The sequence below is a fragment of the Pontibacter silvestris genome, from assembly GCF_020907275.1.
Taxonomy (GTDB): domain Bacteria; phylum Bacteroidota; class Bacteroidia; order Cytophagales; family Hymenobacteraceae; genus Pontibacter; species Pontibacter silvestris.
In genome coordinates, this window is the sequence record NZ_JAJJWI010000023.1 from 1 (window position 1) to 57,671 (window position 57,671).

The following is a 57,671-nucleotide window of genomic DNA, read 5'->3' on the forward strand; positions in this document are numbered from 1 at the left end:
TCTTAACTCGCACTGGGATATAACATACTGTATCAGTTCAAAAGTTCACTCATGATAAGATTCTTTCTAGAGCCTGCTTTTTCAGAAATATGATATCAGTCTTTCTATCTGTTGCTAAAACTAACACCTATTCTATCTTCAAAGACCGCAAACTTCAAGTAAGGTACACTCCACCTTACTTGAAGCTTGCGGTTGTCGCAGATGCACAAAAAACAGAAGCTCCGCTTGATGAATAAGCGGAGCTTCTAAAATATATTTTTAAGCGACAATTAGCTAACTTTTATACCTTCTCTTTTCAAAGTACTTTTTCTGTCTGGCCCTACAGAAACGATAGTAATAGGTACTTGCAGGTGTTCTTCCAAAAAGCTTAAGTAGTTTACAAAAGCAGCTGGCAGTTCTTCTACATTATCTATTAGATTTAAATCTACTTTCCAACCAGGTAACTCCTCGTAAACAGGCTCCAGTTGCTCATCAAGAGAGTGAGGAACCTGATCAGTAATTTCACCAGAAGGTAGCTTGTAATGTGTACATACTTTTATTGTATCAAACTCTGTCAGCACATCTGCTTTCATCATGTTGAGCTGAGTTACACCATTCAACATAATAGAATATTTCAGAGTAGGCAAATCTACCCAGCCACAGCGACGAGGACGGCCTGTAGTTGAACCGAATTCACGACCAGCCTGGCGTATACTCTCCCCTACTTCATCCAGAAGCTCTGTAGGGAAAGGACCACTTCCCACACGAGTACAGTAAGCTTTAAAAATACCGTACACTTCACCTATGTTTCTCGGTGCTACACCCAGACCAGTACATGCGCCAGCAACTAAAGTAGTAGAAGACGTAACAAATGGATATGTTCCGAAATCTACGTCGAGCAAAGCCCCCTGCGCTCCTTCTGCCAGAACTTTCTTACCGTTTCTGATGGCTTCATTAATAAGATATTCTGTATCGCCCAACTGAAGCGTTCGTAGGTAATCAACAGCTTCAAAGAATGTTTGCTCCTGCTCAGAGATATCCAGTTGCTGACCGTAAAATTCTACTGTTCTACGATGGCGATCCACCAGTTTATTGTATCGCTCCTGAAAATCATCTGCCAGGATATCGCCTACGCGCAAACCCACTCGTCCGATTTTATCCTGGTAAGTAGGCCCGATACCTTTTAAAGTAGACCCAATCTTGCCTTCACCAAGTGCTTCTTCTGAAACACGATCCAGCACTTTGTGAGAAGGAAGAATAAGCGAGGCCTTTTTTGATATAAATAAGTTCTCAGCAGCGTTTACACCTCGATCCTGCAATTTCTGCATTTCAGTACGAAACACAATCGGATCCAGTACAACTCCATTACCAATAATGTTCTGGATGTGCGGATGAAAGATGCCTGAAGGGATTTGATGCAATACGTGTTTTGTACCTTCAAATTCTAGTGTGTGACCTGCATTTGGTCCGCCCTGAAAACGGGCTACAATATCATAGGTCGGTGCCAGCACATCTACAATCTTACCTTTTCCTTCGTCTCCCCACTGCAGACCTATTAGTATATCAACTGCCATTTAAATGTTTGTAAATATATTCCTTTAGAAATTACTCCAATAAATTACCATTTCAGAAAACCCACACTAAAGCCGTAGAATGTACTTTTACAGCAATAGCTAAAGGCCAACTATAATCTTTTTACTCCCAAAGGTAGCAAATTTATCTTTGGGAAATAAAAATACAAATAGAATATTGCCACTGCACATATGGAAAAAGAAACCTTAGTCCTTAGCTAACTACATAATGTAAAAAGAGGCTATACCCAAAGGTTAGCCTCTTTTTACATTATGTAGTTACAAATCCTTTATTACAACACTGTGTTCATCTCTGGGGTCTAATAAATAGATTCTTTAAGAAACTGCTCAGCAAAATTATCGTTCTCCGCAATCGTGAATATGGCGTTAAGCTTAGTTACGATCAGAAGCTTCCGGATATGATCAGATGGCTTTATCAGCACAAGCTCACCTCCCCTGTTGCGGAACCTTGTCAGGAGCGACACCAACACGCCCATGCCACTGCTATCCATGAACCGCACATTAGACAGGTCAACCGCACTAAGCATTACCTTATCGTCCCGAAGTTCATCTACCTCGTTCATCATTACCTGAGAATCAGTTCCCGCTATCAGGTCACCTTGCAGCCTGACAAAAAGAATGTCATTCTTTTCCTCTATCTGATACTTCATGATACTGTTCCTCTTTCGCTGCTTTCTTGGCCCGGCAATCGCCACAAACACCATATAGGTTCAGCGAGTGGTGTAAAATATAAAAATTTAACAGGTCACCCACCATGGTTTGAATATTATGAATACGTGGATCACAAAATTCGACCACTTTGTGGCACTCTGTACATATTACGTGATCGTGCTGACGATAGCCATACGATTTTTCGTACTGTGCCAGGTTACGGCCAAACTGATGCTTACTTACCAGGTCATTTTCTACCAGCAGGTCCAGGGTATTATATACTGTAGCTCGGCTTACACGATAGTTTTTGTTTTTCATACTGATGTACAGTGACTCTACATCAAAATGCCCATCACGGGAATATATCTCTTCCAGGATAGCGTAACGCTCCGGTGTTTTACGCAAGCCTTTACTCTCCAGATAAGCTGTGAAAATTTTCTTTACTTCTTCGAATTTATTTACGTCTAATGCCATTTCCTTTAATTATTAAAAGCTTTAGCTTATTTGTCGAAACGCTCGACAGTAAGCACGCCATTTACTTTGCTCATGCGCTGAATAAGTCTATCTAAATGGCCCGTGTCGTTCACAAAAACCATTATTTTACCTTCAAAAATTCCATCATCGGAATCGATAGTGATGGAGCGCATATTTACCTTTAAGCTATTGGATATAACTTTAGTTAAGTCGTTCACTAAGCCAAACCTATCCGTACCTTTTATTCTGATACCGGCTAAAAATGCCAGTTCTTTCTGCTCCGTCCACTTGGCTTTTACAATACGGTTACCATAATTAGACATCAACTCCATACCTTTAGGGCAGTTGGTACGATGAATCACAATACCCTCATCTTCAGTCTCAAAACCAAACACATCATCTCCGGGAATAGGATTACAGCATTCAGCCACATGGTAATCAATATTGGATGTCTTCTCTCCTATTACTAACATATCAGAGTTTACGCCCCTGATTTTCTGCACTTCTTTATCAAATGTTTTTGGCTCTAATATAGATGGGCTCTTTTCAGCGGCAGAAGAGAAAACGATCTCTTTGATATCTTTTACATCCAGATGACCTGTAGCAATACGATAGTACAGGTCCTGCACATTAGGCACATTAAAGAATGCCATCAGCTTGTTTAAGTTACTTTGCGAATCTGCAACTTTCAGTTGTGCCAGACGCTGCCTTAGCAGATCCTTCCCTTCCTCTACTTTATTCTTGCGTTCTTCACGCAAGGCATCTTTAATACTGGAGCGAGCTTTAGAAGTAACTACATATTGTAACCACTCATCGTTAGGCTTCTGCTTTTGTGAGGTGAGAATTTCTACCTGGTCTCCATTATGAAGCCTATAACTAAGCGGAACCAACTTCTGGTTAACCTTAGCACCCAAGCATTGCAAACCTATCTGGGTATGAATATCAAAAGCGAAGTCCAAGGCCGTAGCCCGATCAGGAAGAATAATAAGCTCCCCTTTCGGCGTAAAGACATAAACCTCTTCCACAAACAAGTTCTTGCGGAACTCATCCATAAACTCAAGTGCGTTGGCTGTGTTGCTTTCCAGCATATCCCGCACTTTGTTTATCCAGAGCTCCAAAGCTGACTCTGAGACAGTGCCCTCTGTTTTGTATTTCCAGTGGGCAGCATAACCGCGCTCAGCAATCTCATCCATTCGCTTGGTACGAATCTGCACCTCAACCCACTGCCCCGGTTTACTCATAACCGTTGTATGCAACGATTCATAACCGTTAGATTTTGGTGTATTCACCCAGTCTCGCAGGCGATCGGGGTTAGGCTGATAAAAGTCTGTTACGATAGAATACACCTGCCAGCAGGCGGCTTTCTCATTTTCAGGGGGTACATCCAATATAATCCGGATGGCAAACAAATCATATACTTCTTCAAAAGTAATGTTCTGTTTCTTTATCTTCTTTAAGATAGAGTAAATGGACTTTGGCCTGCCCTTAATGGTAAACTTAAAGCCGTATTTTCTCAGCTCTTCTTCTATTGGAGCAGTAAAGTCTTTTATAAACTTATTCCGGGCGCTACGGGTTTGCCTTATTTTATAGGAAATATCTTTATACGTATCCGTATCAGTATACTTCAAATACAGGTCTTCCAGCTCTGACTTGATAGCATATAAACCCAAGCGATGCGCCAACGGCGCGTACAGGTACATGGTTTCGGAAGCGATCTTCAGCTGCTTATGCCGGGGCATGCTTCCTAGAGTCCGCATGTTGTGCAGACGATCAGCCAGCTTTATCAATATCACCCGCACATCGTCTGAAAGCGTCAGAAGCATTTTTCGGAAGTTCTCTGCCTGCTGCGATGAGCCATAATCGAAAACACCCGAAATTTTAGTTAACCCTTCTATAATACGTGCTACACTTGGCCCAAACTCCCGCTCAATATCAGAAATTTCCAGCTCCGTATCTTCTACGACATCGTGCAGTAATGCTGCCACTATAGAAGTTGTACCTAACCCTATTTCTTCCACTGCAATCTGTGCCACGGCAAGCGGGTGCAGAATGTATGGTTCCCCCGACTTGCGCCGCATGTCTTTATGAGCTTCTAACGATGTGTTAAAAGCTTTCTTTATTATTTTGGCATCGTTGTCCTTTAGAAAAGGCTTCGCATACCGAAGTAACCTTCTGTAATGTCTTAAGATCTCCTTGCGTTCCGCTTCCCGATCAATCATAGCAACTTGCGTAAAATCTGCTCCGCCCATAGGCTTTTTTATGTATAAATATTATAGCAGCATTATAAGTTTCAAATATACTTCTTTATCGTGTGCAATCAATAAGACCTAATAAGACTTAAGACAATAAGCACAAGGCTTTTTAAACTTTAACTTGGAAAAAAAATTCATGCCTAAAATCATAAAGAGCAAGTCTCTTTCTATTAAGAGCAAAAAATATTTAGATAATTTTAAAAGCATAAACAACAATGCAACAATGTTTTAAGCTAAAAACATCACAAAACAGAGATTAAAATCTAAAAAAATATTTAAGAATTTTGGATTGAGGTATTGCAAATAAAAAAAAGGTGCTTACCTTTGCATCACTATTACAAACAAGCACACACAAGCGGATGTGGCGAAATTGGTAGACGCACTAGACTTAGGATCTAGCGCTGCGAGGCATGGGGGTTCGAGTCCCTCCATCCGCACACAAAAAGGACCCTCAACAGCCATGTTGGGGGTTTGTTTTTACTAGAAGTCGCAAACATAAAAAATTTATAAGCCTTGAATATTACATTAAACCAAACCGACAGCACAAATGCTCAACTGAAGGTTGTTCTGGAAGAGGCCGACTACTCTCCTAAAGTTGACCAGCAGGTAAAAGAGTTCAGTAAAAAAGCACAGATCAAAGGCTTCAGACCTGGTAAAGTGCCTGCCGGACTTGTAAAGAAGATGTATGGCAAGAGCATTCTTGTAGAACAAATCAACAAGATTTTACAAGATGAAATCTCTAAATATATCCGTGAGAATGATGTAAAGCTTTTAGGTGAACCACTTCCAGAGCCTGAACAAGAAGCTATTGATTGGGATAACCAAAAGACATTTGAATTTACTTATGCAGTTGGTTTGCTGCCAGACATCAACCTTCCGCTTGATAAAAGCGTAGAGGGATATTCTGTAGAGCTGGACCAAAAGACAATGGACGAGGCTTACGAAAACATCAGACGCCAGTTCGGCAAGAATGCTGAGCCAGAAACATCCGAGCAAGGTGACTTTATATCAGGAGAGCTAAAGCAGGTAGAAGGTGAATTTGAATCTAAAACCCTTATCCCTACAAATCGCGTAGTGGAAGGTCAGGAACAGTTCGTAGGTGTTAAAGCTGGTGACGTTATTCGTTTCGACATCCGTAAGACATTTGGTGATGACAACGCTGCGCTGGCGCATGTTACAGGTCTAAGCAAAGACGTAGTGGCTGACCTTAACGGTGAATTTGAGTTTACAGTAGAAAAAGTTACCCGTACAGAGCCTGCAGAACTTAACCAGGAGCTTTTTGATAAACTTTTCGGTAAAGATGAGGTTAAAACTGAAGAAGAGTTCGATGCCAAGATTCGTGAAACAATCGAAGAAAACTATAAGAACGAAGCTGAGAACCTGCTAAACCGTAAAATTATTGATACGCTTGTTGATAACCTGGAGGTAGAACTACCTACTGAGTTTTTCAAGCGTTGGTTAACTGTAACAAACGAAGGCCGTTTAACGCCAGAGCAAATCGAAGAGAATTTCGATCAATATGTGCGTGAGCTGAAGTGGTCTATGATCAAGAATAAAGTAGTTGCCGAGAACGAAGACATTAAAGTAAGCAACGACGAAGTAGTAGAAAGCACAAAAGAGAAAATGCTTGCTCAGTTTAACATGCCTGAAATACCAGAAGAACTGGTGGAAAGCATGAATAATTACGCAGACCAGTACCTAAGACAGGATAATGGCCGTAACTACATTAATGAATACGAGCAGCTACTAGCCGAGAAGGTGCTTACAAAACTTAAAGAGCAACTTACTGTAGTTGAGCAGACTATTACTGCCGAGGACTTCAGAAACTTATCGTTTTAAGGAAACGGTAAATAAACTATATTAAAAAAAGTCCTTTTTTATAAAGGACTTTTTTATTTTTGAGTAAATCGTAAATCTAAACAAGATATGTTTAACAAAGACGAGTTCCGGAAATTTGCCGTGAAAGGCCAAGGGCTAAACGGCTTGGGCGTAGACCAATATATTCATCATATAGAGAGCAGAGCCATGCACACTGTAGAGAGCATGACCCGTTCTGTAATTGAAGAACGCCCGACAAACTTCCGTGAGATTGACGTGTTTTCGCGCCTGATCATGGACCGCATCATTTTCCTGGGAACACAGGTAGATGATTTCATTGCTAATATTATTACAGCTCAGCTTCTGTTCCTGGAGTCGGCTGATGCAAAAAAAGATATTCTGCTCTATATTAACAGCCCTGGAGGTTCTGTATATGCTGGCTTAGGTATATATGACACCATGCAGTATGTAAGCCCAGATGTTGCTACTATCTGTACTGGTCTGGCTGCTTCTATGGGAGCGGTATTGCTGGCCGGTGGAGCTAAGAACAAGCGTTCTTCCCTGCCTCACTCCCGCATTATGATTCACCAACCAATGGGTGGTGCGCAAGGGCAAGCTACTGATATCGAGATCACAGCCCGTGAAATTCTGAAATTAAAGAAAGAACTCTACGAAATTCTGGCTGAGCACTCAGGTAAGTCATATCAGGATATTTATGACAACTCAGAGCGTGATTACTGGATGCGTGCCGAAGAAGCAAAAGAATTTGGTCTTATTGATGAAGTCCTTACCCGTAAGACGACTTAATAAGCTGTTTTAACCAAATTATGCAAAACCCGCTATATGAAAATATGGCGGGTTTTTTGCCTTTACAACAGTTTTTTTCTGAAGCAGACAACTTTTATACATAAAGTACTAAATTTCACAAAAATTTATCAACAGCTTATTGTGCACAAATCATACACATAAGACTATAAGCGTCAACAAGTTGTGCATTTATCTATTTATATAGATTTTGTAATTAATGCATAAGTTTTGTCTCCAAATCAATATTTAGGTTAAAAAAATTCTGTTTATTTAACTTTTCAATTTTGTACCTTTGTTTCATGCTTTGCCTGGCGAAGCACAACAACCCTGTTTTTATTAACTCTTATGGCTGAAATAACCTGCTCATTTTGCGGCAAAAATAAGAAAGATGTATCAGTGATGATTTCCGGTATTAACGCTCATATCTGTGATCGTTGTATCGGTCAGGCACAGCAAATACTGAACGAGGAAAACAAGATCCGCGCGAGCAGCCGCACTCCTAAGTTTAACCTGATGAAACCAAAGGAAATGAAGGAGTACCTGGACCAGTTTGTAGTTGGACAAGATGAAGCAAAGAAAGTAATGTCAGTAGCGGTTTACAACCACTACAAACGACTAATGCAACGTACCAAGGAAGATGATGTAGTAATTGAAAAATCTAACATCATTATGGTTGGAGAAACTGGTACAGGTAAAACCTACCTTGCCCGTATGATGGCTGGTATTCTTCAGGTGCCTTTCTGTATTGCTGATGCTACTGTGCTAACAGAAGCTGGTTATGTGGGAGAAGATGTAGAGAGCATACTTACCCGCCTGCTTCAAGCTGCCGATTATAATGTAGAGGCTGCAGAACGAGGAATTGTGTACATCGATGAAATTGACAAGATAGCCCGTAAAAGTGATAATCCCTCTATTACGCGTGATGTTAGCGGCGAAGGCGTACAGCAGGCGCTTCTGAAATTGCTGGAAGGCACCGTTGTAAATGTACCACCGCAAGGAGGACGTAAACACCCTGAGCAGAAGATGATCACGGTAAACACAGAAAATATTCTGTTCATATGCGGTGGAGCTTTTGTAGGTATCGACAGAATTATCAAGAACCGTTTGAACACGCGTCCGATAGGCTTCTCTAAATCTAACCTGGATGAAGTGGGAGAAAATGAAAACTTCCTGAGATACCTGACAGCACAAGACCTGAAAGGGTTTGGGCTGATACCAGAGCTCATTGGCCGTTTACCAGTAGCCACTCACCTGAACCCATTAGACAAAGAGACGCTGCGCCGCATTCTGCTGGAGCCGAAGAACTCTATCATTAAGCAGTACAAACGCCTGTTTGAAATGGAGAATATTACCATAAGCTTTGCTGATGATGCGCTAGATTACATTGTTGAAAGAGCCGCAGAATATAAATTGGGAGCACGTGGTCTTCGCTCCATCTGTGAAGGAATTATGACAGATGCAATGTTTGAGTTACCATCTATAGAAGGTTCAAAAGAACTGACTATCACAGGTGACTATGCCCGTGAAAAGTTTGATAAATCTACACTTAAACAATTAAGAGTAGCTTAACAAGAACAACTGCATCCTTAAGAAAAAGCCCCTGTATAGTATAACTATGCAGGGGCTTTTTCTTAGTAGATAAAATAGTTTTACACGTTAGCCTTCTTCTCTCCTACTCTAGTTTTGATTTATTGCTTCAAATAGCTAACCATTAGCTCAGCAGCACGTTCGGCTGTACGAAAATCCCCGATCTTCTGACGTATAGACGCATAGCCCTCCTTCTGCTTTTTAATGAAGTACTTATCAAATAAGATCTCCTTTAATTCGGCAGTTATTTTCTTAGGTGTAAAGTCATCCTGTATAAGTTCTGTAACAACAGGTTTACCTGCTATCAGATTTACAAGTGAGATGTAAGGCACTTTTATTACCATTTTCCCAATAGTATAAGAAATTTTACTGGTCTTGTAACAAACTACTTGCGGCACATCAAAAAGAGCCGTTTCTAAAGTGGCTGTGCCAGAAGTTACCAGAGCAGCTTTTGCATAAGATAACAGATCATAAGTCTGGTCATATACAATCTTAATATTGGTGTCAGGATTATAAGCTGCGTAAAATTCTTTGGAGAAATTATTAACCCCAGCTACTACAAACTGATAATCTCGGAAGGAAGGCAATATACTTAGCATTACCTGCAGCATATTCTCAATCTCCTGCTTACGGCTTCCTGGCAGTACTGCTATAATTGGTTTGTTGTTCAGCTTATTCTTTGCTATAAAATCAGGGTTAACGGCATGATCAGTAACTGAATCATTCACAGGATTTCCGATGTAGTCTACTTTATAGTCATAGCGACCATAAAAGTCTTCCTCAAAAGGCATGATAACAAACATGCGATCTACCAACTTTTTAATTTTATGCACGCGGCCTTGGTTCCAGGCCCATATTTTAGGAGAGATATAATAAAATACTTTCAGCCCTTGTGCCTTAGCAAATTTGGCAATACGTAAGTTAAAACCTGCATAATCCACTAATATGACTACATCAGGCCAGAAGCTTTTGATATCTGCTTTACATTCTTTCAGGAAGCCGCTTATTTTACCAAGGTTTTTTAGCACTTCAGCAAAGCCCATAAAAGCCATTTCCTGGTAATGATGCACCAAATCCATACCGGCAGCCTGCATCATATCACCTCCCCAACCTCTGATGATTGCCTGTGGGTCTTGCTTTAGCAGCTGTTTAATTAAATTAGAAGCATGTAAGTCACCGGATCGCTCACCAGCTATAATGTAATATTTCATGCAGTTCGTGTCCGTTTGAGAATACCTATAACAGGTATTAAAAAAATGTTACCACAATACCTCATAAATTATATTACTCATGAGCTATTGTGGTAAATTGTTTATTCGCCGAAATACTCTACGTAGTTTCTAGGTGTTTCGTAAAGTTTAAGGCTATGCAATTTAGCTTCAGAGATTTCGGCAATACGTGGAGCCAGAATTTGCCAGAACTCTACAATTAAGTTTTCTGTACTTGCTAACTTGTCTTCCATAAAAGCAACATCAAGGTTTAGGTTCTTGTGGTCTACTTTCTCAATAACATGCTTTTGGATAAGTGAGCTAAGCTTTTTCAGATCAATTACAAAACCTGTATCCGGGTCAGGCAGCCCCTTTACGGTAACAATCAACTCGTAGTTGTGTCCGTGCCAGTTGGTATTGGCACATGGCCCGAAAACCTCCTTGTTCTTTGCCAAAGACCAGTTCGGGTTATGCAGCTTATGTGCTGCGTTGAAGTGCTCTAACCTGCTTACGTAAATCATCTATTCTAAAAATTGTAATTCTTTCTTGACAGCAAATATACAAAGAAAGGAACACCAAAGAATGAAGTAATAATTCCAATAGGTATTCCTACAGGAGGATAAATAAGGCGGGAGAGTAAATCGCAAAGCATCATGAAAAGGCCGCCGATAAAAGCACAAAAAAGCAGGTTCCAACGGCCTGATGCGCCCATCATACTACGTGTAACATGAGGAATGATCAGCCCAACAAAACCAACCGGACCAGAAGAGGCCACAGAAAAGCCTGTTACTATTGAAACAGTAAGCAGAATAACCCATCTTGTTTGTGCCACCTGCAGCCCCAGTGCCTGCGCACGCTCTGCTCCTAATAATAAAATGTTAAGCTGTTTCTGATAAAAGATAAACAGTAACAGCGCCAGCAAAAGTGCTACAGCCGGATAGGGCAGCAAAGTCCAACTGGCTCGCTCAAAGCTTCCCATCGACCAGAAAATAATAGACTTCAGCTTTCCTTCTGAGTCTGACAGAAAAGTAAGCAAGCCTACCACAGCGGTACAAAGGGAACTTAGTGCAATACCTGCCAACAGCAACTGCGACGGAATAAGCTGACGCTTCCTATAGCCCAGCATAACCGCCATTAATGTAGTAATAAAGGCTCCTGCAAAAGCAAGAACAGGAGGCAAATAAAAACCAGCCACCGTACTTTCCACAAAGCCAAAAAAAACCACTACCGCACCCAGCGAAGCCCCGGAAGCAGTGCCCAGCAAATATGGCTCAGCCAAACCGTTATTCACCATAGCCTGTAATAAATAACCGGCAAAAGCTAATGAGGCTCCTACCACTAAAGCTAGCAACAGGCGCGGCAAGCGCAAATGTACAATGGCAAAATGGGTTGTGTTATCTGGATTATAATATAAAAAAGCGTCTGCTATAGTAGCTATGCCAGACTCAAAAGAACCTACCTGCAGCCCCAATAGCAACACCACCAGTATCAGCAACAAAGCAGCAGTAACGTATAATAGCTTACTCATGGTAAAGTAACCTCTCCAGTTCAAGTATAGACTCTACCACACGCGGTCCTGGCCTGGACATTAAGTTATCGGTTGTGCCGTAGATACGCCCCTGCTGATAAGCTTTGGTTTTACGAAGTTCCGGATATTGGCCAAAAAATTCCTTTTCCATTTTCTCCCGGTCATCTCCCAGTATTACATCTGGATTTAGTTTCAGAATATACTCACGAGTAATGGACGGATATGGTTGATCAAAGACTTCCTGTACGGCATTCTCAGCACCTAATATGTGTAGCTTATCTGTGAGGATAGTATTTTGCCCGTGTACATAAATAGGGTCTTTCCAGGTGATGGCTAGTACACGCAGAGGCTGCCTCTGCTGAGCCTGATATCGTTGCTTTAGCTCGTTCACCTGCTGCCGTAGCGAATCTGTCAGGTGCTCTGCCTGCTCCTCCCGCCCCATTATACGTCCTATATCTTCTAAGCCGTTAAAAATATCTTCTACCGAGGCATATGTTTGGTAATACACCGGAACCCCTAGCTCTTCAAGACGAGCAGCATCGTCTGGTGGCGTAATACCTTCTACTGTAAAAATAACATCTGGCTTTAAACGCAGCACCTGCTCATAATCAATAGGATAGTTCTTAACAACTGGCTTGGTTAAAGCAGCGGCAGGGTAATCATCATTTTGGGTGCGGCCAACAATAGTACTGGTGTCCAGTACAGCAAATAACATTTCTGTCATAGAAGAAGCAAGAGATACAACCCTTAGCGGCTGCTTCTCAAGTTGAATTTCCCGCCCCAGGTCATCCTGTAATACAATAGTGCCTTCTTCTGTTGGCTTCTCCGTTTGGCTACAGGCACTACTCAGCAGCAGGCTAAGTAGTAAAAGCCAACAGAGTTTATCAAATAAGTGGAGTTTCTGTTTCAAATTATAGCTTATCGTGCCGCCTTATTTACTAAAGCTACACCGTATATTTTCGTAAATTTAAAGCAATTTTCGTTATAGGATTAAATACTGAACTATGATTGTAGTAACCGGAGCTGCAGGTTTTATTGCCAGCTGCCTTGTAAGCAGGCTGAACCAGGCTAATTTTAATGATATAGTGGTGGTAGATAATTTTTCTGTCGCTAAAAAAGAGAATAATCTGCAAGGCAAGAAAATAAAGGAGTTTGTAGACCGCGATAACTTTATAGCATGGCTCGACAGCAACTACGAAGAGGTTGAGTTTATCTTCCACCTAGGCGCCCGTACCGATACCACGGAGTTTAACAAAGATGTGTTCGACATGCTGAACCTGAACTACTCCAAGCAAGTGTGGAATGCCTGCTGCGAATACCAGATTCCGCTGGTTTACGCTTCTTCTGCGGCTACTTATGGTACTGGCACCTTAGGCTACGACGACAACGAAGCTACTATTCCGCTACTGCAGCCGTTAAACCCTTACGGAGAATCAAAGAATGATTTTGATATTTGGGCACTGGAGCAAACAGCAAAACCTTTCTTCTGGGCTGGCCTCAAGTTCTTTAATGTGTATGGCCCCAACGAGTACCATAAAGGCAAAATGGCCTCTGTTATATTCCATGCATATAACCAAATTAGGGACAAAGGCCGCCTTGCCCTGTTCCGCTCTCACAATCCTGATTTTGCTGATGGGGAGCAGATGCGGGATTTTATATATGTGAAAGATGTAGTGGATGTATGTTTGTTCCTGATGCACCACCGCAAAGATTCCGGCATATACAACCTTGGCTCCGGAAAAGCTCGTACTTTTATGGCGCTGGCGCTTAATACTTTTCAAGCGATGGGTGAAACAGCGAATATTGATTTTATTGATACGCCAGCCACTATACGCGACACATATCAGTACTTTACAGAGGCAAATATGAGTAAGCTTCGCTCTATCGGTTACGATAAACCTTTTTATACTTTAGAAGAGGGTGTGAAAGATTATGTGCAGAACTACCTGATGGAAGGGAAGTATTATTAAGATCATGAATAAAAGTAGCTGATTATAAATTATAATCAACTACTGCACTATATACTATAAACCCACTTACGTTGCGTGAGTGGGTTTGTCTTTTATAAACCTGCTATTGGAGTTACTGCTTTTATAATCGCAGTTTAATTTATCACCACAGCAAAAGCTAACTAGTTCTGCTGATTAATCTCAAAAACTTATGGAAGTTACAAAAGACCGAAACTTTTTATATCCTTTATTTTATTAAAACAGCACCGATACTTGTGTACGCCCTGTATGCACAGCTCCTACATCGTTTGCTTTCCGGCCATCGTAGTTAAGGGAAATATTTAGGCCGTTGCTGAGACGCTGCTGCACGTTCAGTGACCATGTCATGTTATTACCAGGGCGTAAGGCATTCAGAATTTCATAGCCGACATAAGTGTTCTGATCGCCTTTGTAGCTGATGTTCACATAACGGATATTTCCAGCAATGGTCCGTTTGCTTACTTGGCTTACTTTTGCTTCCAGCCCTAGTTCATGGAAAGCTCCTTGCTGCTTCGCCTCTGGCTCAGATAGCAGATCCTGGCGCAGGGCAAACTGATATGTACCTGTAAAGCGCAGGCTCGTGTTTGGCTGGTAGGCCAGCTCTGGTGTCAGCTCTTTAGACTCTATTTTAAAATTCTTCGAATCCAGAAAATTAGAACGGTTTTCCCGCACATTTATACTGGAACTTAACTTAGCGCCCAACACCTCATTCAGGTTTAGGCGGCCTGTCAAGGTATGGTTGCCAACATTACGGGTTTCGGTACCATTTGCCAACAACGATTTCTGTTGGTTCTGCTGAATGGTATACTCTAAGCCATAGTTCGGATTGCTTCGGTTAAAGTAAACTGTATTGCGCAGCGACTTCACTAACGATATCAAAGACTCGTCCTCAAAATTATCACTAAAAGGGTTAAAGCGTTGCGAGAGGTCGTTATCAGTTGTTTTTTTGTCTACACTAATAAAAGTTAACATTGAAAAGTGCGATGCTAGACCTTTTAAACCTTGTTCTCCTCTCCAACTACGGGGGGCATTACTGTTCAGGCGATACGTAAAACGATTGGTATAGGCGTTGATGTACTCATCTGTTGGCAAAAAGACTTTAATATAACGCCGCTGGTCTACCGTTTGCGCCTCCAGGTAATCATTCAGGTTGTTTGGGTTACCGCCATCACGCAGATAGTGCGTTCCCTGCCCTGGTAGAGTCTCTGTAAAAATAAATATGCGTTTAAGCTCCCTGCCTGTACCCACACTGTAACTCAATTCTGAAGCAAAGCTACCATCTAAAAAACCGGCATTCCAATCTGCTCTTGCTTGTACAGTTTCTTCATCCTGTGCAGTGGCCAGTTCTAATTTGCGGTAGGTAGCCTGAATAGACAGATCATTTTCTGCATTGATTCTTGTTTGTAGAAGTCCATTATATGTCTGCCCCACTTCTGGTAATCCCATTTGCCCATCAGCTGTTGGTCTAAGGTCAGTGCGATGGCTGTAATCGAATCTGAACTTAGTACGGGCTGTGTCGCTGCTCTCTACATACACCAGATGCTCCTCAAAATACATAGCGGAACCAACCACCGAATCTGTTTCAAGGGCTTTAATTTTATTCTTATCAAAACGGTAAATATAGCCTGGTGAGAAAGCTCCGGCATTGTACCTTACTCCTACGTCACCACGATACCACTCCGACTCCCTTACGTTTTCCTGCTCACTTTTAAGTACAAAGACGTTGTTGGTTAACTCAAAACGCCCCAGTCGCTGCAACACATCCAGGTATTGCTGCACTCCATCCACCTGCTGTTCTCTGTACCGTCTGCTGACACGATAATTAAATAAATTAGCAGCATCTTTAGCAGCTCCTACCGAAAAATTAAAGATATGGTCTTCTGCTTTAGTATCTGTGTCCTGCAAACTCCAGTCCCTGTCAAATTCAATAGGACGGTACCTGTCTATTGGCACAAAGTTCCTGTCAGCATATTCATAGTTAAGGCTACTGTTAAGCTTATACTTGCCCAAAGCTGGCAATTCTCTGTTCTCAATAGTGTAACCCATCCGGGCTGCTTTCCCCTGATCATCCTGTGCATCAAACTTTGAGAACCTATTCAGATCATTTTCTGAAGTGGCTCCCTCTATAAAAACATTTATCCCTTTCGCTACTTCATAATTACCACCAAGTGTTACTAATTGCTTCTTACGGGGAGTAGGCAGTATACGTATTGGCAGGTAGTTTCCCTGCGGCACCCCATTTACAGGAGCCACCCATTTATACACACGTCCGTTTACAGCATCATTAGAAGCAACATAATTACCTTGGTTGCTACCAACTTCAGTAAAGCGAACATTGTAATATGCCTCATTAGAGTCGCTGGAGTAAACAAAAATTGAAGCCGCACTTTGTCCGCTACCATAAATAGTATCGCGCTTTGCATACAGTACCTGCGCAGGGTCAAAAGCAACACTATCAGCACCAGAGGTTACAGCCAAAGATAAACTATCACCAATACTCACTAATAGTCGTTTTTCCTCATCACTCAAATCCAGATTCAGAAGGTTGTTCGGATTGTCAGACTCGTTATAGTAGTTCGCATACACCCGCAGCTTATTTAGTTGCTGATAATGACTCAGATGATAAATGCCCCTGCTATAGTTCTGGTCCGAATACTCAAAATCAACTTTAAGGCGGGAATTTTTGGTGATTACATGGCGGGTAGTAAAAGTAACTTCTGCCTGGTTATAATCTATGGTATAGTCATAGTCGTAGCCGCGCATAAGTAGTTTCCCATCTAGGAATACACGTTCGGAATTTGCCAGTATAATAATGAAACGCTCGTTATTTGGTCCGGTTAATCTATAAGGCCCCAGTACTCCTTCCTGTGCCTGTAAGGTTTTACTCGCAAACTTTCCTTTAGAAACAGAAGCGGCCACTGTAGTCACTCCCTGTGTTTCAGGAGACTTGCCAAATGTTGTTTCAAAAGCAGCTCCCTGAACGTTTTTGTAAAACTGCATAAAGTAAGAGGGCTTACTACGCAGCACCACATCACCTGCTGTTAGCTGCCACAGCCTGTGCTTCAGTGTAATGTATACTTTATCAAACTCCTGTAACTGTTGCGTGTTTCCCTCTGGCTGAAAAGGAATATTCTGATCTGTAATAGCAGCTGTAATACCAATGTCATCAGTTAGCTTTCCATCCAACTGAAGGTTAAGCGCAGAGTTTACAAATACGTTTTGTGTATTGCCGAAGGAGATTCCCCTGGAAATACTACCAGTTTTATTCAACCCTGGTGTACTAAATATTTCTTCTTTGGCACTAAAATCCTCCTGGTAAAAATCTTTATGAAAAGAATTCATCTCCAGCTTTGTAAGGTCGCGGTGAAAAGCAGGCCTAGTAAGGTTTAAGGGCAGTACACGGTAGCATACCAACACAGAGTCCGGGAACAGGCCTTTAGTGCCAACAGAATCAGGAGCAGGAAACTTTGTAAACTTAAATTGATTGGTACTGTAGTCGTAGTCAAAGGCAAACTGATCCTGCTTTGGCCCCGCAAAAGAAACAGAGGCAGGTAATATAGTCAACGAATCCAGCACAATAGGTTCTCCGTTAACCTGTAGCCATTTGCAACGCTGGTTATTAACAGGAATCTGCGCCCGCAAAGGAAGGCTCAACAATAAGAGCAACCCTATTATAACCCACCTATTCATGGCTCCGCCAAGGGTAAAGAAATATAAAACGTAGTACCGCTTCCCTCCTCCGTCTCAAACCAAACACGGCCTCCTGCATTTTCAATTCCTCTCTTGGCTACAGCCAAACCTATACCAGAACCGGTATATTTTGTGCTGAAATTAGGTATAAACACTTTACTGCGAATTTCCTCAGGAATTCCACTACCATTATCCTGAATAGAAATTAAGACACTATGGTCAGGCTTTACTTCCATCGCCACTCTTATTTGTGGCTTTCTGCTGGCCGGCACTGCCTGAATAGCATTTAGCAGCAGGTTATTAAAAGTGCGAACCAACAGGTTCTCATCTGCCATTACCACTATCTCTTCTTTCGGTATAGCCGTAATCACCTCTGCTGTTGCCGGATCGTTATGCAGATCACTGGCTCTTTGCAGGGCAGCGGTTATATCCATTCGCTCATTTTTAGGCTCCGGCATAGAGGTAAAGCTGGAGAATGAGGTAGCGATATCATTCAGTATATTAATCTGCGTAATAAGAGTATGTGATATTTTATCTATCAACTGCTCTGTATTAGGCCTTTTCTCCGCTATGGCTTTCTGCAGATACTGCAGTGAAAGCTTCATCGGTGTCAGTGGGTTCTTTATTTCATGTGCTACCTGCCGGGCCATTTCCCGCCAGGCCGCCTCTTTCTCCTGCATCGCCAGGTCTACCTTGTTCTGCTCCAATGTCAGCAGCATACGGTTATATTCATTTACCAGCATACCAATTTCATCTGTACCGGCATAAGTCAACGTTTCATTCTGTCCGGTGAGCGAGGTACGTTTCAGCTTGTCGGCCAATACACGCAATGGCACTGTAAGTACACGGGAAGCAAAAAACGTCAACGTCATGAACATGATAAACATAATGGTAAAGATGTTCATGGTTGTCGTAATCAGTTCGATAAGCTTCAGGTCTAGCTGCTTTTCAGAATCGAAGAAAGGAATACCAATAAAACCTAAAAGCTCACCTGAATTATTTGTCTGCCGCAACGGCAGATATACGGAGTTAAACGTAAGGCTACCGGCTCTCTCCTCTAACATGGATCGTAAAGCCTGCCGTTCAGAAATGGCCGCATAAGCTTCCGGGTTAACTAACTTTGACAGTAACCCAGCTTCAAATATCAAGGGCTGGCTTGTTACTAAAAGCTTCCCAAACCTGTCGTACACATTAACATCAGCCTCTGCAATGGCAGCTATTTCTGCTACTTTATCTTGTAATACATTCCTCGTTATCTGATCGCGTGTAACAAACTGAGTAAGATTTTCACGTACAGCCTCTCCTCGCTGCTCATAAGTGCTCATCAAGTCTTTACGATAAGAAGCCGTAACAAGGCCTGCCGTGGTTATACTTACTAATAATAGAGGCAGCATAATTCCGAAGTTCAGGAATATCTGAATTTTAGTGCTGAAATTAGGGCTAAAGCTTCGTAAACGGCTCCGTTCTATCAGGAGGTAAAGCAGCCCACACAGCACCACCCCTACTGTAAAAGCCAGAAAAAGAAAAGAGAAGTTTGATAACAGTTCTCTACCACCATAGTTCTCTGTTGTAATAATAAGCATTTGCCCATTATCTTCGTCTATAACACCATAATGATGAAAGTCATCCTGCGTTATTCCCTGGCGTATCAAATCAGCCCTTCGTAAGAAGCTCCTGTTAAAGTTAATGGCATAATCGTACTCGCCCTCACTATACTTAAGCTGGCCATGGTCATATATAGCATAGCTGAGCATATCTGCTCTAAAAGTTTTATTAGACCTCTGATTAACCAACAGCTCTGGCACCAGGCTATTCGGCAGTAGCTTTTTAAGTGTTAGCTGAAGAACAATAGTCCCTTTCTGCCAACGGCCTATAGGCACCTGAATGAATTGCAGGTAAACGCGAACGTTAAAACGTGTCGGATCTTTAATAAGGAGCAAGTTACGCCGCTCCGTCCTGGTGTCGGGTCTATCATACTTTTGCAACAATTCCTGTAAGGTAGTAGCTGTCGGAGCTGTGCTTTCCAGCGGGCGTCCCTGGTTATCGAACAGATGCACGTCAACCTCATACTTATCAAAATAGCCTGGAAGATACTGCCTTGATATTTTCCTTTTAATAAAAGACGCATCAACATAAGGCCCCATCATCTTTGTTCGTATCAGCTTATCGGAAGCTATTCTGTCTGCCACGCTCTCGAGCATAAACTCTCCCAAAACATCATTTTCCTGTAAGATGTTAGAAGCAAACTCCTGTTTATAAAGTTTAAGCTCACTTTGGTAATGCGTAAAGATGGCAAACGCCCCTGTAAGTGCACTCACTATAATTACCAAAAAAACGAATAGATAAGTGCGATAAGGAAAGTTTACTACACTTTGACGTTGGGCAGAAAAAAATATAATCAGCCAAAAGAGAAGCCCTATCAAAATTACTCCGATAAGCTGCGGAATAAACGCACCTGTAAGCAGCAACAGTACACCAACAATAGCTCCTAACATTTGGTAAGGCCACTTTTTAGGTTCATTCTGCAAAAGTACAGTTACCACAGTTGCCAGCATATAGGTAAAAGCGCAGAGAGCAATCGTGTGCAACAGCATTACCCCATACATAGCAACTTTATACCGCGAAAAAACAAGGGACTGCGTTACATCTAATATAAGTGGAGAGTTATGGTAGATGCCGTAATAGAAATTAAACAGCATTACTGTAAGCAGGTAAAAAAACAGTATGCATCCGATCTGCAGATTGCGGCTGTGCTCCTGATCAATTGTTTTAAGCTGAGCCAGTATCCTGTTCTTCCGAAACAAATACAATGCGGCACCCGCTACTGTTTCCAAAAGCAATAAGTTTAATGCCAGGTCACCTATAGATGGCGACCAAAAAGAAGCAGCATACAGTTTAGGATCAAATAGCTCAAGATCTGCAATAGCAAAAGGCAGGTTTAGCAATAATAAACTTACCCTTAGCAGGATCAGAAGCACTAACAGCACAAAAACACCTTTATTATGGCGCCGTCGCTGAATTAACCTTCGGCAAATGGCTATACTAAAGAGCACAAAAAAGACCACTCCAGTTACTAAAAAGATAAGTTGCAGCGGAGTGCTCGCTGTTTTATGCTTAGCTTGGGTAAAATCTACAGCAAATAGAAATTCCCCATCAGAGGTAACTACTTGTGGTAAACCAGCTTGTTTATTCAGATATAAACCGACCTGTGCATTATCAAAAATTTCCTTATCTAACTGCGATGATAGGTAATTGTTACTGATCCGATAATCGACCTGCAGTGGGATATAGATAAATACAGTATAATTACCTGTTACACGCGGTACTACGATAAACTTACCATATTCATTCTGAGCTGTTGAAACCTTTAACGGGGACGGCGGAAAATCAAGATCAGGAATAATAGTATGGTCGGACCAGAAAATTAAACGGGCACCTCTATAAACAAAGGTCGGATAATTTGCTTGACGCAATAAAGCAGAAAAAGATGCTTCATTCTGTTGGAGTTGCTTGCCAATTGCTTCTGCTTCACTTTTAGCTTTAGTTAAGCAGTTACTGACATGCTCACTAATCGCTTCAAGCTGCTCCTTAAAATCTGCATCATTTTTTGTAGAAAACAGATTAAAATGAAGCACAGCTGTAGCCAGAAAGCAGAGCAGTGCAATAAATAAAAATAAAAAGGGCGTTAACTTACGATTCAAGGCAGACTTGTTTATCCACGAATTTAAACAAAACGTAAGACAACACCCATTGATTCAAAAAGCAATTATTGCTGCTTGTAAGAAGGGTCGTAATTAATTCCAGAAAAATAATAGAGCATCAGAATTCTGGCATATCTAAAAAGTAAGGTAGTAGAGAGTAAAACAACAACAGCTACAACTACCACATAGACCCACGTAGGAGGGTCATTTGCAAAATAGTAAAGCAGAATGCCTACTGCCAACACAATACCTACAGAAAAACCATAGCTAATGTACATAGCTCCCCAAAATAACCCAACTTCAACCTCATACCACAAGCCGCAAACGGGGCAGCTTTTATGCATTTGATCAAACTTGTTCAGGTTAAGAAAAGAGTGAGTAAAGACTTCTCCTCTTCTGCAACGGGGGCAACGGCAAGCAAGTATAGCACCTACTTTAGATGGGTTACCCATTTTTCTGCTTACGGCTCTTTTGATACCACAGAAAGCCTACGGTACCAACTAAAAGGTAAGGAATAGCCATCAGGTAAAGTATTCCCGTATTAAGCCCAGAACCTACCTCAGATTCATGTTCACCATGGCGACTACCAGTACCAACATTAGACTCTACTGTAGCACGGCACATAGCACATTGGCTATAAGCATCTGTAGTAGCAAAAGATATGATAAAGGCTGTTACAACAGCAACAAAAATTTTATTTAAACTAAGCTTCATAACATGTTTCCAGATTAAGTTCGCTTACTGATTCCAGGCATAGTAAGGCGAAATTAGTATATAAACCAACACACCTGTTATAGCTACATATAACCACAGGGGAAAAGTCCACCTTGATATTTTCCGATGGCGCGCCAACTGATTTGTTATTCCAAAGTATACGGAAAGCAACACAAGAGGTACAATTACAGCTGCCAATACAATGTGTGTCACCAGAATAAAGTAATAAATGTACCTTAATACTCCCTCACCTCCATACGCAGTACTTTCTCCAATATAATGGTAAGTCACATAAGACACCAGAAAAACGGATGATAAACCAAAGGCAACTAACATAGCAGCCCGGTGTGTTTTAGCATTATACTTTCTCTTAATATTATAATACCCGACTAGTAAGGCTATAGCAGTAAGAGAGTTTAATATAGCATGGAAAGTGGGTAAAAAAGTAACATCAAGATTACTATCTCCAGCCTTAGGCATATAAAAAAGAGTAGCTACAACAATTGGTATAACTACCGATAGCACTGCTATTATTGTTAAAAAGCGCTTGTCCTTTGTAGAAGTTATAGCACTATTTGCTTTTACTGTATCCATCAAGTAATACATTTATTTCTGTTACCAGTCGGTCAACATCCTTTGGGTCTGTACCATCATAAACACCTCTGATCCGTTGATTCTTATCTACAAGCATAAACTTTTCGCTGTGAATAAAATCCTGCTGTCCCTCAACTTGCTGTACCGGAAGATAAAAGCCTTCTGTGGCTAAATTATAGATTTGATCGCGTGGACCTGTCAGGAAATACCATTGCTCATTATTGGCTCCGTATTGCGCGGCATAGTCTTGCAATACAGAAACAGAATCATGTTCCGGGTTAATAGTTATAGAGACAAGTTTTACCGAAGATTCGTTTCTAAACTTCTCCTGAATCCGTACCATTTGGGAAGACATTTTTTTACAAATGCCGGGGCAAGTAGCAAAGAAGAAGTTGACCACATAAACACCCTCCTCAAATTTAGCTGGTGTTATTGTCTCTCCTTGCTGTGAAGTCAGCATAAAAGCAGGTACACGATGAAAAACAGTATCGCCCTCCGTATTTCTTACAACAGCACCTGTGGCATCAGTTTCCGGGAAATAAGTTTTTAAAGCAAAGTGATGTTCGCCGAAAACAGTAATGAATATAAAAACAAGAATAGGCACTAATAGTAGGAGACCTAATATTAGTGCCTTTAAATTATTCATTCAGACTTTTAATTAAAGTAGTTTGTAACAGAATCAAAATAGTAGCTACCCTCTGAAATTAGCGCTACCATAAGCCACACAACAAGTGCCATCGGCAGCATTACCATCCATATAAGGGCTTTTGTTTCGTGCTTTAAGTGCATAAACTCTGCCACAATAAAGAAAGCTTTGAAAATAGTAAGGATAATGAAGATAGCATTTCTAGCTGTTCCAGCATCCATCGTAAACGCTATCAAGAACTCCAGAGCAGTTAAAGCAACTAGTATTCCAAATGTTTTCCAGATAGCTTTTGTCTGTGGCGCTGGAATTTCACCAGTTTGGTTATAGTCATCGTGACCGTGATCAGTATGCATTGCCATAATATTCTTGTCTTTATAAATTTAAATCCCTTTATAATTTATACTAAAGCAACTGTAAAGGGTTATTTATCAAATTTAAACTAATTAGATCAGGTAGAAGAATGTAAACACGAATACCCAAACAAGGTCTACAAAATGCCAGTACAAACCTACTTTCTCCACCATTTCGTAGTGACCACGTTTCTGGTAAGTGCCGTAAACGGTATTCAAGAATATTATAATTAAAAGAATTACTCCTGAAAACACGTGTGTTCCGTGGAAACCAGTTATAAAAAAGAACAAATCGGCAAACAACGGAGGACCATATTGGTTTACTGTCAGGTTCGCGCCAATTATCCTGGTACCATCCGCTAACATCATTCCCTCTTCAGTACCTGTTATAAAGTGAGCCCACTCCCAAGCCTGGCAACCTAAGAAGGTAGCACCAAACAAGATGGTCCACAATAACCACTTCTGTACATCATTCTTATCCATACGATGTCCTGCTTCAACGGCTAATACCATTGTCACAGAACTAAGAATCAGGATCATAGTCATCAAAGCCACAAAAGCTAACGGCAGATCTACACCATGAAAACCAGGAAAAGCATTAAAAACTTTCTCAGGAATAGGCCACCATTGGGTAGAAAAGGTAAATGCCTCAGGTTCGCCTGTATAAGGTAAATGCTTATGACGGGACAAGCCATATACAATTAGAAACGCACCAAACGTAAATGCATCAGAAAGCAGGAAAAACCACATCATCAGTTTTCCATAGCTAGCTTTTAATGGCTCATTACCACCATCCCATGTGCCTGTGCTAGGCGTTTCCAGCGTAGTTGAAGTAGACATAGATTATGTATGTATTGAAAAAAACGTGTTTAGTGATTTAATCTTAAGAAGATGTACAAATATAGCCAAAGTCCGCCTAAAAAGTGCCAATAAATGGTACATAACTGTATACGGAGCATATTTTTTGAATGAACCTTGTACTTCATACTAGACATTAGCACAATAAGCACAAAGATCAAACCTGTAATAATGTGGAACCCATGAACACCTGTCAGAACATATAAAAATGAACCAGCGGGGTTACTTGTTGAACCACCAAAATAAACATTATTATGAACCAGCTCTGACCATCCGTACCATTGACCTACTAAAAACGCAATACCCAAACCTAATGTTAGCAAAAGCATCAGTTTAAGTGTTTGCAGGTTATTACTTTTAGCTGAATTATGTGCTAGCTGCATTGTAACACTACTAAGCACAATAACTACAGTATTTATCAGCAGTATGCTTGGCAAATCAAACTCAAGCCAGTTCCCCTCTTCTCTTCTTACAATGTATGCGCTGGTAAATGCTGCAAACATCATAATAATACTAATAATAATCAACCACAGGGAAAATTTTAAAGGATGAATTCCTGTAGTTGATTTATTTTCATCAAATGATCTGGCAACCATATCTATAGGTTTACTTTATCTAAAACAAAAGCTATCTGCACGATAGGCAGATACAAAAAAGACCCGAACATAATATTCATGGCTGCTTTTTTAGAGCAGGTTCTCATTAAATAAAATGTCTGAGCCAAAAATAACACACCACATAATACTGCAATAAAAGCAGACGTTGTGCCGGTCATACCAAACTGCAATGGAAGCAAGCTAAGTGGAATCAGCACAAGTGTATAAATCATAATCTGAATAGCGGTTTTTAAATTTTTACCTCCTTCCATAGGAAGCATTTTAAAACCTGCCTTTTTATAATCATCATCTAACACCCAGGCAATCGCCCAAAAATGAGGGAACTGCCATATAAACTGTATACCGAATAATATCCAACCTTCTACACTCAATGTTCCTGTAGCAGCTACCCATCCTATTAATGGAGGCATTGCGCCTGGTATGGCACCAACAAACACACATATAGGATTTATACGCTTAAGCGGAGTATAAACAAAGCCATACAGCACAAGAGACAGCAGAGACAGAGCCGCAGCTAAAGGGTTGAAAAAGAAGGCTAATAAAATTACTCCGGCTATTCCAAGTAAACAACAAAACACTAATGCTTCAGTTACAGTAACTTGTTTAGTTGGAAGCGGCCTTTTTGCCGTACGCTTCATTAGTTTATCCAGGTCCTTCTCCAGAATCTGATTGATGATGTTAGCAGAACCTGTTACCAGGAGCCCACCTAACATTATCATTACTATTTCAAGAAAAGAAGCATGAATATGCCCAAGTAAATATCCAATAGCACTAGAAAAAGCAACCGTAAAGCTTAATCTGAACTTAAGAAGCTGGAAATATGCTTTTGCTTTTTGTGCCATAGAAAAATTAGGCAGTAGTGGTTCAACTTTACTTGATAACATTATTTAGAAACTACTACTTGCTTGCTTACAGCCTTACGAGAGGCATAATGATAAAAAATCAACATTTGAAACTGCACACCAAACAGAAGTGCAGCCAGCGTAAGGTGCAAAGGCTGTAAAACAGGAGGTATTGCAAAATATGCCAACACTATTCCGAACATCACTTCAACACCTACTAGTATCAACATCTGGTTTGTTAAGAATTTTAGCCTTCTGTCATTTAACTTGTAAATCAGATAAGCCAAATATATATGCAGAGCCAAAACAACTATTGAAAATGACCTGTGTACATAAAAGTTAATTCCCAGCTTATCAACCCAACTTCCACGATCTAAGCCATTCATCATGAAAGCGACCAGATCAACTTCTTCTCTTACCTGAGTCCCCAGCAATATCTGCACAAAAGTTACAATCGCCACAATCCACAATAACAAATTTATCTGTGACGAGAAACTAAAGAGGCTTTCAAAACTATCTCTTTGAGCTCTGGCTACAGCATATTGCAGTAAAGCAACCAAAACTAAAGCCAGTGCCATATGAATAGTAATCATAACTGGCAACAGGTTTGTAGAAACAACTAGTGAACCTATCCAGCCCTGTAATCCAACTAAAATAAAACTGGCTAAAGCCAGCATAAAAACCGTTTTATCAGATTTTAAAAAAGGGAAAGAAAAAACGACCGTTAAAAAAATAAAAATACCTATAAGTACACCTAGTAAGCGATTAACATATTCAATCCAAGTTTTGGTAGCATTGAATTCAGTTTCAATGAACTGATTTGGATGTGAAAAAATTTGGGATGCAACTTCTGTAAAACCAGCTTTCTCTAAAGTAGCTGCAAGCCTTTTATTTTTCTCAATACGCTTTTCCTTGTAAACCTCAAGGTAATCATCTGGTAATTGGCTAACATCAGTCGGAGGAACCCAACTGCCAAAGCACTTAGGCCAGTCAGGGCAACCCATTCCTGAACCTGTGCTTCGCACGACTCCTCCGACTAATATTAGGAAGTAAACAGAAACAACTGTTACTACTCCAATATTTCTAAACCTTTTTTTAAAAGATTTATTTGACATCAAACCTATTCAAAATCTTTCTCCTGGGGCAAGTTTGAAGATTGCGTTTCAGAGAAAGGTACTGTTTGTGGAATAAAATCTTCAGCAGCACCTGGCTTACTGTAGTCATAAGGCCATCTGTATACTGCAGGAATTTCACCTGGCCAGTTACCATGCCCTGGTAATACAGGGGTAGTCCATTCTAAAGTATTTGCATGCCAAGGGTTAGCTGTAGCACGACGACCTTTAAAGATGCTATACACAAAGTTGAACAGGAAGATAAACTGTGCACTGAAGCCAAGTATGGCTGCAATACTAATGAAAGTGTTCATATCAGTAAAGACATTGAATGCTTCAAAACCTGTCCATGTGTAGTATCGTCTTGGGAAACCGGCAATACCCAAGTAGTGCATTGGCATAAACACCAGATAAACTGACACAAAAGTAAGCCAGAAGTGAACGAAACCTAACTTCTCATCCATCATACGGCCAAACATTTTAGGGAACCAGTGGTAAACACCACAGAACATACCAAAGAAAGCTGCTGCACCCATTACCAGGTGGAAGTGAGCTACAACAAAGTATGTATCATGCAACTGAATATCAAGAGATGAGTTACCCAGAATAATACCTGTCAGACCACCTGAAATAAACAGAGATACGAAACCAATAGCAAACATCATAGCCGATGTAAAGCGGATATTTGCTCTCCAGAGTGTTGCCAGCCAGTTGAAAACTTTAACAGCTGAAGGTACCGCAATGATTAGGGTCAAAAACATAAACACCGAACCAAGGAACGGGTTCATGCCGGAAACGAACATGTGGTGCGCCCATACTACGAAAGAAAGGAGCGCAATACCCATTAGGGAACCAATCATAGCTCTGTAACCAAAAATAGGCTTACGAGAATTGGTAGTAATTACTTCAGACACAATACCAAATGCTGGCATAATTACAATGTACACTTCAGGGTGACCTAAGAACCAGAACAAGTGCTGGAAAAGAATTGGGCTACCACCACTGTGTGCTAAAGCTTGCCCACCAATGTAAATATCAGACAAGAAGAAGCTAGTACCGAAGCTTCTGTCAAAAATCAGCAACAATGCAGCTGAGAACAAAACAGGGAATGCTAAAAGCCCCAGGATAGCTGTCAGGAAGAAGGCCCAGATTGTTAAAGGCATTTTTGTCATTGACATACCTTTTGTTCTCAGGTTTATTACAGTTGTGATATAGTTTACACCACCTAGTAATTGAGACACAATAAAAAGAGCCATAGCAATTAACCACAAGGTCATACCGCTACCGGAACCAGCCAGAGCTTCTGGCAAAGCACTCAAAGGAGGGTATACTGTCCAACCACCTGCTGCAGGTCCTGTTTCAAGGAAAAGAGAAGTAAACAGAATAACACTTGCAAGGAAGAAGAACCAGTATGACAGCATGTTCATAAAACCTGAAGCCATATCCCGTGCTCCAATCTGCAGCGGAATAAGAAAGTTAAAGAACGTACCGCTCAAACCTGCAGTTAACACAAAGAATACCATGATGGTACCGTGCATGGTAACCAAGGCCAGGTAAAACTCTGGATTAAGCTTACCGTTTTCAATCCATCCTCCTAAAATAGGCTCGAGGAATGTAAACGTTGCCTCTGGCCAACCCAGTTGCAGACGGAAAAGGATTGATAAGAAGCCTCCAACAAAAGCCCAGAATATACCTGTGATAAGAAACTGCTTTCCTATCGTTTTATGGTCCTGGCTAAAGATGTACTTCTCGAAAAAGTTCTGATCGTGATGATGATCATGCTCTTCATGTGCATGATGTACATCTTCGTTGATGGATATATCTGTACTAGACATGTCGAAAAATTTAAATGCTACAACTCTGTTTTTACTTCTTCAGCTTTTTTCTCAGCCTTATGCTCAAGCACTAGTTGATCTTCTGTCTTACTTGAAAACTTAGCTAAAAGATCAGGATTTTGCTCGATAAATGCTGGCTGCTCGGCAAGCCATCTTTCATAATCTTCCGGCTCATCTACTACTACCATGAAACGCATAGCAAAGTGACCTCTACCACAAACCTCTGTACAAGCTAACTCGTAATTGAACTCAGGGTTGCCTGTTTCATTGCGCATGTCTTCTGTAGACTTGGTAGGTACAAACCAGAACTTAGTTGGCATACCAGGTACAGCATCCATCTTAAGACGGAAATGAGGCATAAACACACTATGAATTACATCTCGTGACCTGATCTTTAATAATACTGGTCTACCTTTTGGTACATGAAGTTCCCGCGGCATAAAGTCATCCATAGCGTTTTTATCGCTAAAGTCAACGCCAAATTCGTTAACAGCATCAATCAGGTTTACATTGGCTACACCAAGCTCACCGTCAGCTCCCGGATATCTAACCATCCAGTTAAACTGTTTTCCCATCACTTCAACTACCATTGCATCTTCAGGAGCGGCACTTGTGATTTTAGTCCATGTTTTCCAACCTGCAAACACCAGAATAGCCATAACAACTGCTGGAATCATTGTCCAGACAATCTCCAGTTTGTTGTTATGCGGATAGTAGTAGGCTCTTTTATTATCCTTGTGTTGATATTTGTAAGAGTAAGTAAATAACAGAATCTGTGTTATTACGAACACTATACCAATAATAATCATGGTAGTCCAGAAAAGACTATCTGTCCAGGCTCCATGAACGGAGGCCAGCGGCTGATTCATTGTATCCCATGCACTAGCAAAAGACCATGCAAAAGCGGCTCCTCCACCTATAAGAAACAGCAGCAACAATGTACTGTTAACTCTGTTACTTGTTTTAGTAGTGCCTGCAGCACGTTGCGTAGAACCTCTGAAAATAGAGGCCAACGTACCTATCCTGAACAACAGGAACAGGATTACTAATAATAAAACGACTGATAAACCTATGGCGAACGTAATCATTATATAACGCTTTTAGTATAATCTAAACATGATGGTGAACACTCTCCTCCAGGAATGGGTGATTTACAGGAACAAGTGAAGCTTTTGTAAGTCCTCTAGTGAATGTTAAAAGGAAGATACCAAAGAAAATTAAAGCTGTGCCTATTTCCATAAATCCGATGCCTCCCTGTGCATGAAGCGTACCAGGCATTGTCATAAGGTAGAAGTCTAACCAGTGACCGATAAGTATAGCGATTGTTACAATCTTTAACATGATCATCTGGCGCTTCGCGTCTCTTGTCATCAGAACAAGGAATGGGAAAACAAAGTTTATTAGAAGGTTAACAAAAAATATCCATTTATAGTGACCTTCGTTACCACCTAAACGCTCCAGGAAGTAAATAACTTCTTCTGGCATGTTTGCATACCAATACAACAGGAACTGAGAGAACCAGATGTAAGTCCAGAATATTGAAAAAGCAAATACAAATTTACCCAAGTCATGAAGGTGGTTAGCATTAACCATTTTCAGGTATCCATTCTGCTTTAGAATGATGACTGAAAGAGTAATAGCAGCTAAGCCTGATACCCACCAGCTGGCAAATACATACCAGCCAAACATTGTAGAGAACCAGTGTGTATCAATTGAAAGTACCCAGTCCCAAGCTGAAGTTGAAGAAGTTATACCAAAGATAACAAGGAACCCAGCTGAAATTCTGATGCTTTTATGGTAATATCCGGTTCCTCCGTTTAAATCCTCTTCAAGAGAATTTCTTTTTAACCAGTTTGCAAACAGTATCCAAAGAGCAAAGTAAGCAACCATTCTGATTATAAAGAACCAAAAGTTCAGGTACCCTTCTTTACCAGCAATAATCGGATCATATTCAGGGCTGTTTATATCATACAGACTTTCATGGGTCCAATGAAAAATATCATGTCTGCCTATAAGGAATAAAAGCAGCATAATAACACCTCCTACTGGTAAGTAAGAAGTTAACGCTTCCGGAACTCTCTTGATCAATGCAGACCAGCCTGCATAAGCTACATATTGTACCGCTATAAAGAATACACCTATAACTGAGATACCAGTAAAGTATACATTATTAAACCAAAGGTTTATAAATAGCCTTTTAGTCCATGATACTGCTTCATGACCAGCAGCAGCGGCTTCTCCATGTCCGCCTTCTGCATGATGTTCAGCTCCCCCGCCTGCAGCCATGAATATTATTCCTGCTATAAGTAATACGACACCTATAGCTATCATTAAGAAAAACTTATTGTTCGTTTTTCTGGAAATGATGAGTCTTTCTTCTGTCATTATCCTTTTAAATATTACGCCTTAGACTTAGTTATTAGGGGTTCCAGTTACAGGATTATCTGTAATAGTTTCTCCGCCAGCTTCGTTTTCTGTCTGCTCGTCAGTTGCAACTGCTGTTCCGGTTTCACCTTTTTGCAACTGCTGCACATACATCACAATTTTCCAACGTTCAGTAGGGTTTACCTGTGAGCCGTGTGGCATCATTCTGCCTCTTCCCTTAGTAATTACATGGAAAATATGCCCTGCAGGAAGCTCAGCAACACGTCCAGCCGTATACGATGGTACCCCTTTGAATTTCTGACCTACCAGGCCTTGACCATCACCTTCGGCGCCATGGCAATGCGCGCAAAAACGTGAATAAAGGACTTTCCCCTCAGCCAGATTTTCTTCAGTGTAGGGCAGCGGGTTTGTTAACTCTACACCAGCAACCTCTGCAGTATCAGTTGATAAATAAAGATTGTAGCCTTGTTTACCACGTGGAACTGTGCCTTTGGCAGGCTCCCGCATGTTTAACCCTCCCGGATTATATTTATTTTCATCCAGTTGGGAATATGGATCAAGCGGAATGGAATGATACATGTCTGGTGCATATTCCGTTCCTGGATCTTGTTCATTGCTGCAGGCTACAAACAAAGCAGAAGCGAACAAAATAGCAGAGGCTTTTAAACCTAGATTTGTAAATCGTTTCATTATTTTACTACCTCCTTCTCATTAACTTCAATTGCACCGTTAGATCGAAGAAGTTTGCTTAAAGCGGCTAAATCTGTGGTACCTTCTTTAACTTCAATGGCCATTACAAACTTATCATCTGTAGAACGTTTATCTAACATTCTTACTTTTAGAGTTGGCTTCAAATTAGTCACTATAAAGAAAGTGATTACCATACCAAAGGCCGCACAGAGCACAGTCAGCTCAAACGTTACCGGAATGAAAGACGGAATAGCCAGGTGTGGCTTACCACCAATGATCATTGGCCAGTCAAAACCTAACATATAAATCTGCATCCAAAGGGCAAAGCATGTACCGAATAATCCGCACATAAATGCTACAATCGGCAAACGAGAGCGCTTAATTCCTAACACATCATCTATACCGTGAATCGGATACGGAGTAAATACCTCGTAAATTTTAGTACCGGCTGCGCGGACATTCTCGATGGCCGTGAGCAGCACATCCTCGTCATCGTAGATACCTAGAACAAATTTTTTATTCATTGCTGTGATGTGTATTAGTGTTCGAACCCTTTGCAGTACCATGCATTCCTGATGCTGGTGAGTGGTGATGAGTCACCTCTGAAGATGACTTCAAAATCGCTTTTACTTCAGCCATGTTTACTACAGGGAAGAATTTACAGAATAAGAAGAAAAGTGTAAAAAACAAACCTATAGTACCTACATATACACCTATATCGATGATAGATGGAGAGAACATTGCCCATGAAGATGGCAGGTAGTCTCTATGTAGAGATGTTACAATAATTACGAAACGCTCGAACCACATACCAATATTCACAAAGATAGATATGATAAAGGTTGCTGTTACGCTTCTTCTTATTTTTCTAATCCAGAAAAGCTGTGGCGTAATTACGTTACAAGTCATCATGGACCAGTATGCCCACCAGTAAGGACCAGTAGCGCGGTTAATGAAAGCATAAGCTTCATATTCTACTCCTGAATACCAGGCAATGAAGAATTCAGTTGTATAAGCAACCCCTACAATAGAACCTGTAGTGATAATTACCTTGTTCATGGACTCAATGTGTTCCATGGTAATGTAATCCTCCAGCTTAAATGTTTTGCGGGTAATAATCATAAGTGTTAATACCATCGCGAAACCAGAGAAAATCGCTCCAGCTACGAAGTACGGAGGGAAGATAGTCGTGTGCCAGCCTGGGATTACTGAAGTTGCAAAGTCCATTGATACAATGGTGTGCACTGAAAGTACCAGAGGAGTTGCCACACCTGCCAGAATCAGAGAAACTGTTTCATAGCGAGACCATGCTTTGGCAGAGCCTGTCCAGTTCATTGACAAGATAGCATATGCTCTTCTGGCAATTGGACCTGTAGCTCTGTCACGGATGGTAGCAAAGTCTGGAATAAGGCCTATGTACCAGAACACTAATGATACAGAGAAGTATGTAGAGATGGCAAACACGTCCCAAAGAAGCGGTGAGTTAAAGTTTACCCATAGCGAACCAAATGTGTTTGGCAATGGAAGTACCCAATAAGCTAACCAAGGACGTCCCATGTGCAGTACAGGGAACATTGCCGCACAAATTACAGCGAAAATTGTCATCGCTTCCGCTGCGCGGTTAATAGAACTGCGCCATTTCTGACGGAACAAAAGCAATACGGCTGAGATAAGCGTACCGGCGTGACCGATACCTACCCACCACACGAAGTTGGTAATATCCCATGCCCAACCTACTGTTTTATTCAGTCCCCACTCGCCTATACCAAACCAGAGTGTGCGATAAACGGAATAAATAAAGATAGCTAAACCTACCAGGGAAACAGCAAGGGCAGCGGCCCAACGCACGTTGGGTTTAGCCTCCACCTGTCTGCAGACATCTTCAGTGATGTCGTGGTATGTTTTCCCCCCCGTTACAAGAGGTTCTCTTACCGGAGATACATGCTGCATAACGCTTTCTAAATTTTATTTTAAGCTAAGTTTCTAATTTTTGTCAGATAAGTAACGTTAGGCTGAGTATTGATCTCTTCTAACACATGGAAAGCACGCTCCCCTTGCTCTTTCACCAATACCTTAGAGATACGGCTTTCAGGGTCAAGCATATCACCAAAGATGATCGCTTCTGTTGGGCATGACTGCGCACAAGCTGTTATGATTTCACCATCTTTCGGTCTTCTTCTTTCTCGCTTAGCTTCCAATTTACCTAACTGAACACGCTGAACACAGAAGCTGCATTTTTCCATTACCCCTCTTGCACGAACCACTACATCTGGGTTTAACACCATTTGTCCTAGGTCGCTGTTCATCATATAGTTCTGTGTAGCAAACTTCTCGTTATCGAAATAAGCGAACCAGTTGAAACGACGAACTTTATAAGGGCAGTTATTAGCGCAGTAACGTGTACCAACACAACGGTTATAAGCCATTTGGTTAATACCCTCTGAACTGTGCATAGTAGCAGCTACCGGGCAAACTGTTTCACATGGAGCGTGGTTACAGTGCTGGCAAAGCATTGGCTGGAAAATAACCGCTGGGTTATCTGCGGGATCTTCCATCTTGCTGTATTCACCCTCTTTATGCTCTACAGAACTATAGTATCTATCGATACGCATCCAGTGCATTTCACGACGGTTAAGTACTTCAGCTTTACCAACTACCGGTATATTGTTTTCTATATTACAGCTAACAGTACAAGCTCCGCAACCAATACAAGAGTTCAGGTCAATAACCATTCCCCAGTGGTGGTCTTTGTACTCATAGTCATCCCACATAGAAATTGTTGCAGGTTTAGCAGGTCCGTCATGCGTTGCAATACGAACATACTCTGTAACATCTTTAGGGTCCTCCTTATACTTAGCAAGCGTATTCTCCTGCACAACAATACGATCCATAACAGTATGGTGCGTTTGTGTCTGCGCAATTGGAGAGTTAGCATCTGTTTTTTCTATTTTAACAGGAACACTGTAAATAAGCGCATTGTCCGAAACAGTGATAAGCGGATAAGCATTTGCGCCAAGTCCTTTGGCAACCGGCATAGATTCTAGGTCGCGTCCATAGCCAAGAGCTATTGCAATTGTACCGCTTGCCTGTCCTGGCTGAATAAGCGCAGGAAGCTCTAATGCTGTACCATTTGCCAGTGTTACTCTAACGATATCTCCCTGAACAACTTTCAGTTCATCAGACTCAGCCATGCTACGTGGCATAGCGATATAGTTACCCCAGGTAGCTTTAGATATTGGGTCTGGTGTTTCTTGCAACCAAGGATTATTTATATCATTACCTGGTCCTATCTGGCTTTTCTCGTAGATAACAGCCTCTACACCACTAGTAGCACTTGAAGAAGAAGCTGCACTTAAAGCGGCCCCTACAGACATAGGGTTTATTACAGCAGTATTTACGGCCAGTAAGCTAGCCCCATTTTCCAGCACACCATCATGAACAGACTGCTCCCAGAATGTGTTGAAGTCTCCAGTAGCAAGTGGTCTCCAGTTATTACGAAGATAATCGTAGTAAGTAGTATTACTGCCACTCCATGCCAACAAACTGTCTTGCATCTGACGAGTCATGAAGATTGGGCTAAGGGCAGGTTGTGTAAGGCTTAAATAACCTCGCTTAGGTTCGTGGTCATTCCATGACTCTAAGTAGTTATTGTCTGGCGTAACAAAATCAACTAAAGCAGCTGTTTCATCAACTCGCTCTGCAAAAGAAACCTTAAGGCCGACTTTCTTTAAGCCACTTGCCACTCTGGCAGCAAGAGGATGATCGTAAGCCGGGTTTGCATTGTAGAAGAACACGGCACCTACAGTACCAGCATTCATTTCTTCAATCAGGCGGATCATTTGTGCATCATTACCTTGCTTCACATAATAAGGAGAAGCAGGATCGATAGTAGTGCCTTCAGCACCCAATGTCTGGTTGATAGCAGTTACAAGGGTCTGTACGGCAGGGTTATTAGAACCAGAAACAACAAGTACTCTACCTCTATTAGCTCTTAAATCCCTTACAGCTGCGTCAAAAGCTTTCTTGTCAATACCTTCAGGTGCGTTGCTACCCTGCCCAGTAATGCTATTGTACAGTGCAGCAACAAAGGTAGCCTCCTGTGATGGTCTGATTGGCACACGCACATCGGCGTTAGCACCTGTCATCGAAAGGCGAGTTTCGAACTGATAATGGCGAGACATCTCCCTATTATCAGAAGAAACCTTTCTATTTTGAATATATTGCTTTGCAATCGGAGTAGAGGCAATCCAAGCTCCAAGGAAGTCAGCATTTATACCAACTATGATGTTAGCTTTGCTGAAGTCATAACCAGGAACAACACCTCCGTTTGCATTTAATAGCGCAGAAACAGAATACGGATCATACACTACATGCTCAAAGTTGCCAAACCGGCCACCAAACTCATTGATTAACTTCTTTGTAGATGGGCTGATAATGGTAGTTGAAACAAAGGCAACTTTACCATTTACACTATTCAAAGCAGAGGTAATCTGGCTGTCAACCTGCTCCCACTCTGCTTCTTTCCCTTTTATAAGAGGGGTGCGTAATCTGTTATTGTCATACACGCCAAGCACAGAGGCCTGTGTTTTAGGGCTTGTACCAAGAGGAGTAAGTGTTGAAGTAGGGTTTGGCTCGATCTTAATTGGACGACCTTCACGTGTCTTAATTAAGATACTGCTGTAATCTCCCTGAGAATAATAAGTAGATGCGTACCAGTTTGCAACACCTGGCTCAAGGTCAACAGGCTTATTCAGGTAAGGAATTGCTTTTCTTACTGGTGCCTCACACGAAGCCAACGATACTGCAGCTACACTAAAGCCCAACAGCTTCAGGAAATCTCTTCTTTTAGTATTAGTAACAGACGCTCCAGAAGATGAACCTTCACTTTTGGATTCATTTAACGGCAGGAATTCTGGAAACTCATTATGAGCATGTTTAGCGAATTCCGGAGTATTCTCTAACTCCTCAATTCCTTTCCAGTATTTTATTCTGTCTTGCATATTATATCTAGAAAACTCGAATACTTTTAATAGTTTATAATTAATAGTGGCACTTAGAACACTCTGTACCACCATTTGATGCCACCGTAAACGCACCTTTAGAGGAAGCTTCATGCAGCTTCACAAGGTTATCGTAATAAGCGTTTCCTTCTGTGTTAAGAGGAGTTTCGCGGTGACAATTAATACACCAGCCCATTGTTAGTGGAGAATACTGGTAAACCACATCCATTTCCTGGATCGGACCATGGCAGGTCTGGCACTCGATACCACCAACTTGCGTGTGCTGTGAGTGGTTAAAGTAAGCTAAGTCAGGCAGGTTGTGAATACGCACCCATTCAATTGGTCTGTTTCGCTCTACAGCTCTGTATATCTTCTGAATCTCTGGCGATTCTGTTTTAATCTGGCTGTGGCAGTTCATACAAATGTTCGCAGAAGGAATACTTGCACTCCTACTCTTATATACTGTTGTATGGCAGTAATTACAGTTAATCTGATTATCACCAGCGTGTATTTTGTGAGAGAAAGCGATCGGCTGCCTTGGCTGATAACCTTGCTGAATACCAACACCCATTACTTTATCTAAAGACAGATCAAGTAAAACAACCACAAAAATCAGCACAACCAGTGTGCGTACAGCTTTTGACTTATAGATTTTAGAAAGGTCAAAGCGCTGGTTAACTATTTCAGCATCATATGCATCTAACTGGCGATTCTTGTTCAGATAGTTCTTCAGCACAGAAGATATCAGCAACAGCGTCACCACCAATACGATAAGCACTATAATCAGCACTACCAGAATTATATCTAGGTAGCCTCCTACAGCGCCAACAGCATCCTGGCCTACATTCTCGCCTGCCACGGCACCTTCAGGTCCAGCAGCCGGCGCCTGCGCCACACCTTGCCCTGATTCAATAAAAGCCAGGATAGACTTTACTTCATCATCAGAAAAAGCAAAAGAAGGCATTGCCTGCTTATTGTACTCATTATAAACAGCAACTGCTTCCGCATCGCCTGACTGAACAAGAGACTGCGAGTTCTTTATCCAGCGTAATAACCATGCCTCATCATGCCTTTCAGTTACCCCTTGCAAACCAGGGCCTACTACTACATCGCTACCAGCAGAGTGGCACGCAGCACAGTTGTTTTTAAATAATGCTTCACCTGCGTCAAGTACTGCAGGATCTGCCGCTGCACCAGCTTCTGATGCGCCTTCTGTAGCCCCAGGCTCCACTCCTCTTGTAGCCACTTCTGCCTGCTCGCTAGCTCCCTGGGCAAAGGCACCAAATGAAACTATAAAAGATAGCAGAAAGGCGAAGAAAATGTTGTGTTTGGTTTTAAGTATACAGCTAATCATAGCCAAGATCACTTGTGTTTAGTATATGTATATGGTGAAATTACTTACGGGCACAAATCTACTATGCGAATTTCATTAATCAAATAGAATAAGTGTATTTTTGGACTTGCACCTTAAGGCAGCTTTAAAGATGTTTAAATATGAGCAAAAACGCTATTTTAAGCATTTTAGAGGCTTTTTATTTAGAATGAATTTAAATAAGATCTTGCTCTTCATCTTTCTTTCCGTCCTATTTTTATTATAATTTTTTATAATATATTCAAATCAGAATACAAGTTAAATATTCCGCATTACAAGCTTTCATGTTCAAACACAGGTAAAAAGTTTCTTTTTAAAATACAGTTATAATTTGATTAAGTATATTGCCTCTGCTACTTTAAATATATTATAACCTTGATTTACCTCTTGTTACTTCCTCGGAATCAATCATAAAGGGCAAAATAATATCACCCGATATATTTGCTTTAGTAGATACAAACTATTAAATTTGCACCCTAAAATAAATTTATAATTCGAACCGAATGGAATTGAGAAATTACGAAACGGTCTTTATTCTGACTCCGTTGTTGAACGACGCTCAGATGCAAGAAACGGTCGAGAAGTTCAGACAGGTGCTTAAGGAAAATGGCGCCGACATTATTCACGAAGAAAACTGGGGTCTTCGTAAACTAGCTTACCCAATCCAGAAGAAGTCAACTGGTTTCTATCACCTTGTAGAATTCAAGGCAGAGACTTCTATTGTTGACGCGCTTGAGCTGGCTTACCGCCGTGACGAAAAAGTTGTTCGTTTCTTAACTACTGTTCTTGACAAGCACGCAGTGGCTTACAACGAGCGCAGAAGAAACGGGGAGTTCAAATCACAAGCTAAAAAAGAGGAGGTTAAAGGATAATGAGCTTAGTTAACGAAAGAGTACACAAACAAGAGAATCGTCAGAAATACTGCCGTTTCAAGAAAAGCGGTATCAAGTATATCGACTATAAGGATGGTAACTTTCTGCTGAAGTTTGTGAACGAGCAGGGCAAGATCCTTCCAAGAAGACTTACAGGCACTAGCCTTAAGTTTCAGCGTAAAGTGTCTCAGGCTGTTGCCAGAGCAAGACACCTTGCCATTTTACCTTATGTAACAGATTCTTTAAAATAAGGAGGGCTTAACATGGAAGTAATACTTAAAGATGACGTTAAAGGCTTAGGCTACAAAAACGATACAGTAACAGTTAAGCCAGGATACGGCCGTAACTACCTTATTCCACAAGGGTTAGCAGTTATCGCCAGCGTTTCTAACAAGAAAGTAGTGGCTGAGAATATCCGCCAGGCTGCTCATAAAGCTGAGAAAATCAAAAACGACGCACAGGAGTTGGCCAACAACATCGGTGGCGTAGTATTGGATATTCCTGCTAAAGTAGGTGAGACTGGAAGAATCTTCGGTTCTGTAACTACACTTCAACTTTCTGATGCCCTGAAGGCAAAAGGATATGATGTAGACCGTAAGCGTATCTCTTTCGATCAGGATGTGAAAACAGCCGGCGAGTATACTGCTACGCTTAACCTGCACAAAGAAGTGAAGCACCAGGTACGTTTTAACGTGGTTGCTGAATAGTTCTAACATTAGAATGTATTCTAAAAGCGCCCTGCCCACAGCAGGGCGCTTTTGTTTTTACCTAGCATAACAACAGAAAGCACACATATAAATTACATGTTCCGCACAGAAGTACAAGTAGCTCCATCAGGATTAGCCTTAGGTTTACAAGATAATGTCGTTACAATAGGCTCCTGTTTTGCAGATGTTATTGGCACTAAACTTCAACAGCATAAAGTTGATGTACTTGTTAACCCCTTCGGCACCATCTTCAATCCTGTATCTGTTAGCCTGCTTTTAAAGGCAGCATCGGGCCAGCCTTATGATTTTGAACAGCACTTAGTGCAGAACAATGGAATCTGGTATGCCTATGATTTACATTCTTCCTTCTCCTCGCCTTCTAAAGACGATTTGATAGCACAGATACAGCAGCGCCTTCAAACTACCAGTGAAGCACTGCAGCAAGCTTCTCTGCTGATTATCACATTGGGAACAGCACTAGCTTATAAACTGAATACAACAGGTGCCGTAGTAGCCAACTGCCATAAATTGCCTTCAAAAAACTTTACCCGTACACTGCTCTCGTCTGAAGAAATAATTCTGGCTTTTGAAGACATGTACAGTCTGCTTAAGATGATCAACCCTCAACTGAGAGTGCTGCTAACTGTAAGCCCGGTACGCCACATCAAAGAGACAATAGAGATGAACAGCGTAAGCAAATCTGTGCTTCGTGTGATGTGCCATCAGCTAACGCAACTGCATGAAGACGTACTATACTTTCCGGCTTATGAAATTATGCTGGACGACCTGCGCGATTACCGCTTTTACAAGCACGACATGTTGCACCCAACTGAAACGGCAGAAGACTATATCTGGCAAAAGTTCATAGCCGCTTATTATGATAAGGAGTTTAGCCAATTTACCCAGGACTGGGAAAAAGTGCAGCGGGCACTAACGCACAGGGCTTTTCACCCTGCTTCCGAAGCACACCAAACTTTTCTTAGGCGCGCCTTAAAGCAGCTGCAACAGCTGGAGCAAAAGTACAAAATAAGCACAGCGGCTGAAGCCGCGCAGTTTAAAGCACAGCTGCAGTAATAACCTGTGCTTCAGTATCGTCCCAATCAGCCACATACTTTTATCTGACTTGCCCGTAGAAAATTATATGTCAGACACCAGATTACAGCACTTCTGAACCAATAGCTTGTATGTATAACACGGTTCAACTTAGAGCTTTAAAGAACATTTCCTTAATTCAAACAAGCTACTGCCAATATCTAGTGTCTATTATCTAATAAACTATGACTGAAGAAAAGAAACCAAACCGCCTGATACACGAAAGTAGCCCTTACCTGCTGCAACACGCCTACAACCCTGTAGACTGGTACCCATGGGGAGAGCAGGCACTGCAAAGGGCAAAGGCGGAGAATAAACCTATTATTGTAAGCATTGGCTATGCTGCCTGCCACTGGTGCCACGTAATGGAGCATCAGTCTTTTGAGCATGAGAAAGTAGCTCAGGTAATGAATGAGCATTTTGTGTGCGTTAAGGTAGACAGGGAAGAGCGCCCTGATGTAGATGCTGTTTACATGGATGCCTTACATGCAATGGGTCTGCAGGGTGGGTGGCCCTTAAACATGTTTCTTAACTCCGATGCCAAGCCTTTTTACGGCGGCACTTATTTCCAGCCGCAGCAGTGGGTTAACCTGTTAATAAACATTGCAGATGTATATAAGAAGAACAGAGAAGAACTGGATAATTCTGCGGAACAGTTTGCAGCCCACCTTAACCGAAGCGAGCTGGAGAAATACGGTTTAAGTAAAAGCAACTTTCATATACGTGAAGAAGACCTGAGACTGATAGGCTACAACCTCAGTACTAAGTTTGACAAAGAAAAAGGAGGCATAGGCCAGGCACCTAAATTTCCGATGCCAACCGATTATCTCTTCCTGCTCCGCTACTATAGTCACACTAACGACCAGTCTATTCTTAGCCAGGTAAACCTTACCCTGCGGGAAATGGCTTATGGAGGCATCTACGACCAGGTTGGCGGTGGCTTTGCCCGTTACTCTGTAGATGCAGAATGGCTTGTACCTCACTTTGAGAAAATGCTGTATGATAACGGCCAATTAGTAAGCCTTTACTCCGAAGCTTACCAGCTAACGAAAGACCCGCTTTACAAAGATGTGGTTTACGAAACTGTTGCTTTTGTAGAACGCGAACTTATGAGAGCCGGAGGCGGGTTCTACTCCTCCCTAGATGCAGACAGTGAGGGCGAAGAAGGCAGGTTTTACACTTTTACCAAAGAAGAGCTACAGGACATACTGCAGGACGAGGAACCGCTGTTTTCCAAATACTATCATGCCACAGCAGCCGGCAATTTTGAGCACGGCCGCAATATACTGCACCGCCGCATCTCTAATGAGAAGTTTGCACAGGAAAACCAGTTAGAGTTGGAAGTGCTGGAAGAAATGGTGAAGGGTTGGAAAGATAAACTGATGGCTGTACGCGCGAACCGTATTCGCCCTGGCACCGATGACAAGATTCTGTGTTCCTGGAATGCACTGATGCTGAAAGGCCTTGCTGATGCCTATTATGCTTTCGAAAACAAGCACTTCCTGGAATTAGCAGTAGATAGTGCCAATTTCATTCTTGACAACATGACACATGGTGAAAAACTGTTTCATAACTACAAAGAAGGAAAAGCAACCATAGACGGCTTTCTGGATGATTATGCACTGCTGATACGAGCGCTCACCAGGTTGTATGAGATCACTTTTGATGAACAATGGCTACAGAGAGCAAAAGCTCTGACTGATTATACCTTGGAGCATTTTTTTGACGAAAAAGAGAACATGTTCTTCTTTACCGATAACAGCTCAGAAAAACTTATTGCCAGAAAAAAAGAGGTTATGGACAACGTTATACCGTCTTCTAACTCCGTGATGGCAAGCAACCTGCACTTCCTGGGGCTGTACTTCAATGAAGAACGGTATCAGCAGCTTTCAGATGAAATGCTGAGTAGGATGACTGATCTGATCATTAAAGAACCTTCCTTCCTGAGCAACTGGGCTTCCCTTTACTTCCACAAGCTAACTCCAACCGCAGAGGTGGCTATAGTAGGAGAAGAAGCTGCCGAAACAAGAGCAGAGGTTAGCGCCTTTTATTTGCCAAACATCCTTTTTGCTGGTACCACAGGTAAAAGCAACCTGCCCCTGCTTCAGGATAGAACTGCTATAAACAATAAAACAACTATTTATGTCTGCTACAACAAAACCTGCCAATTACCTGTGCAAACAGCAGCAGAAGCACTCAAACAACTTAAAGACAGGGCACAACAGCCAACGAGTAAGTTCCCTTCGCTTTGATAGAAAATAAGCAATAGTCCATGCCCCTACAGGATACTTGCCTGTATCCTGTAGGCTTTTAAATAACGCTTAGAAATAAGAGTTTTCTGTTATCCACTCCACTCCTGCTTTATACAGCGCAATAGCCAGATTAATCCGGTTATCAAAATCTTTATTACCCGTAAAGCCCTGCTCTGTATATTGCTGAATAAGCCTCAGGTTGTCTTCCAGATGTAAGGGCACAACGTTATCGTCAGATTCTGCCCTGTAAGCAACAAAGGCTTCGGCATCTGCATCAAACGCCTGAGTAGCATAGGTTCCATCAAGTTGCCGGGCCGCACACAGAATACCACTTGCCTTAGCTAAAGATGGTGCTAATGTTCCTTCCAATCCTCTTTTTAGAATGATAACACCAGAAAAACCAGCCATATCAGCCAGCTTAATCATTTTCTCCATGTAAGTAATATGAAAGACAGAAGTAATCAGGATCTTTGCCTTACATGGGTTTAGCACTTTCTCTAATGTAGCCAGAAAAGGACGTTTAAAGATAAGCCTTCTCCGCTCTACCCATTCGTCTAAAGCAGGTGATAGTACTTCCTGATCCAACGCCCACCCAAACAAGGGTGCTTCTTCTATAAGATCATGATTGCTTTGGAGAAACTTTCCGTTTAAAGCTCTGTAAATATCCAAGGTATTAAGTGAAAGTTTAGGACCAGCAGACCTGCCCATACTTACAATGACAGGATATCCGGCTTTTTGTAAGGCTTTCGCTAACAGCGGCGTAATCATGTAAGAGTGCTCTACACCATCAAAAGGCTCGGCTAACTGTATAGCAGATTTAGTAACTGGAACAGTATCATGAAAACCAGGTTTGAATGTAAGGTTAGCAGCGGCCATCAGCCCCTGGTATTCTTCGTCCGATTCATAGCGTATGCGAAGCATGCTGGCTGCCATTCCTCTAAAAGTCTCTCCCGGCAAATCAGAAAACATGTAATTTCCCAGTTTCTGCGCTTCACTTACTGTCAGAAATTCTTTTCTGAGCAGCTTTACACCTATCTCTTGCATATCCTCTGGTGAATCGGCACAGAGGCTGTCATAGAGTTGCTCTTCATGATAAAAAGATGCTCCAGTTCCGTCGCGCAGTAACTGTTGTTCCTTCTCGGTAGGTCCTTTTGCCATTAAAGCTCCATAAAAAGCCCCCTTCTGAATGGGCACAACATCACCACTTCTTACATACTTTATAATTTCATCTAAAAGAAAATCAGTTAAAGGTTTACTGCCATGCTTCCCTATACCGATTACCTTTATGCCCTGTAACAGCGGGTTATCCTGCAATGTAAAAGCTGAATCCATATTATAATTATTGAAATTCTTTACTATGCTTCTATAAATGCTTTTCCTTATAGAATCATTCCTGGCAAGGTATTTATCTTATAACCGCCGTTCAATAATAGACAATATATTTTAAGAAACTGATCACAAAACCTCTATTCTATATTATCTTGTTTAATAACAGGTGCCAAATATTGCGTAAACAAACAATACACGACCACATGAGTCAGTACAAATCAATTATAACTTAGACATTTAAAGCTTGTTTTTTGAATTGGGACAACATCCCCTCCGATAACAATTGCCTTAATCAGCTTTTTTCCCCAGTTTTACCAGATTAAGAAAATCACACCTAACAACATCTAACGTAACATGACAAATACCTTAAAGCGAGTTCTCGCTTTTCTGATGGTTCTGCTTAGTGTGCAGTTGGCTGTAGCGCAACAAAGTCTGCAGTCGCCGTCTCAGTTTCTGGGTTATGAACTGGGCAAACAATTTACGCCTCATGCCCGCATTCTCGATTATGTAAATTACCTGGCACAACAAGCGCCTAACCGCATGAAGGTACAGGAATATGGCCGTACGTACGAAAACCGTCCGTTGATGCTGGCTTATGTAGCTTCAGATGAAAACCTGCCCCGCATGGAACAGATCCGGGAGAATAACCTGCGCCAGGCAGGTGTACTAAACGGACAAGTACAGGGCAACCAGCCTACCATAGTATGGTTAAGCTATAATGTGCATGGCAATGAGTCTGTGTCTTCAGAAGCGGTAATGCAGGTAATGTACGACCTCGTAAACCCTAACAATGCACAAAGCCAGCAGTGGCTACAAAATACGGTGGTATTGCTGGACCCTTGTGTAAACCCTGACGGACGTGAGCGATATGTACAATGGTATAAGCAAGCGTCTAACCAGGGCGGAAATGCCTCTCCTTATGCCTGGGAGCACTATGAGCCATGGCCGGGAGGAAGACCAAACCACTACTATTTCGACCTGAACCGTGACTGGGCCTGGCAAACACAAATAGAATCGAAGCAGCGCCTGGCACAGTACAACAACTGGTTGCCGCAGGTGCATGCCGACTTTCATGAGATGGGTGCAGAGTCACCTTATTATTTCTCTCCTGCAGCCAAGCCTTTCCACGAAAGTATAACTCCTTGGCAGCGTGAGTTTCAGAATACCTTAGGAGAATATAACCGTCAGTATTTCGACAAAAACAACTGGCTGTACTTTACCCGTGAAAGCTATGACCTGCTGTACCCTAGCTATGGCGACACCTGGCCTACATATAACGGAGCCATTGGCATGACTTATGAACAAGGCGGCTCAGGGCGTGCTGGTTTGGCTTATCAAAAACAGGATGGGGATACACTAACGCTGACAGATCGTATTGCACACCATGTAGCAGCAAGCAAGGCAACACTACAGGCTGCCTCAGAAAGAGGAGACCAGATAAAACAGGAATTCCGCAAATACTATGAGAATAACCTAAAAAGTCCCCAAGGTGCCTACAAGGCTTTTGTTTTTAAAACAACCGACCGCACGGCTGCTAATGCTAAGGCATTAACAGATTACCTGGACCGCCAGGGAATCAAATATGGCTATGCAGGTAAGAACACATCTGCCAAAGGCTTTAACTATGCAACAGGCAAAGAGCAGAGTGTAAAAGTAGCGCAGAATGACCTTGTTATCAGCATGTATCAGCCTAAATCCACCCTTATAAAGGTACTGTTTGAGCCGTCTACTACGCTGGAAGACTCCCTTACATACGACATCACATCCTGGGCACTGCCTTATGCCTTTGGCCTCGATGCTTATGCACTGCGTAGTCGTTTGGAACCAGGCTCTACACAGCCAACTGCAACAACTGAGCAGAACATCACCCTAGAAAGACCTTATGCCTACTTAGCCCGCTGGACTAACCTTCAGGACCTTAAGTTTCTGGCAGACCTGATGCAGAAAGATATAAAAGTACGTATGGCTGAAAAGGCTTTTGAAATTGATAAGAAGCAATACGCCCCAGGTACCTTGATTATTACTCGTACAGGCAACGAGCGCATAGGCGACAAACTTGATGTTACGGTACGTGACCTGGCAAAGCAGCACGGAGTTAGCTTAAGTGCCACTACGACAGGATTTGTAACCAGCGGCTCAGATTTCGGGGCGGGCAGTGTCAGCTATCTCAAAATGCCTAAAGTAGCTTTGCTTTCTGGTGAGGGCGTGTCTCCTTACAGCTTTGGTGAAACATGGCATTACTTTGAGCAGCAGATTAATTACCCTGTTACGGTACTTAATACCTCTTATTTTAGTAGTGTTCCTTTAAATGAGTTTGATGTATTGATACTACCCGGCGGTTCTTATGGCCGTGTGCTGGACGAGCAAAAGTTAGAGGAAGTAAAAGCCTGGGTAAGAGCTGGAGGAAAACTTATTGCCATAGAAAGTGCCGCCAGCTTTTTAGCAGGTAAGGTCGGGTTTAACATAAAGAATAAAGAGGCAGCTGCTCCGCAAGTAAAAGACAGCACTTCAAAAGAGAAGAAAGATCCTTATGCAAATTTACGCACTTACGCTGACCGTGAGCGTGAAGCATTGTCGGAAGAAGTGCAAGGCAGCATTTACAGGGTTGATTTAGATAAAACACATCCGCTTGCATATGGCTACGGAGATGCTTACTATGCTCTTATTCGTTCAGCCAATACATTTGAATATATGGACAATGGCTGGAATGTAGGTGTTCTGAAGAAGGACAACCACATAACAGGTTTTGTGGGAGCAGACATTAAAGAAAAACTCCAGGATGCCCTTATATTCGGGGCACAAGGCATGGGCCGTGGACAGATTCTCTATATGGCAGATAACCCATTGTTCCGAGCCTTCTGGCAAAATGGCAAGCTTCTTTTTGGTAACGCCGTATTCCTGGTGGGGCAATAGTCTATTACCTTAAATTTCTGATGAGCGAATAAGGCAACTTGAATAGTTGCCTTATTCGCTCATTTTATTTTGCCGCCACTTCCCTGTATAATTCAGAACTGGTAATTCGTAAATGATAGCGCCTCTTAGTACCTTCGTGCCTTTGATTGTTACTGGACACCTGTAAACATAATGAATTATATTATAACACCTCCTTCGCCAACTGAGTATGATGCTTTCTTTAAGAATTATGTAGAAGGAGCACAGACAGAAGACCTGCTGTACGGATTGGAAGCCAGTGGCTCCTACATCACGGGTTATTTTCGGGAGCTACCGGAAGAAAAATTAAATTACCACTATGCACCAGGTAAATGGAGTATAAAAGAAATACTTGTTCACCTGATGGATACAGAACGAATTTTCGCTTACCGTGCGCTTCGCTTTGCCCGCCACGATGAAACAGAACTTTCAGGTTTTGACCAGGACAGGTACATAGTGCCTGCTAAAGCAGCTGTGCGCGCTATTGCTTCTATACTGCAAGAGTTTATAGCTGTACGTCTGGCCACCATCGAACTTTTCCGAAACTTTGATGAAGAGGCTTTAAGCAGAACAGGTATCGGCAGCGGCAAAAGAGTTTCTGTCAGGGCACTCGGCTATAGCATCCTTGGCCATGAAATACACCACCTCAAGCTAATTAAAGAACGGTGTTTAAAACAATAGCATTAATAAACCTGGCTATTATGTAAACTGGCCAGGTATTTTCTACTTTAGATGCCATTTATAGCGTCTATAAAACTTCTTAACTATGCAAAAGCAGAAAATTCTTAAGATAATATTAGGTGTAGCTTTTTCTCTGCTGGCTGTTTATAAAACATATCAACTGATAACGGCGGACAGTAACTGGGTAGACCAGCTTTTGCTATTTGTATTTGTAGTAGTTGCCATCATTAACTTTATGACGCTGGAAGACGACCATGACTAAGTGGATTAACTGGCTTTACATATCGCACTTCTAGTACATGCAAAACCGAAAAGCATTCAGGATAATACTAGCAGCAGCCTGCTTAATATTTGCAGTAGTAAAAGCTTATGACATTATAAGCAGAGACTTTGAGTGGATAGATGTTTTCTTTTTAGGGGCTTTCCTATTTTTCGGAGCAATGTACCTGATGGTATATTTGAAAGAAAAGAAAAAGAAGTAACTGCTAAAGCTGTACAAAAAGAAAAACCTGAAAGTCTACATAATCCGTCTGATTACTATAAAGACTTTCAGGTTCTCAACTTTTAGCCAAAGGTATCAAATTATACGGGAACGATTAAATTAAGGTTGTGAACTTTAGATTTTTTTTATTTTTTCGTCTGCCCGTATATTACTTCAACATCTCCTTAATAACAGCTTTGAAAGAATCGCTTTCTTTAAGTACAAAGTCCTATACTTAAAGAAACGAAAGTCAATAGTTATTCTTCAACTTCTCTTTTCTTTCTAAACCGGATCCACGTCCACTACAACCCTTAAGCCTTTAAAGTCGGGCAACAGCTTAAGATTAAAAATAGCCTGGCTCAACTGATCTTTAGCTGCGCGTAGATTAGTGTTGCTTCTGGGAAGCTTAATATGTATTTCGTTCAGGAACAGATTCCTGATCTTGAAGATATAAGGCACCTCCGGCCCCAATACCTGCTGTTTACCTAAACGGTCAGTCAGGTCTTTAGCCAGTACAATGGCTGCATTTTCAGAAGTATCTTCCTCCGCATGCTTAATAGTAATTCGTATCATACGCACAAACGGCGGATAACTGAAGCGCATGCGTTCTTCTATTTCATGCTCATATAGGCTTTGATAGTCATTGTTGCGCACTTTCCGGAAGATAGACTGCAACGGATCTCGGGTTTGAATAATAACTGAACCTGGCTTACCTTTACGCCCTGCCCTACCACTTACCTGCACAAACAACTGGTAGGCCCGCTCGTGCGCCCGATAATCAGGGAAGTTGATAATAGTATCAGCGTTCAGAATGCCTACTAAACTCACATTTTCGAAGTCAAGCCCTTTGGTTACCATTTGCGTACCCACCAGCACATTGGTTTTGCCATTTTCGAAATCAGCAATAATCTGTTGATAGCTGTTTTTGGCTTTCGTAGTATCCAGATCCATACGCTGCACCTCTGCCTTCGGGAGCATCAGCTTTAACTCATCTTCTACCTTCTCGGTACCAAAGCCCATGCTTTTCAGGGTAGTGGCGCCACAGGCCGGGCAATCGTGCGGCATGCGCTCGTGATAGCCGCAGTAATGGCAACGCAGTTCGTTGTTGTACTTGTGGTAAGATAAACTCACCGCGCAGTACTTGCACTTCGGAATCCAGGAGCACTCATCGCAGCTAATAAAAGGGGCATAGCCACGGCGGTTCTGAAAGAGTATTACCTGCTCCTGTCGCTGTAGCCGTTCTTCAATGGCAGTCAGTAATTTACCTGAAAAATGGCTGTGCATATTTTTACGCTTCTGCTCATCGCGGGTATCGACCAGCTCAATATCGGGCAACTGAGCTTTGCCAAAACGTTTCGTCATGCTTACCAGCCCCCAACGACCAGTCTGGCAGTTATAGTAAGATTCTATAGATGGTGTAGCAGAACCAAGCAACGTCTTGGCTCTCTGCAGGTGCGCCATCATTAAACCTGTTTCCCGGGCATTATAGCGAGGGGCAGGGTCGTACTGCTTATAACTTGCCTCATGCTCTTCATCAATTATCAGCAGAGACAGATCATGGAAAGGCAGGAAAATAGATGAGCGCACACCCACCACCACCTGAAAGCGTCCCGACAGAATGCCCTGCCACACTTCAGCCCGCTCATTATCAGAGAACTTAGAATGATAAACACCCAGCTTATCACCAAACACTTTCATCAGGCGGGTCACGATCTGGGCTGTAAGAGCAATCTCCGGCAATAGATACAGCACCTGCCCGCCTGCCTCCAGGGCATGCTTTATCAGGTCTATGTACACTTCTGTTTTGCCACTGCCTGTTATACCATGCAGCAATACCGTGTCCTTCTCCTTAAATAAGCCTAATATTTCATCCTTTGCCTTTTCCTGGTACTCCGACAGGGTCATGGGTAGTTGCTGCGCCTCTACATCCATCGGAAAGCGTGATACTACCTGGTCGAACTGCTCCAGCACTCCTTTTTTTACCAGCGAGTTGACCGAAGACACAGAAAGGTGTGGATTATTTGTTAACACATTTTTCTCAATGCCTTTGTAGTTCTGATTAACATCCTGGTGCACAGGTACCCTTTGCAGGTAGTTCAGCAATACATCGAGTTGTTTTGGCTTTGGTGTAAGCTGGTTAAATAACTCTTCTAACATACCCTCTTCCTGCACAAAGTGCTCCGACAGGCGTACTTTTTTAACTACTTTAGGAGAAAATTTATCGCTGATCTGCTCAAAAATAATGATAGCTTCTTTCTGGATAAGCGACTTTATAAACTTATGGTAGCTTTTAAGTTGCAACAGGTTGCCAACTTCCGTAAAAGTAAGCGACTGGTTCTGCTGTAGCGCATATATAATCTTTTCCTCCTGAGCAGCCAGAATCAGCTCGTCCTCTTCCGGGTTGTATTGCGGGTGCAGTTGGATGCGAGACTCACTGCTTAGCTTTAAAGCAGATGGCAGGGCGGCATTGATCACCTCTCCAATGGTACACATGTAGTACTCGGCCATCCATTTAAAAAGCTTCAGCTGCGGAGCAGTCACAATGGGCTTATCATCCAGCACATCCAAAATATACTTTGCCTGGTACTCTTCCGGAGCATTTTCGTGAATATCTGCTACAATGCAGCTCAACACCCGTTTGGCACCAAACTGCACAATTACCCGTGCACCTATCAACACCTCATCATTCATTTCTAAGGGGATGCGATACGTGTATAACCTGGGCAGCGGCAAAGGCAGAATTACATCGGCAAACAATGTAACCCGCTCCACAGTTGGCTCAGAGGGGAAGTTAAAATTTAGCAGTTCAGACAAGGGTACTGTAGTTGATTAGCTTTTAACAGCAAAGGTCGGAAAAAAATTGCGCAATGTTGATGGCTGGAGCATGTATAGCCTCTATTCTATTGATAACAAGGGAAAAACACATCAGAAATAATTTTAGTCTAGGCGGTTATTCTTTCTGATGTTAACTATTGCACCAATAGAAAATACAGAATAGCCAGCTGTAAGAGCATCACGATTCTTTAACCCAATGGTTGTACCGGTGGTATATTGCAGCTGTACGGCAGGGCTAAGTTCCATGCGGGTATAGAAAATAGGCTCCAGAAAGATATTATCCTCCAGCTTTTCCGGGCTACCGTTCAGCAAGTGCTTATCCATGTCTACATAGCTGGCCCGCAACGCTGTACCATAGTTCAAGGGGTACTCCCGGCCAAGCAACCTGAGTGACTTCTTTTTCTTGGAAGTAAAGTTTACCTGCAGAAAATACTTATCAAACTCAGCATCTCTGGTGGTCATAAACCATGTACCGTCTTCGCGCTGCTCTCTCTTTTTCCGGGTACTGCTACCCCCTCCATAACCTGCATATACTTCCAGAATTCGTCTGTCTTCAGGACCAAATGTGGTAAAGTAGCCTCCTCCTGCTTCTAGCAAATTGTGCTGAAAGCTGTTCTTCTTACCTTGCTTATCTACGATAGAGCCATTAAGCATCACGGCAAAATGATCTGAAACAGCATAGGCAGAAGTAAAACTTATATTTCCTTTTAAAGAGATATGGCCTCCGGCACTTATTTCCTTTTTCTCAGTAAACATAGGCACGTTCGGCACATTAGGCATGTATGTAGAAACACAGCCTGATGTCAGCAACATAAGTCCTGCGCACAAGCCAGCAAACAATGGATAACGTACCTGAATCTTAACCTTTTTCATGAATATGAAATTTGCTCTTTCCCTATATAACCTCCTTAAGGGAACTACCACATTCACAAAGTTAGGACTTTTTATAAGGTAACCTGACGTAGCATATTTTTAATTTCAGCTGTACTTTTAGCTTATAAAGGGGCTATTAAAGATTTTGTTTTGATAAAGCCAGTATCTGTAAGTGTGGTCAGGAAAGCTATAATATTTGCTTTTTCTGCACCTGATAGGGCTATTCCTAATCTTCCCTCCTGCTGTAGTTCAATAGCTAAAGCTGGAGACATTCTAACTCCCGAACGGTAATGTTCCAGCACATCATCAAGCGTTTCAAAGCGGCCGTCATGCATATAAGGTGCGGTGAGAGCAATGTTACGTAAGGTTGGCGTTTTATATTTTCCTCTGTCGCTAAGCTGTCCCGTAATGCGCCCACGCCCAAAGGCCAGCTCTTCATAATTGGCAGAAAAAGTACTATCCAGTCCGTTGTTATGGTAGCCATTATCTGTAAAAAAATCGGTGGCATGGCAACTACTGCAGTGCTGCTTAAACAGGGCCCATCCCTGCAACTCTTCCTTATTCATATATCCACCTGTCTCGCCCCGTACGTGTTTGTCATATCGGGAATCAGCAGATATCAGGGTTCGTAAGTATTGCGCCAGTGCACGTGCAACAGCAGCAGATGTGACAGAGTCTGTCCCGAATGCTTTTCTGAACAACTCCGGATACTGTTCATGACGCTGTAAAGTGTTGGTAAGCTCTTTCAGGCTCTGCCCCATCTCATCAGGATCTGTAAGTGGCCCGAACACCATGGACTCCAGGTCTTTTGCCCCACCGTCCCAGAAATAGCCATTCATCCAGGCAAGGTTCACTAGCGAGGGGACGTGCCGACGAAGAGGCTTGCCTGTTACTCCCAATGTAGTTAAAGCTTTTCCGTCAGTAAATGCTTTTTGTGGCTGGTGGCAAGTAGCACAGGACACGGTACCAGTTTGCGAAAGCACCGGATCATAAAAAAGCTTTTCCCCAAGTTCCACTCCTTCCTGCGTGCCAGGGTTACGTATAGGAGACGGAAGTGTAGCTGCCAGGTTAGCAGGCACTACAAGCTCATAAACCCTAGGACCAGAAGCAACATCTTCATATTCTGTTGTACTACTACATCCGGCAGTAAATAATAGGCTCAAAAAAAGAAGATGCGTATAAACCTGCCGAACTAGCATAGACAATGGCTTCTAGTTTACCCCTGTCACTTTCAGAAACTCACTACCATAGTTCTCTGCCAGCATACTAGGGCCTGCGCCATGCCCACCTGAGTTCATGACATCAAAATCAATAAGATTAGGGCTTTGAAACAACTCATTCACATCTGCCTGCATAGTTAACTTGTAGCTGAACTTTTCGTGGAGGTTGATGGCCTGAGGCAGATCCAATAAAATAGTTTTATAGTTGGTATCTCCTCCTACATGAAACACCAATGCTCCACTTTCTGCATTGCCTGTGTAGGACCCTACTAATGTAAGAAACTTGTATCCCGTGTCCCAATCCCAAACCATCTCATTGCTCGGGTCCAGGTCTCCTTCCTGATCTGTAGAATGGTTATGCTTTTCATCGATGCCTATAGAAAGCTCCACCTTATCATAAATTCCGACAGGTATTTCATCTAGCATAAAAGAAGTCTTGCCATCCTGTGCAATCAGGTGGTAACTTTCCGGCTCAACATAAGTGACTTGTCCGTTGTTGCCAACAAGCCTTACATTACTGATATAATACTTAAAATTTGTAACACTGTAGCTGTCTCCAGCCGGGTTTGTATAAGTGGTTGTGCCTAGCTCTAGCGGAGCATTGCCTACCACGTTGCTAATTTCTACCTGTACATTGCCTGCAGTTTCAGTTTCCTCATCGTCTGAGCAGGCTGTAATAAAAGGCAAAGCCAGCAACAGAAACAGCAATTTATAAATTGTTTTGCTCATAAGGTTATTGTGTAAAAGGATCTGAAAAGCGTTCATCGGTTATAAAGGTAGCATCGGTAAGGGTATGCAGGAAAGCAATAATCTTACGCTTCTCTTCCTGCGTAATCAATAGTGTTTTACCATTTACTTCATTAGATGCTTCTATAATTAACGGGTCAAGGTTGGGGCTGTTATACTTAAGATGATCGTTATAATGATCCAGTACATCTTCCAACGATTGAAACCGGCCGTCATGCATATAGGGAGCCGTGAGAGCAATGTTGCGGAGAGAGGGTGCTTTGAACAAGCCATTATGCACCGGGTTACCAGTTACATCTCCCAGCCCATTGTCTGTAAAGGTTTCGTCTAGGCCGTTATTATGAAAGGTATTCATAGAAGTAAGGGTGCCTCCGTGGCAGTCTCCGCAGTTACCGCCTCGCAGCCCTATACTAGGCTCAGGATGTGTCATAAATAATTGCATTCCTTCCAGTTCTTCCGGCGTTAGTTCCTCTTTGCCTTGCAGATACCGATCATAGCGGGAATGAGAGGAAACAAGTGTGCGCACAAATTGTGCTAAAGCTTTTAAAATATCTTCTTCTGTAATCGTGCTGGTACCAAAAGCCTTCTGGAACATGGGCGGATAAAGCGCAGTAGCCTGCAATTCCTGTGCAGCTCCTGCAAGATTTTCGTGCAGCTCATCCTGGTTTTCGATAGGGCCTCGTGCCTGTTGTTCAAGGCTCAAGGCACTGCCATCCCAATTAAGTTGTGTTGCCCACAGCACATTACCTAAGGACATCGTGCTACGTTTATGCGCTATTCCATCAATTCCTACTGCCAGTGCTTTCCCGTCTGTGAAAGCTTTGTCCTGCTGATGGCAACTACCGCAGGACATGGTATTGTTACCTGAGAGCATCTTCTCGTAAAAAAGATAGCGCCCCAGCTCAACACCTTCTTCAATCATAGGGTTATCAGCAGGTATAGTATAGTTTTGAGGGAAAACTGCTGGAATCTCCAATTGATAAGGCACAGGCGTGGCAGACTCTACTTTTGGTTCGGCATCCTTTTCGGATGAACAGGCCAAGACAAAGCCAGCAACTACAAAGAGAATTAGGTTTCGAAGCAACACCATGTTTTCAGACATTCCTAATTGGGAAAACGCAAAAATTAACCTGACAAGTATAAGCTTTACCCACTAAAAATACTAAAGGCCCAAGGCCTTTCAAAGTAATCAGATAAGTCAGACTTTAACTTATACATTGTCTATTTTATCTATTGCTTTGCTAAATGTACTAAGAGCATGTTTGCCATCATGCACTTTTTCGGTAAAATAAGTCCTAAATTAAGGGTCAGTGAAAAAGAATATAGCTATGGTAAAGAAGTGGCGGAGCGGGTGCCTCTATAGTTTAGTGTCAGGTGTTTCACTGGTTTTTCTTTTTCTGCTTCTGATGTTACTGTTGGGCAGCATACCAGTAAATAAGGGCTTTGCGCAGCACTCGCAGGGTATTGAAATATTTGTAACAGACAATGGGATACATACTGACCTGATTCTTCCTGTTAAGACCAAGTACATAGACTGGCGTACTAAATTACCTTTGCAGCAGTACAAAGAAGCAGATAGTAGCTATCAGTACATTGCTTTTGGCTGGGGCGACCACCGCTTTTATATGGAAACACCAACATGGAAAGACTTAAAGCCAGGAGTAGCCGTTACTGCTCTTTTCTGGCCCACTCGAAGCGCCATGCACGTTAGTTATGCAAAAAAACGTCTTGAACCGAATAACTCACAACAACCTCTTATACTATCTGAACAGCAATATCAAGGCCTTGTACAATATATAGTAGCTACATTTCAGCAACAGAACAAAGAATTTATCCTGATAAACGGTGCTGGCTATACAGGAAAAGATAACTTTTACAAAGCACACGGACACTTTTACCTGTTCCGAAACTGCAATAACTGGACAAATCGTGGCTTAAAAGAAGCCGGTGTAAAAACAGCTGTTTGGGCACCTTTACCTTTTGCTATCATGCAACACCTGCGATAGTTTTACCTCCACAATATACCTACCTCACTAGTAAGACCTTGAAATTTAGCATCAAACATGCTTAACCTAATAGTAGTAAACGATGCAGGAGAGAGTTTTTTATGTTCAAGGCTTTGTTACCCCCTCTTCATCAGGAATAACTTCAATAATAATTTTACCGGATGCACTTTCTTTTTCACTGTAACGCTGTGCATCTGCAGCATCTTTAAGGGAGAATACTTTATCTATAATGGGCTTTACACTACCCGTTTCAATCCAATCCTTTATAAGGGCTAAGTCTTCGCCCTGGTCTTTTACCATCATCGTTTTAGGTTTCCGGTCTGTAAAAAGAGAGGTAACATAACCCATTATATCTTTCGGATTTGGCACAGTGGTTACGTAGCGTCCGTTTTCAGTTAAGCTGTCTTTGCTTTCAGCAAAGGTTCTTTTGGCGACAGCATCTAGAATAAGATCATAGCTTTCTTTGTGTTTCGTAAAGTCTTCTTTCTTATAGTCTATCACCTGGTCAGCACCCAAGTCTTTGACCAACTTTATATGGTCGCTGCTACAGGTACCTATTACTTCACCCGCTCCTAAAGCTTTGGCAATCTGAACGGCAAAAATACCAACAGCACTGGACGCGCCATTTATTAACACCCTCTCCCCTGGCTCCAGCTCCCCTTTATCACGTAGTGCCTGTAAAGCCGTAAGGGCTGTCAGCGGCACGGCTGCTGCTTGCTTGTAGTTAAGGTTTGCAGGCATTACTACAGCTACATCGGCAGGCATAACAGCAAACTCAGCATAAGCACCTCCGATGGTACTACTTAACATCCCAAACACTTTATCGCCAACTTTAAAGGGTGTTACGTTTTTTCCTATTTCCACTACCTCTCCTGCGACATCTCTGCCAGGTATGGCAGGAGAGCCTATTACAGGCACAGGCAAAGGACTTCCTGCCCTCATCTTCCAATCTACCTGATTTACACTGGCAGCATGAACGCGAATCAGTATGTGCCCATCCTTTACCTCCGGTTTTGGCTGCTCACCATACTGAAGCACATCCGCGTCGCCATGCTTCTCATAAAAAATTGCTTTCATAGTTTTAGGTTGCATAAATAAAGTTTAAACAATATTTAGTACGGGATAGGGTCTAAGGTGTTTATAAAGAGCACCATGTACTTAAAAGTAAAAGAAGAAAAAGCTATCAGATAAACATGAAAAGCCTTCTTAACTAAAATCATGGATAAGGCTTTCTTTAACTTGGCAGACTTCTGTTAACTTGTACCATAAAAACAATATTTACTATATTCAAATCGCTAAACAAACTGATCCACCTTAAAAGCACTATAATGACCCTATACAAGCGCTTGCTTCAC

Annotated in this window: 48 protein-coding genes and 1 tRNA gene (1 of these 49 running past the window's edge); 15 read left to right on the forward strand and 34 right to left on the reverse strand. The window is 42.0% G+C overall.

All coding sequences use genetic code 11. The features are described from left to right. Positions 1-269 precede the first annotated feature (269 nt). The 4 genes from LN995_RS17735 to LN995_RS17750 all read right to left on the reverse strand — a co-directional run bounded on the left by LN995_RS17735 (position 270) and on the right by LN995_RS17750 (position 4,945). The gene (locus LN995_RS17735; protein ID WP_229962427.1) at positions 270-1,553 is read right to left on the reverse strand and encodes an adenylosuccinate synthase; all 1,284 of its coding nucleotides are present in this window, start codon (positions 1,551-1,553) and stop codon (positions 270-272) included. A 317-nt stretch (positions 1,554-1,870) separates the two neighbouring features. Next, entirely contained in the window at positions 1,871-2,221 is a 351-nt protein-coding gene (locus tag LN995_RS17740; protein ID WP_229962428.1) for an STAS domain-containing protein, read from the reverse strand. Further along, positions 2,193-2,696 carry a Fur family transcriptional regulator gene (locus LN995_RS17745; protein WP_229962429.1) on the reverse strand — a complete coding sequence of 168 codons (504 nt, stop codon included), beginning with the start codon at positions 2,694-2,696 and terminating at the stop codon, positions 2,193-2,195. The genes LN995_RS17740 and LN995_RS17745 overlap by 29 nt, the downstream gene beginning before the upstream one ends. A 26-nt stretch (positions 2,697-2,722) precedes the next feature. Further along, positions 2,723-4,945 carry a RelA/SpoT family protein gene (locus LN995_RS17750; RefSeq protein WP_229962430.1) on the reverse strand — a complete coding sequence of 741 codons (2,223 nt, stop codon included), beginning with the start codon at positions 4,943-4,945 and terminating at the stop codon, positions 2,723-2,725. A 358-nt stretch (positions 4,946-5,303) separates the two neighbouring features. Here LN995_RS17750 and LN995_RS17755 point away from each other — a divergent pair. The 4 genes from LN995_RS17755 (at position 5,304) to clpX (ending at position 9,142) form a co-directional block, all read left to right on the forward strand. Then, positions 5,304-5,385: transfer RNA gene (locus tag LN995_RS17755), tRNA-Leu, on the forward strand. Between the two features lie 76 nt (positions 5,386-5,461). Next, complete coding sequence (gene tig, locus LN995_RS17760) at positions 5,462-6,787, forward strand: trigger factor (RefSeq protein ID WP_229962431.1); 1,326 nt, start codon at positions 5,462-5,464, stop codon at positions 6,785-6,787. An 87-nt stretch (positions 6,788-6,874) separates the two neighbouring features. After that, positions 6,875-7,573, forward strand: a complete 699-nt coding sequence (locus tag LN995_RS17765) for a ClpP family protease (RefSeq protein WP_229962432.1) — start codon at positions 6,875-6,877, stop codon at positions 7,571-7,573. A 345-nt stretch (positions 7,574-7,918) separates the two neighbouring features. Next, positions 7,919-9,142 (forward strand): ATP-dependent Clp protease ATP-binding subunit ClpX, encoded by a 1,224-nt coding sequence (clpX, locus tag LN995_RS17770; protein ID WP_229962433.1) that lies wholly within the window; start codon positions 7,919-7,921, stop codon positions 9,140-9,142. Between the two features lie 119 nt (positions 9,143-9,261). Here the strand turns inward: clpX and lpxB are convergent, their stop codons facing one another. The 4 genes from lpxB to LN995_RS17790 all read right to left on the reverse strand — a co-directional run bounded on the left by lpxB (position 9,262) and on the right by LN995_RS17790 (position 12,806). Continuing rightward, entirely contained in the window at positions 9,262-10,371 is a 1,110-nt protein-coding gene (gene lpxB / locus LN995_RS17775; RefSeq protein ID WP_229962434.1) for a lipid-A-disaccharide synthase, read from the reverse strand. 101 nt (positions 10,372-10,472) lie between these two features. Beyond that, entirely contained in the window at positions 10,473-10,889 is a 417-nt protein-coding gene (locus LN995_RS17780) for a 6-pyruvoyl trahydropterin synthase family protein (RefSeq protein ID WP_229962435.1), read from the reverse strand. A 5-nt stretch (positions 10,890-10,894) separates the two neighbouring features. Beyond that, a complete protein-coding gene (locus LN995_RS17785; RefSeq protein ID WP_229962436.1) occupies positions 10,895-11,896 on the reverse strand; it encodes a FecCD family ABC transporter permease in 1,002 nt (333 codons plus the stop codon). Beyond that, on the reverse strand, positions 11,889-12,806 hold the full coding sequence (locus LN995_RS17790) for an ABC transporter substrate-binding protein (protein ID WP_229962437.1): 918 nt from the start codon (positions 12,804-12,806) through the stop codon (positions 11,889-11,891). The genes LN995_RS17785 and LN995_RS17790 overlap by 8 nt, the downstream gene beginning before the upstream one ends. Positions 12,807-12,900: 94 nt before the next feature. Between LN995_RS17790 and rfaD the strand changes: the two genes are divergently transcribed. After that, a complete protein-coding gene (rfaD, locus tag LN995_RS17795) occupies positions 12,901-13,866 on the forward strand; it encodes an ADP-glyceromanno-heptose 6-epimerase (RefSeq protein ID WP_229962438.1) in 966 nt (321 codons plus the stop codon). 234 nt (positions 13,867-14,100) lie between these two features. Here the strand turns inward: rfaD and LN995_RS17800 are convergent, their stop codons facing one another. The 19 genes from LN995_RS17800 to LN995_RS17890 all read right to left on the reverse strand — a co-directional run bounded on the left by LN995_RS17800 (position 14,101) and on the right by LN995_RS17890 (position 38,272). Next, positions 14,101-17,574, reverse strand: coding sequence for a hypothetical protein (locus LN995_RS17800; RefSeq protein WP_229962439.1), 3,474 nt, complete (start codon positions 17,572-17,574; stop codon positions 14,101-14,103). Then, a complete protein-coding gene (locus LN995_RS17805; RefSeq protein ID WP_229962440.1) occupies positions 17,571-21,209 on the reverse strand; it encodes a sensor histidine kinase in 3,639 nt (1,212 codons plus the stop codon). Before LN995_RS17805 ends, LN995_RS17800 begins: the two co-directional genes overlap by 4 nt. 131 nt (positions 21,210-21,340) lie before the next feature. Next, positions 21,341-21,727: a DUF983 domain-containing protein gene (locus LN995_RS17810; RefSeq protein WP_229962441.1), complete on the reverse strand. Its 387-nt coding sequence runs from the start codon at positions 21,725-21,727 to the stop codon at positions 21,341-21,343. Then, a complete protein-coding gene (locus LN995_RS17815; protein WP_229962442.1) occupies positions 21,720-21,989 on the reverse strand; it encodes a hypothetical protein in 270 nt (89 codons plus the stop codon). The genes LN995_RS17810 and LN995_RS17815 overlap by 8 nt, the downstream gene beginning before the upstream one ends. A 24-nt stretch (positions 21,990-22,013) precedes the next feature. Next, complete coding sequence (locus LN995_RS17820) at positions 22,014-22,583, reverse strand: DUF420 domain-containing protein (RefSeq protein ID WP_229962443.1); 570 nt, start codon at positions 22,581-22,583, stop codon at positions 22,014-22,016. After that, positions 22,561-23,229, reverse strand: a complete 669-nt coding sequence (locus LN995_RS17825) for an SCO family protein (RefSeq protein WP_229962444.1) — start codon at positions 23,227-23,229, stop codon at positions 22,561-22,563. The genes LN995_RS17820 and LN995_RS17825 overlap by 23 nt, the downstream gene beginning before the upstream one ends. 8 nt (positions 23,230-23,237) lie before the next feature. Then, the gene (locus LN995_RS17830) at positions 23,238-23,588 is read right to left on the reverse strand and encodes a cytochrome C oxidase subunit IV family protein (protein ID WP_229962445.1); all 351 of its coding nucleotides are present in this window, start codon (positions 23,586-23,588) and stop codon (positions 23,238-23,240) included. 84 nt (positions 23,589-23,672) lie between these two features. After that, the gene (locus LN995_RS17835) at positions 23,673-24,419 is read right to left on the reverse strand and encodes a cytochrome c oxidase subunit 3 (protein ID WP_229962446.1); all 747 of its coding nucleotides are present in this window, start codon (positions 24,417-24,419) and stop codon (positions 23,673-23,675) included. A gap of 29 nt (positions 24,420-24,448) precedes the next feature. Beyond that, complete coding sequence (locus LN995_RS17840; protein ID WP_229962447.1) at positions 24,449-25,033, reverse strand: cytochrome c oxidase subunit 3; 585 nt, start codon at positions 25,031-25,033, stop codon at positions 24,449-24,451. A gap of 2 nt (positions 25,034-25,035) precedes the next feature. Further along, positions 25,036-25,896, reverse strand: a complete 861-nt coding sequence (gene cyoE, locus LN995_RS17845) for a heme o synthase (protein ID WP_229962448.1) — start codon at positions 25,894-25,896, stop codon at positions 25,036-25,038. Positions 25,897-25,937: 41 nt separating this feature from the next. After that, positions 25,938-27,011, reverse strand: a complete 1,074-nt coding sequence (locus LN995_RS17850) for a COX15/CtaA family protein (protein WP_229962449.1) — start codon at positions 27,009-27,011, stop codon at positions 25,938-25,940. A gap of 5 nt (positions 27,012-27,016) precedes the next feature. Further along, positions 27,017-28,843 (reverse strand): cytochrome c oxidase subunit I, encoded by a 1,827-nt coding sequence (locus LN995_RS17855; protein WP_229962450.1) that lies wholly within the window; start codon positions 28,841-28,843, stop codon positions 27,017-27,019. 17 nt (positions 28,844-28,860) lie between these two features. Continuing rightward, complete coding sequence (locus LN995_RS17860) at positions 28,861-29,931, reverse strand: cytochrome c oxidase subunit II (protein WP_229962451.1); 1,071 nt, start codon at positions 29,929-29,931, stop codon at positions 28,861-28,863. Between the two features lie 22 nt (positions 29,932-29,953). Further along, positions 29,954-31,228, reverse strand: a complete 1,275-nt coding sequence (locus tag LN995_RS17865) for a quinol:cytochrome C oxidoreductase (RefSeq protein WP_229962452.1) — start codon at positions 31,226-31,228, stop codon at positions 29,954-29,956. Positions 31,229-31,255: 27 nt separating this feature from the next. Beyond that, the gene (locus LN995_RS17870; RefSeq protein WP_229962453.1) at positions 31,256-31,918 is read right to left on the reverse strand and encodes a c-type cytochrome; all 663 of its coding nucleotides are present in this window, start codon (positions 31,916-31,918) and stop codon (positions 31,256-31,258) included. Continuing rightward, positions 31,918-32,442 (reverse strand): DUF3341 domain-containing protein, encoded by a 525-nt coding sequence (locus LN995_RS17875; protein WP_229962454.1) that lies wholly within the window; start codon positions 32,440-32,442, stop codon positions 31,918-31,920. Before LN995_RS17875 ends, LN995_RS17870 begins: the two co-directional genes overlap by 1 nt. After that, the gene (gene nrfD, locus LN995_RS17880; RefSeq protein ID WP_229962455.1) at positions 32,435-33,868 is read right to left on the reverse strand and encodes an NrfD/PsrC family molybdoenzyme membrane anchor subunit; all 1,434 of its coding nucleotides are present in this window, start codon (positions 33,866-33,868) and stop codon (positions 32,435-32,437) included. Before nrfD ends, LN995_RS17875 begins: the two co-directional genes overlap by 8 nt. A gap of 20 nt (positions 33,869-33,888) precedes the next feature. Next, the gene (locus tag LN995_RS17885) at positions 33,889-36,918 is read right to left on the reverse strand and encodes a TAT-variant-translocated molybdopterin oxidoreductase (RefSeq protein WP_229962456.1); all 3,030 of its coding nucleotides are present in this window, start codon (positions 36,916-36,918) and stop codon (positions 33,889-33,891) included. Positions 36,919-36,958: 40 nt separating this feature from the next. Next, entirely contained in the window at positions 36,959-38,272 is a 1,314-nt protein-coding gene (locus tag LN995_RS17890; RefSeq protein ID WP_229962457.1) for a c-type cytochrome, read from the reverse strand. Between the two features lie 521 nt (positions 38,273-38,793). Between LN995_RS17890 and rpsF the strand changes: the two genes are divergently transcribed. The 5 genes from rpsF to LN995_RS17915 all read left to right on the forward strand — a co-directional run bounded on the left by rpsF (position 38,794) and on the right by LN995_RS17915 (position 43,213). Further along, a complete protein-coding gene (gene rpsF, locus LN995_RS17895) occupies positions 38,794-39,162 on the forward strand; it encodes a 30S ribosomal protein S6 (protein ID WP_229962458.1) in 369 nt (122 codons plus the stop codon). Then, positions 39,162-39,413 (forward strand): 30S ribosomal protein S18, encoded by a 252-nt coding sequence (rpsR, locus tag LN995_RS17900; RefSeq protein WP_007652662.1) that lies wholly within the window; start codon positions 39,162-39,164, stop codon positions 39,411-39,413. The genes rpsF and rpsR overlap by 1 nt, the downstream gene beginning before the upstream one ends. Positions 39,414-39,425: 12 nt before the next feature. Beyond that, positions 39,426-39,869 carry a 50S ribosomal protein L9 gene (gene rplI, locus LN995_RS17905; protein WP_229962459.1) on the forward strand — a complete coding sequence of 148 codons (444 nt, stop codon included), beginning with the start codon at positions 39,426-39,428 and terminating at the stop codon, positions 39,867-39,869. A 96-nt stretch (positions 39,870-39,965) separates the two neighbouring features. Continuing rightward, on the forward strand, positions 39,966-40,943 hold the full coding sequence (locus LN995_RS17910; RefSeq protein WP_229962460.1) for a GSCFA domain-containing protein: 978 nt from the start codon (positions 39,966-39,968) through the stop codon (positions 40,941-40,943). Positions 40,944-41,146: 203 nt separating this feature from the next. Continuing rightward, positions 41,147-43,213, forward strand: a complete 2,067-nt coding sequence (locus LN995_RS17915; protein WP_229962461.1) for a thioredoxin domain-containing protein — start codon at positions 41,147-41,149, stop codon at positions 43,211-43,213. Between the two features lie 69 nt (positions 43,214-43,282). Here LN995_RS17915 and LN995_RS17920 read toward each other — a convergent pair whose 3' ends face one another. Beyond that, positions 43,283-44,545: an anthranilate phosphoribosyltransferase gene (locus LN995_RS17920; RefSeq protein WP_229962462.1), complete on the reverse strand. Its 1,263-nt coding sequence runs from the start codon at positions 44,543-44,545 to the stop codon at positions 43,283-43,285. Between the two features lie 351 nt (positions 44,546-44,896). On the opposite strand from LN995_RS17920, the gene LN995_RS17925 reads away from it, so the two are divergent. The 3 genes from LN995_RS17925 (at position 44,897) to LN995_RS17935 (ending at position 48,416) form a co-directional block, all read left to right on the forward strand. Beyond that, a complete protein-coding gene (locus tag LN995_RS17925; RefSeq protein WP_229962463.1) occupies positions 44,897-47,455 on the forward strand; it encodes a M14 family metallopeptidase in 2,559 nt (852 codons plus the stop codon). A 171-nt stretch (positions 47,456-47,626) separates the two neighbouring features. After that, the gene (locus tag LN995_RS17930; RefSeq protein ID WP_229962464.1) at positions 47,627-48,154 is read left to right on the forward strand and encodes a DinB family protein; all 528 of its coding nucleotides are present in this window, start codon (positions 47,627-47,629) and stop codon (positions 48,152-48,154) included. Positions 48,155-48,239: 85 nt separating this feature from the next. Further along, positions 48,240-48,416, forward strand: coding sequence for a hypothetical protein (locus LN995_RS17935; RefSeq protein ID WP_229962465.1), 177 nt, complete (start codon positions 48,240-48,242; stop codon positions 48,414-48,416). A gap of 501 nt (positions 48,417-48,917) precedes the next feature. On the opposite strand, the gene priA is transcribed toward LN995_RS17935, so the two are convergent. The 5 genes from priA to LN995_RS17960 all read right to left on the reverse strand — a co-directional run bounded on the left by priA (position 48,918) and on the right by LN995_RS17960 (position 55,412). After that, positions 48,918-51,449, reverse strand: a complete 2,532-nt coding sequence (gene priA, locus LN995_RS17940) for a replication restart helicase PriA (protein ID WP_229962466.1) — start codon at positions 51,447-51,449, stop codon at positions 48,918-48,920. A gap of 123 nt (positions 51,450-51,572) precedes the next feature. Next, complete coding sequence (locus tag LN995_RS17945) at positions 51,573-52,343, reverse strand: hypothetical protein (protein WP_229962467.1); 771 nt, start codon at positions 52,341-52,343, stop codon at positions 51,573-51,575. Positions 52,344-52,465: 122 nt separating this feature from the next. Next, positions 52,466-53,542, reverse strand: coding sequence for a cytochrome-c peroxidase (locus LN995_RS17950; RefSeq protein ID WP_229962468.1), 1,077 nt, complete (start codon positions 53,540-53,542; stop codon positions 52,466-52,468). A 12-nt stretch (positions 53,543-53,554) separates the two neighbouring features. Beyond that, positions 53,555-54,292, reverse strand: a complete 738-nt coding sequence (locus LN995_RS17955; protein ID WP_229962469.1) for an MbnP family protein — start codon at positions 54,290-54,292, stop codon at positions 53,555-53,557. A gap of 4 nt (positions 54,293-54,296) precedes the next feature. Then, on the reverse strand, positions 54,297-55,412 hold the full coding sequence (locus LN995_RS17960; protein ID WP_229962470.1) for a cytochrome-c peroxidase: 1,116 nt from the start codon (positions 55,410-55,412) through the stop codon (positions 54,297-54,299). 226 nt (positions 55,413-55,638) lie between these two features. Here LN995_RS17960 and LN995_RS17965 point away from each other — a divergent pair, with 226 nt between their 5' ends. Continuing rightward, a complete protein-coding gene (locus LN995_RS17965) occupies positions 55,639-56,316 on the forward strand; it encodes a TIGR02117 family protein (protein ID WP_229962471.1) in 678 nt (225 codons plus the stop codon). A gap of 105 nt (positions 56,317-56,421) precedes the next feature. On the opposite strand, the gene LN995_RS17970 is transcribed toward LN995_RS17965, so the two are convergent. Next, the gene (locus tag LN995_RS17970) at positions 56,422-57,393 is read right to left on the reverse strand and encodes an NAD(P)-dependent alcohol dehydrogenase (RefSeq protein ID WP_229962472.1); all 972 of its coding nucleotides are present in this window, start codon (positions 57,391-57,393) and stop codon (positions 56,422-56,424) included. A 251-nt stretch (positions 57,394-57,644) separates the two neighbouring features. On the opposite strand from LN995_RS17970, the gene LN995_RS17975 reads away from it, so the two are divergent. Then, a protein-coding gene (locus LN995_RS17975; RefSeq protein WP_229962473.1) for a CocE/NonD family hydrolase crosses the window boundary here: on the forward strand, positions 57,645-57,671 show its start. It continues 1,866 nt past the right edge of the window; the window shows 27 of its 1,893 coding nt (coding positions 1-27); its start codon is at positions 57,645-57,647; its stop codon lies off the right edge, out of view.

Coding starts and splice junctions, on each gene's coding strand:
- LN995_RS17735 (WP_229962427.1), bottom strand. CDS start 1,553: ATGGCAGTTGATATACTAATAGGTCTGCAGTGGGGAGACGAAGGAAAA.
- LN995_RS17740 (WP_229962428.1), bottom strand. CDS start 2,221: ATGAAGTATCAGATAGAGGAAAAGAATGACATTCTTTTTGTCAGGCTG.
- LN995_RS17745 (WP_229962429.1), bottom strand. CDS start 2,696: ATGGCATTAGACGTAAATAAATTCGAAGAAGTAAAGAAAATTTTCACA.
- LN995_RS17750 (WP_229962430.1), bottom strand. CDS start 4,945: ATGGGCGGAGCAGATTTTACGCAAGTTGCTATGATTGATCGGGAAGCG.
- LN995_RS17765 (WP_229962432.1), top strand. CDS start 6,875: ATGTTTAACAAAGACGAGTTCCGGAAATTTGCCGTGAAAGGCCAAGGG.
- clpX (WP_229962433.1), top strand. CDS start 7,919: ATGGCTGAAATAACCTGCTCATTTTGCGGCAAAAATAAGAAAGATGTA.
- lpxB (WP_229962434.1), bottom strand. CDS start 10,371: ATGAAATATTACATTATAGCTGGTGAGCGATCCGGTGACTTACATGCT.
- LN995_RS17780 (WP_229962435.1), bottom strand. CDS start 10,889: ATGATTTACGTAAGCAGGTTAGAGCACTTCAACGCAGCACATAAGCTG.
- LN995_RS17785 (WP_229962436.1), bottom strand. CDS start 11,896: ATGAGTAAGCTATTATACGTTACTGCTGCTTTGTTGCTGATACTGGTG.
- rfaD (WP_229962438.1), top strand. CDS start 12,901: ATGATTGTAGTAACCGGAGCTGCAGGTTTTATTGCCAGCTGCCTTGTA.
- LN995_RS17800 (WP_229962439.1), bottom strand. CDS start 17,574: ATGAATAGGTGGGTTATAATAGGGTTGCTCTTATTGTTGAGCCTTCCT.
- LN995_RS17810 (WP_229962441.1), bottom strand. CDS start 21,727: ATGGGTAACCCATCTAAAGTAGGTGCTATACTTGCTTGCCGTTGCCCC.
- LN995_RS17815 (WP_229962442.1), bottom strand. CDS start 21,989: ATGAAGCTTAGTTTAAATAAAATTTTTGTTGCTGTTGTAACAGCCTTT.
- LN995_RS17820 (WP_229962443.1), bottom strand. CDS start 22,583: ATGGATACAGTAAAAGCAAATAGTGCTATAACTTCTACAAAGGACAAG.
- LN995_RS17825 (WP_229962444.1), bottom strand. CDS start 23,229: ATGAATAATTTAAAGGCACTAATATTAGGTCTCCTACTATTAGTGCCT.
- LN995_RS17830 (WP_229962445.1), bottom strand. CDS start 23,588: ATGGCAATGCATACTGATCACGGTCACGATGACTATAACCAAACTGGT.
- LN995_RS17835 (WP_229962446.1), bottom strand. CDS start 24,419: ATGTCTACTTCAACTACGCTGGAAACGCCTAGCACAGGCACATGGGAT.
- LN995_RS17840 (WP_229962447.1), bottom strand. CDS start 25,033: ATGGTTGCCAGATCATTTGATGAAAATAAATCAACTACAGGAATTCAT.
- cyoE (WP_229962448.1), bottom strand. CDS start 25,896: ATGGCACAAAAAGCAAAAGCATATTTCCAGCTTCTTAAGTTCAGATTA.
- LN995_RS17850 (WP_229962449.1), bottom strand. CDS start 27,011: ATGTCAAATAAATCTTTTAAAAAAAGGTTTAGAAATATTGGAGTAGTA.
- LN995_RS17855 (WP_229962450.1), bottom strand. CDS start 28,843: ATGTCTAGTACAGATATATCCATCAACGAAGATGTACATCATGCACAT.
- LN995_RS17860 (WP_229962451.1), bottom strand. CDS start 29,931: ATGATTACGTTCGCCATAGGTTTATCAGTCGTTTTATTATTAGTAATC.
- LN995_RS17865 (WP_229962452.1), bottom strand. CDS start 31,228: ATGACAGAAGAAAGACTCATCATTTCCAGAAAAACGAACAATAAGTTT.
- LN995_RS17870 (WP_229962453.1), bottom strand. CDS start 31,918: ATGAAACGATTTACAAATCTAGGTTTAAAAGCCTCTGCTATTTTGTTC.
- LN995_RS17875 (WP_229962454.1), bottom strand. CDS start 32,442: ATGAATAAAAAATTTGTTCTAGGTATCTACGATGACGAGGATGTGCTG.
- nrfD (WP_229962455.1), bottom strand. CDS start 33,868: ATGCAGCATGTATCTCCGGTAAGAGAACCTCTTGTAACGGGGGGGAAA.
- LN995_RS17885 (WP_229962456.1), bottom strand. CDS start 36,918: ATGCAAGACAGAATAAAATACTGGAAAGGAATTGAGGAGTTAGAGAAT.
- LN995_RS17890 (WP_229962457.1), bottom strand. CDS start 38,272: ATGATTAGCTGTATACTTAAAACCAAACACAACATTTTCTTCGCCTTT.
- rpsF (WP_229962458.1), top strand. CDS start 38,794: ATGGAATTGAGAAATTACGAAACGGTCTTTATTCTGACTCCGTTGTTG.
- rpsR (WP_007652662.1), top strand. CDS start 39,162: ATGAGCTTAGTTAACGAAAGAGTACACAAACAAGAGAATCGTCAGAAA.
- rplI (WP_229962459.1), top strand. CDS start 39,426: ATGGAAGTAATACTTAAAGATGACGTTAAAGGCTTAGGCTACAAAAAC.
- LN995_RS17910 (WP_229962460.1), top strand. CDS start 39,966: ATGTTCCGCACAGAAGTACAAGTAGCTCCATCAGGATTAGCCTTAGGT.
- LN995_RS17915 (WP_229962461.1), top strand. CDS start 41,147: ATGACTGAAGAAAAGAAACCAAACCGCCTGATACACGAAAGTAGCCCT.
- LN995_RS17920 (WP_229962462.1), bottom strand. CDS start 44,545: ATGGATTCAGCTTTTACATTGCAGGATAACCCGCTGTTACAGGGCATA.
- LN995_RS17925 (WP_229962463.1), top strand. CDS start 44,897: ATGACAAATACCTTAAAGCGAGTTCTCGCTTTTCTGATGGTTCTGCTT.
- LN995_RS17930 (WP_229962464.1), top strand. CDS start 47,627: ATGAATTATATTATAACACCTCCTTCGCCAACTGAGTATGATGCTTTC.
- LN995_RS17935 (WP_229962465.1), top strand. CDS start 48,240: ATGCAAAAGCAGAAAATTCTTAAGATAATATTAGGTGTAGCTTTTTCT.
- LN995_RS17945 (WP_229962467.1), bottom strand. CDS start 52,343: ATGAAAAAGGTTAAGATTCAGGTACGTTATCCATTGTTTGCTGGCTTG.
- LN995_RS17950 (WP_229962468.1), bottom strand. CDS start 53,542: ATGCTAGTTCGGCAGGTTTATACGCATCTTCTTTTTTTGAGCCTATTA.
- LN995_RS17955 (WP_229962469.1), bottom strand. CDS start 54,292: ATGAGCAAAACAATTTATAAATTGCTGTTTCTGTTGCTGGCTTTGCCT.
- LN995_RS17960 (WP_229962470.1), bottom strand. CDS start 55,412: ATGTCTGAAAACATGGTGTTGCTTCGAAACCTAATTCTCTTTGTAGTT.
- LN995_RS17965 (WP_229962471.1), top strand. CDS start 55,639: ATGGTAAAGAAGTGGCGGAGCGGGTGCCTCTATAGTTTAGTGTCAGGT.
- LN995_RS17970 (WP_229962472.1), bottom strand. CDS start 57,393: ATGAAAGCAATTTTTTATGAGAAGCATGGCGACGCGGATGTGCTTCAG.